The following is a 57,671-nucleotide window of genomic DNA, read 5'->3' as shown; positions in this document are numbered from 1 at the left end:
AACAGGCATCTGGTATGATCGCTGGCCAGGACTTTGGCCTTTGCATCAACCCGGAATTCCTTCGTGAAAGTACCGCGGTGTACGATTTTTACAACCCCCCGAAAACGGTAGTAGGAGCCTCTGACGACACCACGCTGGCGGAAATATTGGCCATTTACGAAGCTTTACCAGGGCCGAAAATTGGCACTGATCTGGCTACCGCAGAAATGGTGAAATACACTGACAATGTTTGGCACGCCTTAAAAGTTGCCTTCGCAAATGAAATTGGCAATATCGCAAAAAAAGTAAATGTAGACAGCCACAAGGTGATGGATATCTTTTGCCAGGATACTAAGCTCAATATTTCACCTTACTATATGAAACCCGGGTTCGCATTTGGCGGCTCTTGTTTGCCTAAGGATGTACGCGCGTTGGTTTATAAAGCAGGGGCACTTGATGTCAACACGCCTGTGCTGTCATCCATTTTGCCATCGAACAAACAGCAAGTTGAGAATGGCATTAATCTTGTCACCTCAAAAGGTAAGCGAAAAATCGGTATTCTCGGCTTTAGCTTTAAAGCCGGTACGGATGACCTCCGTGAAAGCCCGATAGTAGAATTAATTGAACGACTTCTTGGCAAAGGCTATGAGCTTAAGTTGTACGACAAAAACGTCAATCTGGCTGCCATAGTTGGCGCAAACAAAGATTACATACTCAATCAAATTCCCCATATCTCTAAATTAATGGTAACTGACATCGACGATGTTATTAACGCTAGTGAAGTATTAGTGATTGGCAATGGTGACGAACAATTCAGAGACGTGGTCGCCACTATACCTAAAGACAAACACGTTATTGATTTGGTAAGAATTAACGAAGATGCTGTAGGCCAAGAAGGTTACGAAGGGATTTGCTGGTAAAACGCCGGCACAACCACTATGCACTACATTAAAAAAATAAAGAAAGAATGGACAGACGCTTTGCGCTATGCCCCGCAGGTTCGTCGTGCTTTTCGCCGCTGGTTTACCAGCAAAGGTGACAGAGCCGCTAATTACAGCGAGAAACTCGATTACTATTTCAAGGGTGCGACATCATTACTTTCACCTTCAGAAGACACTTTAAGCGCGCGTATAAATGCGCAACTCGACAAAATTACGGATATTTCTTCCTGGGCGAAAAAACACTATGGTGAAACCAGCCATGTCGTCTCGAAGGGGATTATTATTAAACCGTTTGTAAGCGAGCAAGAAAAAGGGGTTATTTATGTGAGCTTTGAAAAGCACCTTATTCGGTTACTCAACGCTAACGATTTTTCCACTCTACAGGACCAATTTATTATTGTTTTTGCGCCCAGTTGGAGTCCGCCACATTCTCCGGCGCTTTTTGCCATGCCGCGCATACTTAATGATGGTTTATTTACTACCATCAGTAACGCGGTAGATCACGATTACATGGCGCTAATTTCAACTAAGCTCACTTCCTTGCATTTATACGCATCGAGCTGGGTAAATAGCGAAAAGTTTCAGCTTCGTCCCTTCGAAGACAAAGACATAGATTTGTTGGTTATTGCCAATTATGGCACGTTCAAAAGACATATTGCGCTTTTCAAAGCGCTGTCTGAACTCAGCAAGGATATACGCGTGACGCTAATAGGCCAGGAAGAACCCGGTCGAACGCTAGATGACATCAAAAACGAAGCAGAACTCTACGGTGTGGGACACATGATAGAGTTCGCCGGTCCTCAGCCTTATGAAAAAATTACCGAATATTTGTCTCGAAGCAAAACCACAGCAATATTCTCAAAGCGCGAAGGATCTTGCGTGGTTGTGGTAGAATCGATGGCAGCCAATGTACCGGTTGCTGTGCTCAAAGACGCCGAACTGGGCTCAAAAGAATTTGTCAATGATCAAACCGGTGTACTGCTGGAAAACACAAACATGGGTAAACAGTTACAACGTTTCATTGACAACGCCGGAAACTATCAACCCAGGCAGTGGCTGCTCGACAATGGCATCACCTACCAAGGCAGTGTCAAATATTTAAACAATCGGCTTAAGCACTGGCATAAACAGCACAATAAGCCATGGACTAAAGACCTATTCACACTGGAACGCAGCCCGCTGGCCACCATTGCAAAGCCGGAAGAACAAAAGATAATGCAAAAAGAGCAACAGCGTGTCTATGAGGAATTTGGCCTTTGGATAGGACGAGAGAAAAACCAGTGAAACTCATGGAATTAATTAAAGCTGATATGAAGCAAAAGCAGCGTGTATTTGAAGCTGACGGAGCCCCGGTATCCACGCTTCGTCTGTTTGTGGTTGATGGCACAGGCGCGAATATTGTTTTCAGACTATCAAACTGGCTCGCCATGCGCTCAATAACCAAGCCTTTGGCCTTGATATGCCAGGCACTCAACAAATGGTTTAACGGCTGTGTCATTGGCGTTAATGCTACCTTTGATGAAGGATTGGTGCTCATGCACCCTATGGGTGTGGTGATTAACAGTAAAGTCAGAGGGGGCAAAAATATCGTTATCGAGAGCGGTGTGGTCATTGGTGACGAAAAAGGCCACTCCCCCGTGCTGGGTAATAATATCTTTATCGGTGCCGGTGCGAAAATTATCGGTAATGTCACCATTGGTGACAACGTTAAGATTGGCGCCAACGCAGTGGTGGTTAAAGATCTGCCCGCCAATTGCACCGGATTAGGTATTCCAGCGAAGCCGAGAATGCCATCATGACAATTTTTGAAGTCCTGTTTTGGGTCTCAGTATTTATTATTACTTATACCTACTTTATTTATCCGGTTTTGTTGATTATAGCAAGCAGCCTTACTCAGGCGGTGCGCGATACCCGATTTGTTCTGAAAAAAGCCAGTCGGCGAAAAGCGAACAGTGACATTCCCTCCGTCACCGTGGTTATTGCCGCTTATAACGAAGAAAAGTGTATTCGCGAACGAGTGGAAAACCTGTTATCGCTGGAATACCCGAGGGAAAAATTAACTATCCTCATTGGTTCTGACGGCAGTAACGATGACACAAATACCATTTTGTCTGATTTCCAATCCTACCCGCAAATGCAAATCCATTTGTTTGAAGAAAATCGCGGCAAAATAAATGTACTCAATGATTTGCTCACCCGAGTAGACACGCCAATATGTGTCTTTTCTGATGCCAATACCTTTTTCGATAAAGACGCTGTTCAGCGTTTAGTTGCCGATTTTAGACACGATGATGTTGGCGCCGTGTGTGGCGAACTGGAACTGGTTGACCCGTTTTCGGGTAAAAACAAAGATAGCCTGTACTGGAAATACGAGCAGGTACTCAAATTTCACGAAAACCGCATCAATGGGATGTTAGGCGCCAATGGCGCCATTTATGCCATACGTACTGAACTTTACCGTCCACTACCGTCAGATACCATTATTGACGACTTTTGCGTGTTCATGAATATCGCTAAAATGGGCTATCGACTGACATACAACCCAGAAGCAAGAGCCAAAGAAGAGATTGCGCCAAACCTGGTTGAAGAAGCGTCTCGCCGAATCCGGATTGGCGCGGGAAATTATCAGGCCATGTCTCGTCTAACATGGGCACTAAACCCATTAATCGGGGCCCGTTGCTTTAGTTATATCAGCCATAAGGTTATGCGCTGGTTTGTCCCTCACTGCATGTTGCTGGCATTACTCAGCAACGTCGTTTTGAGCTTTTACAGTGGAGGATATGCCTTGTTACTGGCTGCCCAAATTTTGTTTTACGGACTCTTTACCGTTGGCGCCAGGAGCACAAGGGATATGACAGGTAAATTAGGGGCAGTGATAAACCTGATAACATTTTTTGTATCTATGAACATTTCACTGGGACGCGGTTTTGTTAGATTTCTGACAACCCGTCAAACAGCTACTTGGGAGAGGACTGCACGCTGATGATTTTTGTTTTCTTGTTTTTATTTGGAGCCATTTGTGTGGCATCAGCGGCCTTGGCTCTCATTTACAAAAAGGACATGCATACCTGGATACTCGGCTACGTTAAAAGGCGAAAGCCAGCCAAAGCCAATATCAAAGGCCCCATTCACGTGATGTTTTGTTTTGTTGATCATTACGAACCTCAGTGGAAAAACAAAGACAACATAGAGCTGGAAAGAGCCCGGGTCGACCGCTGGATGCGCGATTATCCGACAATGGCGAGTAAATTTACCGATGCAGATGGATACCATCCAAAGCATTCCTTTTTCTTTCCAGAAGAGGAATATCGCCATGAGCACCTGGCTAAATTATCGGATCTCTGTCATCGGGGTTTTGGTGAAATTGAAATACACCTTCACCACGAAGACGACACCAGTGACAATTTACGCAAAACACTGAGCAATTTTGCTAAAACGCTGCACCAGGAACACGGTGCACTTGCGCTGGACCCCAAAACCGGACAGCCGGTATATGCCTTTATTCACGGTAACTGGGCGTTGGACAACTCTCACCCACAAGGCAAATGGTGCGGTGTCAATGACGAGCTTATCGTATTGCGAGAAACGGGCTGTTATGCAGATTTTACCTTTCCGTCTCCTGACGCCACTCAGCCTTCTCTGCCTAACACGCTGTATTATGCCAAGGATGATCCTAACAAACCAAAGTCCTACGATACCGGGCGCGAAATGAAGGTAAACGGTGAGGCCTGGGGTGATATGCTTATGCTGCAAGGGCCGTTGGGTTTTAACAAAGAAGAATCCAAGTTCGGCATTCTGCCTAAAATTGAGCGTGCAGATATACGGCAAAACTGTCAGCCAACACCTGGCCGTGTGGATAACTGGGTAGATACACATATTCATGTAAAAGGCAGACCAGAGTGGGTTTTCATTAAAATCCACACCCATGGTGCGCAAGATATCGATATGGATTGTCTACTCGGCAAACCTGTAGAATTAATGCATGCCCATCTCACCACCAAGTACAACGATGGAGAACGCTATAAACTGCACTACGTCAGTGCCAGAGAAATGTATAATATTACCAAGGCAGCGGAAGCCGGTGAGTCTGGTGACCCGAACGATTACAGAGATTACATACTACCGAAGCCCACATTTAGAAGGATGTAACGTGGATTTAAAGCGGATTCAGATGAAGGTTGAGTCGTTGATCGGGCTCGATCAGCGTCGCTGGAGACAAGCTCCTTATGGCTTGTATAGCGTCAACCTTCATCGCGTTGGAGATTACAGGGAAGCGAGTGGCGATCCAAACGTTTACTCTTGTACGCCGTCACAACTGGATGCGCATATCCGTTTTTTCAAACAACATTTTGATATTGTTAGTCTTGATGACGTTACACAAGCCATTGCTTCGCCAGCATTGCTAAAAAACCGCCGATGTATGGCCATTACCTTTGACGATGGATACGCTGACAACTACCATCATGCATTTCCGATCCTCACCTCTCACCAAGTGCCAGCTGCGTTTTTTATTGCCACGGGTTTAGTGGGTAACAACGTGCTCCCTTGGTGGGATAAAGTTGCGTTTCTATTAAAAAATAGCGCGTTATCTACCATTAAGCTGACACAGTGGGTCAACTCAGTGGGCTATAAAGGCGACATTAAACAGTTTATCAGGCTGGTGCTAAAAGAGATAAAGGCATCAGGGCAATGTCTGGACAAACAAATTGAAGAGCTGGAGTCACTTACTGGCTTGAACTCGTCTTATCCCAGCCCAGAATTTGTTAGTTGGGCGCAGTTAAAAGAAATGTATAAAGCAGGTATGACAATTGGCGCTCATTCACATCATCATTATATTCTTTCAAGCCTTACTGATGATGAAATTCTCTTTGAACTACAGCACTCAAAAAAATTACTCGAAGAACATTTGGGTATTAGTATTAACGCGTTCAGCTATCCAGTTGGTAATCAATCGACATACAACAATGGTGTTATCGAAGCACTCAAATCATCCGGTTATGAGCTAGCCTTTAACTTTCGACCAGGCATAAACGCCAGCGTGGAGAAGAAGTGTTACGATTTACACCGCTTCCCCATAGAGCCAACCATGACGACAGATAGCTTTAAAAAAATGGTGTCATATGCCCCCGTTTACTAAAGGCCTTCGCATTTTGCACATCGTTAGTAGCTTACAAGTGGGCGGTGCTGAAAAGTGCGCTGTGAACTTGGCAAGAATTCAATCTCATCAGGGCCATATGGCCTCTATCTTGTCATTTGGAGCACCAAACGACCCATTTACCCAAATACTCTCTAGTGCAAATATAAAATACTACACCATTCAGGGTAATGTTGTTGCGCGATTGTATAGCACACTCAAAGTACTCAGCCGATATACCATTATCCATATTCATTCGCCTGCGGTGATAAGGGCGCTAGCCCCACTCTTTTGGTATCTAATGACAAAAAAAGTGATTTATACCATGCATGGCGAACATTCGGCCAACTTAGGTGGTATGGTACTAGCGCACAAACTGGCGAACACGTATTTAAATGGCCGCTATGCAGTATCCGAGCGTGTACGAGATGGTGTTAGATCTCGGTATAGATGGTCGCCAGCTACTGTCACCGTAGTGCCAAATGGAGTTTATGTGCCCTCTTCTAATCGTTTGCCCTCCAGACGAAATCCCAATACAGTATTTCGCTTTGGCATGGTGGCGCGTTTGGTACCGTTAAAACAGATTGATAAAGTTATCGATGTCTTTGCTAAATGGGTACTAACTACCCCCGGCACATTACATATTTTTGGAGACGGTCCCGAACGTGACCACCTGGAAAGAAGGGTGGCTGAAAACCAGCTAACAGACAAAGTGACGTTTTACGGCAATGTGATTAACGAAGACAACATTTATCACACCTTCGATTGTCTCCTAATCAATTCCAATACTGAAGGTTTGCCAATGGTATTGTTGGAAGCAATGGCTCGTAGACGCCCTGTTATTTCCACCCGGGTTGGTGCCATTCCCTCTCTCATTGAACAAAGTCGCGCTGGGTTGCTAATTGATGTTGATGACACGACGCAGCTCGCTATGTATATGCAAAAAATGGCAACTGATACGTTAATGTATGAAACACTGGCCAACAATGCATACGTGTATGTATCTACCCACTTCGGGATTAATCAGGTATCTGATATTTATTTAGCCCCATTCATTGGAGTACAATAAGCAAAATGTCAACGCCCGCTATCTTATTCTTTTCTAATTTATACCCAGTCACCTGGGACCCAAACCGCGCCGCCTTCAACTATCAGCAAACCCAGTGCATGGCAGGCAGAGCCAAGATGACTTACCTTGTGCCAGTTCCTTTTATTGAGTGGTTTAAACATCGCATTATTAAATGGCAAAGACAACCAGATGACGTTACCACCTTCCCTTATTTTTATACACCAGGTGCAGGCAGGCGATTCTATCCTTTTTTCTTGCTTCTCTCCGTAATCATTTGTGTAGTTCCGTTAGTCAAGTTTGCGAGTGCTCAACGCGTATTGGCTAGTTGGGCGTACCCCGACGGCGTGTGTGCAGCCTGGCTACAGAGAATATTCCGCTTTCAACTTGTTATTCAATGCCACGGCAGCGACATCAATGTGCACATAGAACAATCTAACCGGCGTAAACAAATACTCTCAGCCTTTAAGCAAGCGACTTGTGTTGTTACCAAAAGTCAGGCAATGGCAAAGCTAATTAATCAGTATGACAACGGCATTTGTACCAAGGCCGTCTACAATGGTGTAAATGTTGACAGATTCACTCTTAAAGTAAACGACACACTCGACCAGAAACTATGTAGACTACTGTTTGTAGGCACTATCATTTCCACCAAAGGTATCTTTGAACTGGTTGAATGCATTGATACTCTGCGACTATCAGGCCACAATATTCACCTCGACGTGGCGGGTAAAGGAGCTGAGATGGAACGTTTACAGTCCTGTATTTACGAACGCGGGCTTTCCTCGCATATTACTGTCCACGGTTCTTTGCCCCACGAGCTTATTGCAGAAATGATGCGGAACAGCGATGCTCTTATCCTTCCTAGCTATCGTGAAGGTATACCCAACGTAATGATTGAAGCACTGGCTAGTGGCGTACCAGCATTGGTAACCCCTGTTGGCGGTGTACCAGAAATTTTAAAAGATTCCGTCAATGGCATTATTTTAACCAGTCATTTACCCGACGATATCGCTGAGGGTATTTCGCGGTTTCGCTCACAACAGTGGGACGCTTCTGCCATCCGCAGCTCCATATCCCACCTCAACTGGGAAAACAACGTATCCACCATACTTGACCTATTTGAAACAAACTAAAAATGGCTTTCTAGTTTGTTGATCTGGCACATCGCTCTCTTCTTGACGACCACATGCTTCGCTCGATATGCGTGCTTAGATACCGTCATGTTCAAAATTTTGCGCCTAAGCTTGCCCTAACAATATATGTTTCTCTATCGAAAGAGCGGGATTCAGGGCTCCCACTGACTTCGCGCAATAAATTTTGGAGGAAATACTCCCTTTTATATTCCATTTGATTTTTGGTCTCTACAAGGCATATCCCAGAAAAATTTTATTGTTCGAAATCTGGTCTTCCTTATTATCAGTCACTTGGGTATCTTTAGCGACATCTATCCAACACTGGTATACCAAACAATACTCAAAGACAATGAAATCTAAGTTATAGTTTAAGCGTAATTTGTCCAAGGGTCTAACTGCTATGAAAATCCGTACACTAACCATTGCCATTTCGCTGATGATGTCGTCAGCTCCCCTAGCCGTCTACGCCACAGAAGGAAATTGTGAAGCTGTATCACTTTCAACTAACAAGGGTGGCTATATAAACGGATTTAGTTTCCCTACACTATCGAATCTGGCCGCTGGCGAAGTGTTCACTTCCCAATGTGTTACCGTTGAAGATGGTCATCCTGATATTCTTTTCGAGCCGCAAGGAAATGTGTTAGCTGCCATAAATGGCGGTCAGTTTTCTTCTGCACCATTTTCTTTGCCTTCTGGGACGCAGTTACAGATAAAAGCACGAGCTCCAAAAACTGTAGGCTTACAAACCATCTATAGAATCATTGGACAACTCCCTGACTCGTTAGAAACAACTCAAAAACGCGTCTACGTTAACCAAGTGGTAAGCAGTAGTGACACCACTGTGCCTGTTGATATTCCTGTCGATAGTTCAGAAGGTGCGACCAGTGAAAATAACAACAGTTGTGAAATCGTTGACCTATCATTATCAGTACAAGGACAGGAGCTAGAGCCAATTTTAGAAGGTGCGCCTGGCAGCATCGTAACCAGCGAATGTATTACTTTTATAAATGTTCCTTCGAGTACTTTTGTTGAGCCACACCGAAGGGAGACCCTTGTTATCAATGGGACGCAAGAAACCAATGATACGACAGAAGTACATGAAAACATGTCTGTTGCTTTACGCGATAAAGTATCCACTATTAGTGGTGATGCTAATAACTTTCGATTTAAACTAAGCTATTTCGATGATAAGAGCGCAAAACAAGAAGTCTATTATCGATGGCGCGTTATTACTGAAAATGAACTTGCAGGGCAGTCCTGTACGATGATAACGGGCCAAACAGACGTCAATATCCCTTATTCTATAGAGAGCGAAGGTATTCCAACTGTTGATTCAATGTGTATCTCGGTATCTGAGTCAGGTTTACTTTCATTGTCTCAATCAGGTGTACAAGTATCTGTTAATGGTGAAATAATAAACACGAATTCAGTTAATGTAGAAGCAAACGACCAGTTGGTATTACAACAAATACAAGATAAGAATAGTCGTACATTCCTCTACAACGGTGTTTTCCAGACTGACGCAGACCAAGAAACTAACTTAACATGGATAACCGTCAATTCAGAAAACGTAAATAGCAATACCCCCTCTGAACCGGCGCAGAAAGAACAACCTACCTCACCGCTATTGCTGACTGTAGATCCAAATTATTTTAGTGATTGTCGCCCTTTAGATTTGTACATAAGAGGCAATGGTAAACGCTCCCAGGTTGGAACCGTGCTTTCATCAACCCTTGAAATAGAACCAGGTGTTGCTACTGCTTCCGAATGTATCGAGTTTGGCGGTATGGAGACTGATGCAGTCCTTACTTCAGTTAAAGGCTCTTGGTTTTCTGTAAACGGCGCCCCCTTTACACAAGAGGATACAGAAATATCTAACGGCGATCGCGTTGTCCTAGCCTACAATACCCCTCACACTCACGGGTTATCAACAACTGAAAGAGTAAAAGCTGTATTTCCAGACCTGGCTGAAAATACAAGTCCATTGTATTTAAAATGGGGAGTCCAAACATCAAATACCGGCCGCGCCCCAAGAGAATGGCATATTCACCCTGAGGGAGAATATAAACAAGTAGAAGATATTGCATCGCAACTTGTTGCTGGCGATATTGTCAATATTGCTGGGAATTACGAATATAAACCGTTTATTCTGGAGGGTATTAGTGGCACCAAAACTAACCCTATTATCTTTCGTGGAACAAGCGTCAATGGTAAGCGGCCAACCTTTAAAGGGAATCACACTCGCTGGCCATGGACTATCGGCGTGCGTAGCTCTCACAATATCCGTTTTGAGAACATAGAAATCACCGGAGCAGACACGATTTGCTTCCGGCACGAATCCAACAATATTGTGCTTGAAAACATTTATCTTCACGATTGTAAAGTTCACGGAATACTTGGTACCGACTCATCATCTGGTAGCCTTACCATCAACCAATCTGAAATAACGAGAACTGGCGGTAAATATGAAGGACGCCCGTGGGGTCACGCGGTTTATGTCGCTACAGATCAATACATGTTTCCAAACAGTACCCTGAAGATTACTCACAGCTTCTTACATGGCAATAAAGGTAATACTGTAAAATCTAGGGCCGAGCGTTTGGAATTATACTACAACTGGATCGAAGTAAATGACCTTGAACAGGCTAGATACGCCGTCGAATTAATCGGTCCTGTTGTCGTTACCAGGCACCCAATCGAGCAAGACGTAACAGGAAATTTGTTTTGGCTAGGCAAAGATTCCTATGCCATTAGAGCTGGCGATGATGGTACTGGTGGCTCAAACGGTATTGTACGATTCACTAACAACACTGTTATTCATGCCGCCGAGTCAGATCATTATTCTTTTATGCGACTTGATCATAAAATGACAGCAGTCGGCGTTCAAAATAATATTTTTATCAAAAAAAGTCCTAATGCTTTTTATACAATTATACGTGACAACGTAAAAAAAGAGAGCTGGGGGACGGGAACTGAGGCTATATTTATTAGTAATAACATCCTTCCACAAGACAGCTATTTGAACACCACGAATCACTCACAGCGGCGGCTATTAATAAAAGATTACCTTTCCGAGGCAGCTTACAAAGGTAATTCTGAGCAGAATAGATTTGACGGCATAAACGTTAACTATTCAGACATGTCTCTTTACGTTAATCAAAATAGTGAACTACTAAGGCTTGGCAATCCGGGCTCGGCTTTTAATGGAGAATTTCTCTTTTCAAGCCCTCTGAAATATCTTGATGTATCTTATAAAGCTCCCAATCAGAGGCCAATAGAGAATTCACCAATATTGAAAGTAACGAAAGATTACTCAGCGACTACCGGAGCTCTGTGAAACATCTTTTGAAAGTAGGCCAAGGTAACTCTGCCAATACGGGAGAAGTGGCCTACACTGTTTTTTAGATCAATACAACTTGAACTGAGATTGGCTTATCTCGCCTGATAGGCCAATTTACTCTTTCCAAAAAATAACTATTGATATGTTTCTTTGCCAATTTTAATCGACTATCTGCCTTTGTAATGGTATACATTACGATTATGGCTTCTGCCTAATACTAAATGTGTGGGATGTAAAAATCGTTAGGGCTTTTAGTAAATTAACACAGTAGATACAACCGAATGTTACAAATCATCAGGGAGCTCTGGAGTGTGGTTAAGCTGGGATGCGATTGCAAATACTAAATTATTTATTTTCCATGTCAAAATCTTCAAATTATTGCTCAACAATATTGAAGAGCGCGATTCAAGATATAGCATATTAGAATGGGATTTCTTATGAAAATAGGTGTCTACAGACCTAAAGAGTTACCAGAAAGTTTTAACGTTTGTATAGACAACATTATCAGGCATTTTCCCAGAAGTGATGTAGATGTGGTGGAGTCTAGCGTCCCTGACGAATTATCATTTAGTGATTTGATTTGGGATCCAAGGGCTGGTGGTGGGCATGCTCCAGCAGACTATCTTCTTTCATTGAAAAAACCATTAGTTGTAACCTTACATGGAATTGGTCCAATATTGTTCCCTGAACATTATTCAAATGGTTTTTTACGCCGACTGAAAGTTATCCGCAACAATTTTGAAAAGAAGAAAAAATGGAAAAAATGTAAAACTAATGTCGCCAAAGTTGTTACCGTATCTAATTTCTCTAAGCGTGTTATTCACGAAGAACTAGGGGTTCCATTGGATGCTATCGATGTTATTTACAATGGCGTTGATACTGAAATTTTTGAATGCCGTTCCGTTGATAAGCCGATAGAAGAACCTTACTTTCTGCATATATCTAATGATGAATCGAGAAAAAATGTTGACCGAATAATTGCGGCTTACAGTTCTTTGCCGCAAGACTCTAGGTGGCCTTTGGTTTTAAAGCTATCAAGTGAACGCGAAGTAAATGTACCAGGCGTTAAATTAATAAGAGAGCGCCTGAGCGAACAAGATATCGCATCCTTGTATAAAGGTGCAGGTGCGTTTTTATTTCCATCTATTTACGAAGGATTCGGAATACCAATTATTGAGGCAATGTCCACTGGTTGTCCTGTCATAACCTCAAAAAATACTGCTTGCCAGGAAGTTGCTGGAGGCTTTGCAACCTTAGTTTCAGCAACCAGCGTTTCATCAATTTCTAATGCCATGAAACAACTGATGCAAATGCAGGTCGACGAGAAAGCAATCAAGAATATGCATGAACATGCAAAAACCTTCGATTGGAAGGTGGCTGCTAATGAATACCTAAAGCTGTTTAGGTCACTTCTAAAATTGAGTTAAGGTGTGCTAGTGTGATTATCAGAGAAAACTAACGGTCTAGGCAGCAAGTGATTTTGACTCGTTCACACTATCAATACTGTCGCTCTTCGACAAGGATCCCCCGCCGTCAAACAGTCAAAATCATGTTATTCCTCAGCCAGTATTTCGAACACTGCGAGCGCATATATTGTCATTTCGTGCGGATTTGAGCAGCTATGCCAATAAAGATTCTGTCAAAGGTAAAGTACTAATGCATCGAAATATATCACTAGATGTTCTTAAGCTTTTTATGGCTTTCATGGTTGTCGGATTACATGCGGAATTTTTAAGCGAATACTCTTCTTTGGGTTCCTATCTTTCGGTGAATGGCCTCTTTAGGATCGCAGTTCCTGTTTTCTTAGTTATTAACGGATTTTACTTCTACCCAGTGTTAGCTCGAAATTTTCAGATTGACTGGCTTAAAAGAGTTTTTGTTTTATATGTTTTTTGGATGTTGTTTTATTCGTACTTTTGGTTTTCAGTACCAAATCTCTCTTTTACAGTAATCGCAAAGTTAGTTAGAAATATAGTAATAGGATATCATCACCTATGGTATTTATCAGGAATGCTGGGAGCAGCGGTGCTTCTACTAATATTTAAGCGCCTATCTTCCTTTCTTTTTATTAGTACTGTCTTAGTTTCAGCAACGATTGGAATAGCTATTCAATATCTTGGAAATTATCATTATTTTGAGAGTAGCATCTTAGATAAGCTATTCAATATAAACTGGTTTCACCGGAATGCACTACTATTTTCTTACCCGTTCTTCTGTATTGGTTATCTGATTAACAAACACAGTATTCACGAAAGGCTCTCTTTAACGCGTGCTGTAGTAATAACCGCTATAGGAAGTATACTCCTTCTCTTTGAGTCATCTTTCAACTTTTATCAAAAAAATAGAGAAGGCGGCTTTGACAACTATCTTTCCCTTCTTTTTTTATGCCCGTTTATTTTTATATTATTTGCAAAAATAGATATAAAAGGCAAGAGTAAAAACATCGCGTTATACTCATCTGCGATCTTTTTTATTCACTCGTTTATTCTATCTATGCTAAGAAAATTTTCAGACCTAGAACCGACTATGTTAACTTTTTCATGTATTCTTTTCTCCATAGTAGCCTCTTATTTCATAATAGAAGCTAATAAGAGAGTTAGGTTCATTTTGTAGATATTTAGCCTTTGCAAGGCAACTGTTCCGATAGATAGAGCCGGTAACATTTATTATAATTGTTGCCGATTCTGCTTTAATCATTAAGCATTCACGGGGTGAATATTTTGTGATAACCAGTAGTAATATTATTTTGGTTCGCTATTGCGCTGCCAGCTTGAAGCTTTCATGGATGGAGAATTAAAAACATGGCATCTGAGATTAAGTACAGACCGGATATAGACGGTCTGAGGGCCCTTGCGGTACTCCCTGTCGTATTTTTTCATGCGGGGTTTGAATTTTTTTCTGGGGGCTTTGTTGGTGTTGATGTTTTCTTCGTCATCTCAGGCTTTCTTATCACTTCGATACTCTATTCTGAGATTTCTAGTGGCCGTTTTTCCTTAGTTCAGTTTTACGAGCGAAGAGTAAGACGGATTATGCCTGCACTACTGGTAGTGCTAGCCTTTACACTTTTCACTGGATATTTTCTCCTTCTCCCTGAAGAGTTTTCTTATTTAGGAGAGTCCACCCTCGCAACCCTGCTCTTTATCGCCAATATTTTTTTTTGGAGTGAAATGGGCTATTTTGCCATCGAAGCGAAATCAACCCCGCTACTACATATGTGGTCATTGGGAGTAGAAGAGCAATTTTACCTCTTTTTTCCTCTGCTACTCGCGTTTGTTCATCGTTTCCGAGCCAAGCTAAATTTAGTCGTTGTATTGTGGTTAGGGTTCTTTATATCTCTGGCTTTAAGTGTATTTCTCGTTTATCTCAAACCTTCTTTCACGTTTTATAACCTCCCAACAAGAGCTTGGGAACTTTTAGCCGGAAGCTTGCTTGCAATCCACCTTGCAAATAAGCAGTCCAAAGTACGCTCAAAACACGCTAACAATATAATAGGCTCAGTAGGTTTAGCATTGATTATAGGAACCGTATTACTGCTTGATGAAAAACAGGTATTTCCGGGCGCACTAGCTGTTCCCCCAGTGCTAGGAGCATGCTTGATAATTTATGCTGGTGCGTCACAAAAGCAATGGGTGGGTCAATTACTGAGCTCCAGCCCCCTGGTTTGGGTAGGCTTAATTTCTTACTCATTGTATTTGTGGCACTGGCCCATAACTGTTTTCATTGAATTTTTAATTGACGAAGCTTGGACTCCTTACCTTATTGTCACGGTCTCTATTCTTTTTGCATGGGGGTCATACATATTTGTTGAGACACCATTCCGTCAACGTAGAATAGGCAAAGATCGCGCCGCCCTATTCATTACAACACTTGGGTTTACTTCTCCAGTTATAGTAGCCGCAATCATCATTATCCACCACGCAGGGCTTTCAAATAGACTACCAGAGGTCGTCGTAAAAATAGCCGATGGAAACACATATCTTCACTCAGAAAGACACTGCCACTTTTTGTCACTAGAGCAAATAGAAAATGGCGATGCTTGCTTATTTGGGCAAGCTGACAAGGCTCCAACATTTGCATTACTGGGAGATTCTCATGCCGATGCTCTGCGTCCAGCTTTAGAAACCGCTGCGCTTAATCTTGGGATCTCTGGACTACATATGACAAGGCCAGGTTGTCGCCCCCTTCTGGGTGTAAAAGAGACAGGTTCAGCGGAATGTGTCGTTGTTACAGAGAAATTTTTAAATCAGATAATTAAAACGAAGAGTGTTGAGACTATTTTTCTAGCAGGCTTTTGGGAGTTACCTTTTACAGGTTTTAGTTATAAGAATAACAATAATTTCATTGTCGACGAAACAAACAGTGAATTTGATGTACGGAATAACCCAACTGTTTATCTAAGAGGACTTGGAAAAACCATTGATCTATTAATAAAAAACGGGAAGAAAGTTGTTTTTGTCGAGGATGTTCCCCATCCCCGTATAAATGTCAAAAACTACCTCGCGCGAAAAGTATTGTTTGGCTTAACACCTTCAAAGTTGTATTTCGAACAAAATTTAGAACCGCAGTATCTAGTAAAAAACGCCATGGGAGAACTGCTTGATCAGGTTGACTACTTGGAGCTTGCTACTACTCTTTGTGATGGTCAATACTGTAAGTACTATGACAACGGTTTACTATACAGAGACGGAGACCACTTAAGTGTTGAAGGTTCAAAGCTTGTCGCACCGGTGTTTGAGAGCGTCCTTCGCCCCCATTGAAACTGAATATCAGTTAACCTGTAAATTAAAGGCCTGATATTCAGGCCTCGTGGATTGAGTAAGCCATTTAGAACTAAAATGGTGGCCGTCAAAACTTTGCTCCTTCTCTTTCGCTACAGGAGTATACCTGAACGATTTACAACGCCCGCCATTGACTCCTCATCTTTGAACGAGCGTTTATCTCAACGTTTCAATATAGCTGTTTGCTTTTGGCCTAGACGAAAAAGGCAGCCAAGAATTAATACTCGCCTTATCTTTACCACTAACATTCTTCTCTAGCCAGTTATTATCACTAACGTCAATTTCTACATGATTAGTCGTCATATTGTCTATGACTACTTCGGAAAAGTAAGGAGTGGATAGCTCGGCGCTTCCTTCGTTGTGGTAATACAGAACATCCAGTGGGCTCAATATATTAGATTTAATCCGTACGACGGGCTTATTATCCGTCCATTGTTCAGGGCTAAGCGTATCTCTTACAAAAATGGGTTTAGAGTTGGCGAATAGAAAGGTATTATTTTCTACTTCAAGTTCACCTAATCCGTGGTAAATCCGAAAAACGGTTCCGTCAAACGTTTTAGAAAAAACAAACAGATTATTGGCGAAGCGCTCGGCACCAATATTTCTCCCGGTTCCATCGCCACCCACACGAATACTATGCTGTTGACCAATATTAACCAAAATATTATTTTCAACTAAACCATAAAGCGGTTCACTATCATCATACGCATCGTAACCAATAAGCTCTATGAGATAACGTGATTGATCTTCTGTGGAGGTTTCTAACCAGTTGCCAACAATATGAGTATTTTCTGCACGGGACTTGACTGCATTACCCCTATTGCCATGAACAAAACTATTTTTAAGCGTAAAAGTGCTTCCCGGAAAGCGATCTCTGTCTGTAGCAATATATATAGCGTGGCCCCAAGCTCTCCCTTCTACCTTGCCCCCAGAACCATAAACTTCGCTGTTCTGGATCGTAATTGAACCCGAACTATGGTCTGTCCCCAGCACACCGTGATGACAATCTCTTATAACGACTTTTTCAAGTAAAGTATACGCAGCTTCGTTTCTCAAGCACACATCACCACCTTCAAGAATTACGTTTTTTATATGCCAGAAATGTGATCTCGTTAAACCAATAACCCAGTCTCTTTTACCTTCACCTCTTCCAACTATGCGCGGTCGCTCAGATGACTCAGTGGCATTGCTGGTCAATTTTATAGGCGCTTCCTCAGTCCCTGAAACTTGCTTTACAGAAAACCCTTGATAGACCGCATTCTTTTGTAAGCGAATAGTGTCACCCGGTTTCAATTTTGGTAACACTTCAGAAATTTCACGGTACATATGCGAGGGTCCAACATCGTAAATAGTATTACCTGGACTATCGCTGGCCGTGATCATCCACACGATTTGGTAGAGATTTCTTTTCAGTTGGGCTTTGTGTGCCGTTTCCTTAAACTGTATTGTCACTCTTTTATCTTTACGCCCCATGGCGGGGGGCAAAGATTTTATCCTTATTGAATCACCATCTTTAACTTTCTGATTATTCGGCGGTTCAAACACCCCATCGTTGATAGACACCAGAAAGTCCTTCCCGGTTAGAATGAAGCTCGAATCTATCCCAGTAAAATAAAGACAAGCGGAAGTAATTTCCTGACCTGATTGGGCACCTAGTGTCGCTGGAAATGACACTTGTTGGCGTTTGCCATTTTTCCGTATAGATACATCTTTCAACTTACATTCTTGCTCGCTTTCGCTAAAAGCAAAAGCTTGGCTAGCAAGTAACAATGGAAATAGTAAAAAAAAGCAACAACATAGGAATTTTCTCAATTTAAATGCCTCGGAGCTTTGTGTAAAATTTTTAGGATTTTTCTGGAATTCTAAACTTAATACGTGCGATAGAACTCTGTAGAACATTGAAAGCCTGTTAGTCACTTTACAAAGAAATCATCCCGACGAGCAGGATAACAATAATTTATTTCACAAGCGCGTCAAAAACTTCTTCGCCTCCAGCTTTATTTTAGCTTTCCTCTTACAAGTGACAATAATTCAAAGACTAGTTCACGCTTAATACAAATTAAAACACCAATATAAGAAACTGCACCAATCAAGATTTGGATCAAAAGGGAAACAGGTTCGAATATCCCGGAGCTTTGCAGATAATCTCCAGTAGCGTACACTAAAACCAACATTATGCCACCTGCGACAAATGGCAGTGTGATATTTCTCCATTTTTCAACAATAGACAAGCCAATAGCTTTGCAAGATCTTGCAGTAGTAATTGTATATGAAATTGTAAACCCAATAAGCCATGCAAGTGCCATCAATTCAGGACTCTTACCGATGAAATAAAAGCATGGTGTCAGGATAGCGAATGTTATGAAAATATTTGTTATGAGTACATTCAGCTTTCCCGTAGATTTTAGCAATGGAGAAAACATCTGTTCACCTGAGCGGAAAGGCATTGATAAGCAGTAAATCAACATTGCAGTGCTCGCTTCAACCCATTTATCGCCAAAAACTAATGGCACAGCCAACGAAGCACAACCAGCGATCCCCCAAAATATTGGAATGAAGAGCAGATAAGCCATTCGTTGGGATTTTAAAAAATAGCGTAACTGTTTTTCCGAATCGTTTTGAATCTTCGCGTAAGCAGGGAAAGCAACTTGCCTGACAATTGGCATTACTTTTGAAGCGGGTATCATTGCAACAACGATAGCAAACTGATATATACCAACTTCGCGCTGCGACATTACTATGCCAGCTATTGCAATATCAATATGGGTAGCAAGGTGCGCCACAAAACCATGGAATGATGCATTTTTAGCGTATACAACCATATCTGCAATACTGGAAGTGATTTTTGCAGGAATTACGCGGCTTTTTTCTACCACCACATAACTACACTGTTTAAGGACACTGGATGCAAGATTACCTACCACAATAGACCAATAGCCGTAATCGGCATACGCCATCGCCACGGTAACCAGTGATCCTACTGACTCACTGAAGGCATCAACCATAGAGAGCTTTTTAAAGTTCATTTCCCTATTCATTTTGGTTTGCTGCATAAACCCAATAAGCACGATAAGGAAATTAAACGCAGTGACCTGAAGCACAGCCTCTATAGCAGGGTTATCATAAAACTGGCTGATAAATGGCGCGCTCCCTTGCATCAGCAAAAAGAAAAGCACATGGGCCATTATCATAAAAGTATAAAATTGAGATTGCTTCTCCGGGGTAAGATCGGGTTCACGAATAACCGCCGAGGCCAGTCCCCCAGTACTCAACGACCATAATAGCGCAGAGAAAAAAGATCCGAGTGCAATGACAGTATAATCTTCTGGAAACAGCAACCGAAGGGTAAAAATAGTGGTTCCCCAGCGAATAGCTTGCCCAAGAGCTTTCCCAATCGCCACCCACTTTAGTGAACGAATTACTTCATCGCGCACGGGCTAGATCCTTGGTTCTATGTTAAATATTTTTCTAAGCATCTCTTCCACCTTTTTCACTGGTAAGCTCAGCTTCCACCATATTGAGCGATAGGATTTAAAGAACAGGTGCCGATAAAAAACTTCTGACTGTTTGACGCTTCTTAAATGCTCAACCAATACCACAGACAGGCGGCTGCAGTAGCTGTCGTATTGCGATTGCACATCGGCAGAGATATTTTCACTGTGTTCAAGTACGTTGAATAAAGACATACTCAACTTACCAAGCTCACTTTCAGGCTCGAAACGACTTTTCTGCTTGATTAAGCGAGTGTCAACAAAGCTTGAGCTACCACTTTGCTCTGGTGTTATATCCGCAGCGTCAAAAACACGCTCCATCTGTGACGCTGGGTTTTGCATCAAAGCATCGAAAAATACGACGACTCGGTTTTCCGGCAGTGTATTTATCATGCTCGACAGTGTGTAATTCATCCATAACATCAGGGACTTTTCTTCAGAAAACCCATCCCGTTTAGCCAATGAACCTGCGACTTCCGTGGGGCGACGAACCATAACAATGTATAAAGGTTCCACATCAGCTTTCTCTAATACAGCATGCCAAAATGGCAGTAACAATGACGTTCTTGGGTCTTTCATTCCCCAGTAGGGATGCTTGCCATATTCTGATTTCACTAATGCCACACCGCGCTCAATCCAGGGAGTTAAAGCGTCTATATCAAAAGTTTGATGACAACTGGCTAGCGGGTCATCCCAACTCCACCCTAACACATCGAATAAGCGCTCGTTGAACCTGACCAGTGCCGAATTTTCGTAAAAGCCTTTTTCATTGACTCCTTTTTGTGGGCCATACAAGGAATCGCCCATAAAAACGCCCTGCTCTGCCAGAGAGCCGGAAACAGCAGATGTCCCACTTCGGTGCATACCTACAATGATAAGTGCTTTGGCTTTCACAATAATCCTTAAGAAATAACTGATTTACGCAAGCGTTTAAGCTGCTTTACAAGTCCTACCGGGGCAAGATAGAGCAATACGCCTATCACTAACCAACTCAGTGACAACTTATTGCGGGTCCATGCTTTTAGATAACAGCGCCCCGCATCTGAGACTTCGTCGCGATACAGAAAATTATTAGCATAATGAATGTATACTCGGGTAAGTGCGTCATCGAGGGCTTCAGCTTCCTCCGCGGTTAAATCTGGAAGCGCTGAAAGCGTCTTAATACAGTAAACATCCGCAGTTAACATTTTCCTGTTGTTTAACGAGTAGTTTCCACCGTGAATGACATAAGTCGCTAGGGGCTTCTTGACCACTGCGAAGTCACATAACCTCGCAAGTTGCATCCAGACAAATCGGTCGTCCACACCTTGAAGCGCTCTCTCTGCGTTAAAATAGCCAATATTTTCAATTAGGGATTTACGCACTACTACCGTACAGCAGGTGATAAAATTCTTTTTACAAAGTGCAAAAAAGCACTGGCCTTCGTGGGCCGGAATTATCAGTTCAGAATGTCCTTTCGTATTTATCGCTTCAGTGCCTGTATACACCAACCCTACTTCTGACTGTTCAAAAAATGGCATTTGCTCGCTTAACTTGTTGCTATGCCATATATCATCCTGATCACAAAAGGCGATAAAATCCCCGGTAGCCGCTTTTATTCCCGTATTTCGCGCTGCTGCTACACCACCGTTTTCCTGCTCAATCACAACTAAACGACTTTCGTCCGTAAAGGGAATTAAATATGGCGCCACGGGGTCGGGAGAGCCATCACTGACAAGTACCACTTCAAGGTTTTTGTAGCTTTGTGCAAATATGCCTTCCAGGGTCTTTTTAATCGTGTCTCCGCCATTGTAAAAAGGCACAATGACACTGACTTTTTCTGTATGCACCATAGATTTTATAACCCTAGTAAAACAGCAATAATTACATACATTATGGGGAGAGATAAGAACGCCCATAATGCACATTTAAAAAATAATGGCCACGACATCGACGACTCGATATCGGGATGGAGACGGCTGGCGCGAATATAGCAAGCCACGCACACAGCCGCGTATACATAAAAGAAAAGCATATAGGTTCTACTGATAAAAAAGGCAGTAGTGCAATACCCTATCATGGAAATAATCAAATAAACTGCCGCAGCTTGCTCTTTTGCGAATAGCAATTTATTAGCTGCCCGATTGACATCTATTTTTCGAACCTGCAGCAGCATTACAAAGACCATGATAAGGAAAGTCATCCACAACATATAACCACTAATGCCTAACTCAGCGAAGGCCAATACATAAGAGTTGTGTGCGGTTTTACCGTGATAAATAACAAACTGTTCTTTCCCCACTCCGAATAACGGGCGGTACTTAAACATTTGTATCCCTTGGTACCAAGCTTCCAACCGCGCATCCGCGCTCTCATCATCTGTAGAAATGGCACGGAATTTAGACATCACGAAGATGGCGGCAGGCGCAGTAACCAGGGTAAGAAAAATGGTTTTTATTTTGCCAAAACGCAAATAAAAGAAAGCAATAAAGACAACAAAAGTTCCAACCAGCGACCCTCGGCTACCACTCCAATAAATACCTGCTAAATAGGCTACAATGCAGCCCAAATACACCAGTTTCATTATTTTGCTCTTCGCCTGGGTCATGAAATAGGCAGCCAAAGGAATATTCATCAACAGGAACATACCCATGTCATTGGGGTCATTAAAAATACCTATGTAGCGGGCCTGAAGAGACTCACCTCTGGGCATGGCAGCTTCTGCCCATCCAATGCCCAACGGGTTGGAAATCTGCGTCCAGGATTGTTGTACCATCACAAGAGCAGCCCCCATACTCACAAGCATAATCCAATGTTGTCGCTTTATGGTTTGCAGAAAACCAAGAAAGAGTAAGAAAGGTAAGAAATTAGAAGCAAAAGAGTCTTGCATAACAAAGGAGTTAGCAAAGAAACGGAAGGCCCTAAACTCCGACAAGATCACGACAAACAACATAAACAGCAACAAGGTGCACTGTATATTCCAAATTTTTGGCGTCAACGCTAGGAGGTAACTGACAAACGCAAGAATGAGAAAAATACGAAGAAGCGGAAATTCAATTACGAACATAGGCCATTCGTGGGGACGCAGGAAAACCAGTATGGTGTACACCAGTAAAAAGAAAAAACCTATCCTGCAGGTAGGTTTAATTTCTTCTGCTTCGAGCACTTTTGCTACATCTCCGGTAGCGTGAACAGCCTTCATCCGTTTAACACCCTATTCATTCGGTTTGTTATTCTCGCCCTAAACACGGTGATCCGATGTACCCATTTTGCTGCTCTGGAGGCATGCGCAACAATGCGATATAAGGGTTCACTGTGATCAGTAAGACGACCTTTGTACGTGTTCTCAGGCTTACTTCCCAAAAAATCATACTCGTTCAGTTGATGCGTTAGTGCAGCACGAGCTTCTATCAGGTGCATAATAGTACCCGGCGAAACATTAGGTTTAAATTTATCATTTATACCGCTTTGATAGAAAAATATACTTTTCGGATTTTTAAAACCATAAAAGCTGGCAATGACTTCGTCTCCAACCGCAATTTCCGTAAGTACAAGCCTGTTTTTACGCCAAAGTCTAGTTATAGTTTTGGTATGGAATTTTAAAAAATGCGCATCATCAAATATGACCTGTTGCTGACGCGATGACCACCGCTGACGGTGCAATGTGATAAGTCGTGAAAACTGTTCCTCAACATCACTTTCATTTTCAGGGTACCGGACTGCGGCTTCAGGCTGTCTGAAGAAGGCATTGAGATAACGATTGGCTTTTTTGTAAAGTTTAGTACGAGAAATGTCATCGGCTGCCAACGGGACAAAATAGCGACGCTCCTGGCTATACTCGCGGATGAGTGTTTGTGGTAGTACACTATTTATCATTCTGCGCAGGTAAGCATCATGCCTGACATTTTTAAAAACAAGCGTCCTGAAATGTGCAGAAAGCGCAGCCTGAAGTAACGCGGTAGCCCCATTGATGCAGTTGGGATGAACAAGAATATCCTGGTATTCGCTGCATACTTCGCTTTGCTCGGGCTCACCGGTACCAATAAAAAAGCACATGCCATTTAATCGGGATTGATAAAGTGGAAGCACCGCCACGAGTTTATCATCTTCCCAACAACAATATACTAACAGTGTTTTGACTAGACCGCCGAACACCTCCAGCCAGATTTGTATCCAATCAAAACTCAGAAACACGTGGGCGTTATCCGCCTGTTGATACAGTGCTTCCCAATCTGATTCGAGTCGAGCCAGACCTTCCGAAGACGTCACACAAGTCACTGACATTAGAAAGCGTCTTTTTCAACTTCTAGCCAGCTCGCCCCAATTGACTGACATTGGCTACCGCATTCAACGTGCATCCACTCCAGTGCAGATCCTCTAACGCCCTTCAGGGCCTTCTTCAAGCGCAGCTTTTTCATTTCCACAACACTGGCGGTTTTTTCACCATCAACAACAAAACGCCAAGCGAACTTATGGATATTTTGCCCTTCCATAGCAGTAACCACATTCCACCCTGCTTGGGTGTCTTTGCGAACAACTTGCCACTCTTCTGGAAAATATCGCACTTGATACTGGGTAGGTTTGCCATCAAGGTCATCACCGTTATACCACACTAAAAGTGTATCAACGCGTGCGCCATTAACCGGTACAGATTTAACACAGGTCCTGGCCTCATAGGGCAACAGGGGCGCAGCGTCACCTAATACGCTTACATCTTGGCATTCATCTGCAACGTTTGTCGACTGAGAAAACAAATTGAGGTGCAGCGCAGACGATGAAACCAAGATCAGCACGACGGCCGCTGGCATTGTCTTTTTTGCGCTGGAAGTAAATGCATCAGTTTCCGAACGTTTGCATTCTGTCATTGGATCTACCGGCTCTTTTTTAGCCAGCCGCTCACCAAACCAAAACAGCAGTACCACAAATGGCGCGTAAATGTACCAGCCAAAGTTATTGTGGTCCCGCATAAGTTCACTTTGCATATTAGATTCGTGACCAATAACGATAAGGGCGACAATGCGGATCCAATTCGTTATTAACGCGCCGATTATCGCAAGAGCGAGGAATTTAACAATGGCGGACTTACGGCGAAGATTCAAAAACACAAACAAAGAACCAATGGCAAGGGACACCAAAAAGTAACGCAATCCACTGCACCCGCCCGCGATGACGAAGGTACCGGCTGGAATCATCACCGATGTTCCTTCCACATAGGTGGGAATTCCCGAGTACGCCATAATATTCATCACCGCAAACACAGACAATTGCTGCAACGCGGTTTGAAGTGAGCCCCACAGCGGATACATGAACAGCAAGAAGGCTACCGAATAAGCCATCCCCCAAGAGAAACGAAAAACCATCCAGTACGCATTCGCCAACAATGCCAGTGACAACACCCAAACCAACAAACTAATTTGCGATGCCAGGGCGACGAAATACGCAAATACCAGTAAGACAGCGGAAACCAGGGCTGGTATATGATTCCCAGTGCGAGCAGAAAGTTGCCCGGTTTTAGCCATTACAATCAGCAGGTAGATAAAAATAAAGGGGATCAAATATCCATGGCTGTATGTACCGTCATCGAAACCGTGTCGCCATAGCGTCTGCATCACTGGCGCATTGGCGAGGGCCCATAACAGGGCCAAAAAGAACGGCGCCCAAAAAAGCCATTTTGCGGAATGCTGGGTGAAAAAAGAAAAAAATCCACCTGTATTTTTCATCTATTCCTATTCCTGTTGTATTTATTCACTTCCGTGTAGACGAGGGTCACTTACCCTACCTGCCCTTTCCGAATAGAACAATCTCCACTGTACGGATAAGAATAAGGATATCTAAAAGCAAGCTTTGGTGTTTGACGTAGTAAAGGTCAAACTTGAGTTTTTCCATGGAATCTTCCACACTGGCGCCGTAGGGGTAATTTAACTGCGCCCATCCGGCAAGGCCGGGTTTTACATTGTGTCGCTGGTTGTAATAGGGCACTTCCCTCACCAGTTTTTCAACAAATTCAGGTCGTTCGGGCCGAGGACCAATAAACGCCATTTCACCTTTGAATACATTGAATAGCTGGGGTAATTCATCGATGCGGTATTTGCGTATAAAGTGGCCAATTCGGGTAACGCGATCATCGTTTTTACTGGCCCATTTTGCACCGTCTTTTTCTGCATCAGGACGCATACTTCTGAATTTTATGATCTTAAACAACTTACCGTTAAGGCCAACCCTTTCCTGCTTGTAAAACACAGACGCACCAGTTCGTCGTCCGTCGTCCAGCCAAATGGTAATGGCAGTAATAAGCATAAATGGCCATGTGAAGAAAAACACGAGAGAAGCGAGAAATGCGTTCAACAGGTAATCAAGTGCATCCCGCAAGTAATTTTGACTGTGAAATCCATTGGAGTATATGACCCAGCTAGGATACATAAGGTTTACTACAATTTGTCCGGTTTCCCGCTCCATAAAGTCGAGTAAGTCCGTTACTTCTATCCCCCGAAGCCGACATTCAAACAACACATCGATAGGCAAAGTACCACGGCGCTGGTCACACGCGATGACAATTTCCTCAATATCATTTTCGGTGATGAACTGCTGGAAATTCTCATCCACTTTTACGTGCATGATCTTTTCTTTCTTAATACCGTCTTCCCGATTGTCACCAGGAATGGGGATAAAGCCCATTAGATCAAACCCAATACGGTCCACATCTCTGCGCATACGCTTCTCGATAATGGACGCGCGCTCCCCGGCCCCCAAAACGACTATACGTACTTTACCCAACCCGAGTAAGCCAAGGCGATTAGTGAAATAGCGGAATACTACAAGCGTAATAATAATGCTCGATACCGCAGCAGGCAGAAAATAAGAATGCATCACCAGTTCATCGAACAAGGCGCGACTAATGACTTCCACAAGGAAATAGCTGAGTCCAACGCTAACAAATATTCGGCGAATAATACCGCGGAACGTTTCCCTGAGCTTAGCTTCATAAAGACCCACAGACAACGAACACAGCAGTATGCTTACCGTTAACATGCCTACGTTAACCACGAGCTTTTCAATAGTGACCGGCTCGCTTAACCCAATCTGTACCAGTATGAACTGCGTGATATAGCCCATGTACGCAATGAGCAGAGCTTCTGTAACGACCAGGATATTGGACCGTTTGCTCTGGTTGTGTCTGTTTATCGCCACCCTTGGCTCCCTGTTACTGCAACATCTTTGTTTATCATAAAGGTTATTATTGTAATAGACTACATAAGATGTTGGCATTATAGTGGTATTTGCCGTAGGGTAAATTACATTAAGGCAAAAAAATTAATCATATCGAGTGTAGGATGAACTCTCATGTACTGGTATAAACACGTTTTAAGTTTGACGGTTGTCGGCGCTATGACAGCCCTTTCTGGATGCACAAGCCACTCAACGTTGCCTGAGGCAACGGCTCACCCATCAATGACTACCAACGTCAATGATTACCAATACCTCATCGGTCCAGGTGACTCCCTTACTATTTTTGTATGGCGAAATCCTGAGATATCCGGTGATTTTATTGTCCGTCCCGATGGCAAAGTCACCACTTCGTTAGTTGAAGATGTGGACGTAGCAGGGAAAACACCTTCCATGCTTGCAAGGGAACTGGAAGAGCAACTATCCACGTTTATCAACAACCCTCGGGTAACGGTAAGCGTTAATAATTTTGCTGGTCCGTTAAGTGAACAGGTTCGCGTAATCGGAGAAGCGGCGAACCCATTGGCCATCAGTTATTCAGAAAACATGACGTTACTCGACCTGATGATCGCCGTTGGCGGTCTGACCGAGTTTGCTGACGGTAACGACGCAAAACTGGTACGTGTAATCGACGGTCGCCAAAAGACGTTCGACGTCAATATTGACGATTTAATCCGCGACGGTGACATTTCCAAGAATGTTGATATCTTGCCTGGTGATATTGTTATCATTCCAGAAGCTTGGTTCTAGTCGTACAGGTAGTTGGGATATTAAATGCAGGATTTACAGCGTACCCTCGGTCAGCTGAGTGACTATTTAAAGGGAATTTGGGTTAAAAAGCGTCTCATCATGGTATGCACTTGGATTTTATGTCCAATTGGATTTGCTTATGTGGCGCTTTTGCCGGATGTTTATCGTTCACAAGCCGTTGTGTACGTAGACACCCGTTCTGTACTACAACCGTTGTTGAAAGGGCTTGCCATTCAATCGGATCCCGATCAGGAGATTCAAATGATGGCGAAGACTCTTCTCAGCCGGTCTAATGTTGAAACCATTGCCAGAGAAAGCGATCTGGATCTTATGACCACCAACGATCAAGAATTTGACACTCTCGTTGACGGGCTTTCCAGGCAGATTCAATTGCGTTCAACGGGTCGGGACAATATCTTCACTATCTCCTACGAAAATAAAAACCCAGCGATGGCGCAAACCGTTGTTCAGGAAACGCTAAATTTGTTTGTTGAAGGTGCGTTGGGAAATAACAGACGGGACACAGATACAGCGAACCGGTTTCTCGATGAGCAAATTGCTGAATATGAGTCACGACTTTCTGAGGCCGAGCAAAGGTTGGCTGACTTTAAACGTCAGTACAGTAATATCCTGCCTTTACAAGGAACGTTTTATTCTACCCTCCAAACCTTGAGCAATGATTTGGAGGCTACGCGCCTGCAAATCAAGCAAACTGAACAACAGGTCGATTCTCTAAACAACCAGTTGTCTCGAACGAAGAGTGCCGGAGACAGTTTCGGAGTCACCAACGAAATGGAATCCGTACTTCGCACGCGTTACGATGAACGGATTAAATCCTTAGAAGAGCAACTCGACAGCTTGCAACTCAGGTTTACTGAGCAACATCCCGATGTTATCGAAACTAAGGCTTTGTTAGCAAACCTTGAAAAAGCTCGGCAAAAAGAGATCGATGATTTCCTCAATGCCGGCGATGACGATGGCGACGACGTTCCCATGAGCGACCTCAATCAGGAAATTAAGCTTGAAATCAGTCGCCACCAAAGCCTGATAGCAGCGCTACAAGTTAAAGAGCAAGACTTACAACGGCGAATTACTACGTTAGAGTCAAAAATCGACCTGGTCCCTCAGATTGAAGCAGAATCCGCTTCTTTGAATCGCGATTATGATATTACCAAACAGAAATATGAGGATCTTCTCGCCAGAAGAGAATCCGCCGACTTATCAAGGCGGGCTGATGTATCTGCTGAAGAGTTGCAATTCAGAATTATCGAACCACCACTGGAGCCAAACCAACCATCTGGCCCTTACCGCATCTTGTTTTACACACTGGTGTTGTTGATGAGTTTCGGTATTGGTACTGGTCTTGCCTTTTTGTTTAGCCAGCTTTCACCGCTGCTTATTCGGGCATCACAGCTTCAGCAAACCACTGACTACCCGGTCTGGGGTACGGTTACCCATCTTCACATCGACAAAATCAATAAGTCGAACAGAATGCGCATGGCAGTGTTCCTATTGTCATCGGGCACATTGGTGATGGTGTATGGCGTGTTAGTGGGTGCTGAACTGCTGGATATTGATTTACTGCGGAGTGTATTGTAATGAGCAGTACTATTGAAAAAGCGCTTCAACGTCAACGTGAAGCTCAACAAAAGAAAAAGGCACAAGAGCAGGAACAGAGTACTATCGAGGCGTCACAGCAGAAAATGGCTTCTGCAATGTCTGAGCGGGCATCAGTGCCCCCCGCACAATCGACTGCAGCTCCTGGTCTGGCTAGTTCGCTTGAATCTTTTAATCTCGACCTCGACAGACTGGAAAAAAATGGCCATATTTCGATGTTTGGTACGCGCAAGAAAATCAACGAGGAATATCGTGAGATTAAGCGCAAATTATTAAACAATGCCTTTGGTCCGCTGTCCTCAACGCTTCAAAACAGCAATATCATAATGGTAACGAGTGGCCGACCTTCAGAAGGTAAAACCTTCACTGCCTGTAATCTGGCCATGAGTATTGCAGCAGAACAGGATAAAACCGTTCTGCTAGTGGATGCAGACGTTTTGAAGCCCAATGTCCTTAATACTTTGGGCCTTGAGAAACGACGCGGTCTCATCGAGTACCTTACCGGTGAAGTGGAAGACATTTCGGATGTACTCTACCCCACTAACATCGACAAGCTGAAAATAATCCCAGCGGGTAAATCACACCATTTAACCACTGAACTACTTGCCAGTCGAAAAATGGCTGAAACCGTTAATGAATTTGCCAACCGCTATTCCGACCGGATTGTGGTTTTTGACACACCACCATTGATTGGTATAACGGAAACCGCCGTGCTGGCAAATTTTGCGGGGCAGGCTGTCGTAGTGGTTGAAGAAGGTAAGTCTAAGCTAAGCGATATTCGACACGCTGTCGACCGTCTCAACCCCGATATGGCCATTGGATTTGTCGTCAACAAATCTGTGTACAAAGATTCGGATGGAACCGGCTACTATGGATATTACTACTCGGAAAGGCAAAACTCCTAATATGCAACGAGCACGAAGAGACAAGAACAAGTGGCTGATGGCGCTTACTCCGCTGTCACTGGCTGTAATTTCTCATTTCAGCGCTGCGAAGGGAATTGATATTTCAGCATCGTTGGAAGGTACAACTATGCTACAAAATCGGCATAATGAGGCTAGAGATGAAGAACTCTTAACCTACTCTGTCAAACCTTCATTAACTGCGCTGTTAAACACTAAAACTTTTAGCGGTAACTTCCATGGTAGCGTGACCCAATTAAATCGGGATGCCGATGATGCAAGCCGAAAAGATACCTTTGCCGAATATCAGTATGGCCTAAGCTGGCAACCCATCGAACATGTTCTAACGTTTGAAGCAAATGGAGCCCAGAAATATCTGGACAACACAGGTCAGGATTTTTTGGTGTCTGATTACTTCCTAAATGCTGACTCTCTTGCAAGGGTGGATACACAAAATTATAGCACGCACCTCACGCTGCCCCAAGGCGATTTAGTCGCGGGAAATGCATCGGTAACTTACTCAATAATAGACGGAAAAGAAAACGCGTTTAACAATACCAGCGCTTTAAACAACGATACTCTCGTCGCTTCTTTCGCGCTGAGCAGTGGAAACGATGCGGAAAATCACTTCTGGATGATGCAGGGTAATTACAACGACATAAAGCGCGATGAATCTGCTAACGGCGATTATACGGGTGAGTACGCCACAGCCTATATCGACTCGGTACTTTATAAACCCTGGGCAGTGCGGTTCACTGCCACTTATGACGCCAATGAACTCGTCGATCGCAACGATGAATTTTCCAACGATCGGGAATTTAAAAGCTATGGTGTGGGATTGACCTACCGATTATCTCAACAACGTTATATTTCGATAACAGCCAACACAATAGATTCTGATGTTGAAAGAGATGATGGCGAGACATTCATAGGCGTAGATGCCGTTTGGGCGATTACACCGCGTACAAATATCCAAGCAACCTATGGGAAGCGCTTTTACGGTAAATCAGCCAGTGCTTCACTTAACTATGCGTCAAGAAAAGTTCGTGGCGTAATCAATTATTCAGAACAAGTAACTTCTTACTCGCAACTTGCCGCTTCTCCGCAAAGTCTGGGCGTATTTGTTTGCCCTGTCGGTCAATTCACCATTGATGCGTGCTTCCAACCCAGCTCACTGGACTATGAGCCGGCTGAGGATGAACAGATATTACAGATCATTACCACGGGTTTGGAGCTGTCCAACGCGATCATTTTGCGTAAATCTGCTATTGCACAGATTGGATTGCAAGGCCGCAGGTTGATTTTGGCGTTTAATGCTCAATATGCAGAGCATGACTACTTAGAGTTTGACAGAGTTAGAAAAAATTCATATTTGGAAGTAGATAGCCGGTATAAGCTTAGTCGGCATAGTAACCTACTCACCACGATTCGATACGGTATCCTCGATCTGGAAACCCCAGAGACGGGTAAAGCAGACAACGAGCAATGGGTTGCTACATTAGGACTGAAGCGGCAATTTAGCCAGTCTCTGTCCGGCGACGTAAAGCTTAAATACACCAGTCGCTCTGGTAAATTGAACTCCGGCGTATTTGGCCTAAATTGGGATGAGCGGAGAATTGCCTTCAGCTTAGAATACAAGTTTAATTAACAAAAAACGCCGCATTCGCGGCGTTTTTTATCACATTGGGTATAAACTTTACCCTACTCTTCTTTTGATCGCATATAAGTTTGATATTTTTTCTTGAGCATCTTATCTATGTATTGAGTCAGCTTAACTTTATGTGCAATGGCATCGTCCAAGGCATCGACCAGCTCTGCCAACATCCCCTTGTAATACTCGGCATCTTGTACTTCTTTACCATTTGGCGTGATCAGCTTTTTGTGCGGACCTTTTTGCTTAATTTTCGCGATAACTTCAGACAGATCGGCTTCCATATCTGATTCATCTTCGTCGACATCTGCATTTTCCACCGTCGGTTGATCCGGTACAAACATCTCTTCTTTGACTTCGTTGATAACAGTAGTTACCGCCTCTTCATCAAGCACTTCGAGTTCTTCGAGGAAGCCGAACAATAAAATACGGTCCATCAGAGTATTTATTTTACGAGGAACCCCCCTTGTGAAGGTGTGAATACGAGAAAACGCCTCGTCAGAGAACAAAGCATTTCCGCGCCATCCTGCGTGTTCCATCCGATATTCAATGTATCGTCTGGTTTCGTCTTCCATTAAGGGGGCAAGGTGACATGAGGCTACAATACGCTGTCGGAACTGCTCCATATTCGGCGCACGTAATATGGGCTGTAATTCCTCTTGGCCTAACAGAAAGCTTTGTAGCAGCGGTTTCCCAGATTGTTGGAAGTTAGATAGCATTCTCAGCTCTTCAATGGTTTCCAACGGTAGGTTTTGTGCTTCATCAACCAACAAAAGTGCCCGTTGCCCCTGACGGCTAAGATCGAACAAAAAAGATTCCAGATCTTTAAGGATATCCGCTTTGGTTGACCCAGCAACACTGATGCCGAACTTTGCAGCTACCATTTTTACAAGTTCGTCAGGCGTGAGTTTAGGCGTAACAATTTGCGCAGCAACAATGTCGTCTTCTATGTCCGCCAACAGGCTGTTTGCGATAGTGGTTTTCCCCGTACCAATATCGCCGGTAATTACAATGAATCCCTCGGCCTGAGACAAGCCGTATTGCAAATATGACATTGCTCTTTTATGCCATTTACTGGCAAAGAAGAAAGCCGGATCCGGCGTTAGCTGGAATGGCTTTGAATCGAGTCCGTAAAAACTTTCGTACATGTAAACTACCGCTGATACTGAGAACCATGACTAGTGAATGTGTAAGAGTATCGCAAAGCTCACATTATCGCCATGACTGTGTGAGACAAACCACAAATGACACCCCTATGGATTATTTTGTTTCCCGACGATTTGGCTGATTATACCCGTGGTTGATACGCCTGCCTCAAAATGCAATACGCGTACTTCTCCACCCGCATCCATGACCTCTTTACCACCGGCGATGTCTTCAACCCTGTAGTCTCCGCCTTTCACCAGAATATCCGGTAATAATGATGCAATAAGTCGCTGAGGCGTATCTTCGCTGAAGGGGACAACCCAGTCGACAGCGGCTAGTCCGGCAAGAACCGCCATACGGCGCACAACGTTGTTGATGGGCCTGCCTGGGCCTTTGAGTCGCGACACCGAGTCATCATCATTAACGGCGACTATGAGGCGATCACCAAGTTTTGCCGCCGCCTCCAGATAACTCACATGACCAGCATGTAAAATATCGAAACATCCGTTTGTCATTACAATGCGTTCTTGCCTATGCCTGGCCTGAAGCATTGCCTGGGCAAGCTGTGCCTCCGTCATTACGCCGCCATCAAGATGAGAGGACTGCTCACCCAGTGCCACCGCCAGCTCAGTAGTAGAAACGGTAGAGGTACCAAGCTTACCCACCACTACACTTGCTGCAATGTTTGCTAGTACACAGGCATGTTGCAAGGATTGTTGTGCTGCTAGCGCTACCGCCAGTACTGACACGACGGTATCGCCTGCCCCGGTGACATCAAACACTTCTTTTGCTTTTGCCGGCAAATGATAGGGTTCGTTTGTCTTTTCAAACAAGGTCATGCCCTGCTCAGACCGCGTCAACAATATTGCGCCAAGGTTTAGGGAGTCCCGTAGGGATGTTGCTTGCTCACACAACGTGTTTTCGTCTTGCGCATCGCCGGTAATCGCAGCAAGTTCAGCCCTGTTTGGAGTGATGAGCGTCGCATCGCGATAACGGCTAAAATCATTGCCTTTCGGATCAATAACTACAGGTTTACCGGCGCGTTTAGCAGCTTGAATAAATTGCTGAACATCTGACAAACACCCCTTGGCGTAATCTGATAAAACCACCACATCGTGGGCTTGCAGAGCAGTTGTAAACGCGTCTAACATGGCAGACTTATCGACTTGGGAAAAACTTTTCTCAAAATCAAGGCGCAAGAGCTGTTGGTTGCGACTCATGACCCGCAATTTGGTAATGGTATCCCGCTCGGCATAGCGAAACAATATAGTATTTACCCCATGGGAAGACAGCCGTTGTTCCAGGATATTGGCATTTTCATCGTCGCCTGTAGCCCCTAGCAGGGTCACACTGGCTCCTAAAGTAGCTGCGTTGATAGCAACGTTTGCTGCGCCACCTGGTCTGTCTTCTGTATTTTCTACGTTCACCACAGGGACAGGCGCTTCAGGAGAAATACGCCCCGTGCCTCCCGACCAGTAACGATCGAGCATCAAGTCACCCACAATTAGAATTTTGGTTTGGCTAAAATCTGGTAACATCATCACTTATAAGATGTATTTAGTATGTGGTAAGAGAGTATAACAGGCGCAATGGAAAAAAAGCACACAACGACACAGAACTGGTATGTGTACATCATTGAAAATCGCCTGGCACAGTTGTATACCGGCGTAACAAATAACCCTCGCAGGCGTATGCGTCAACACGTCGGAGAAATTAAAGGGGGAGCTAAAGCGCTAAAAGGGAAAGCCCCCCTGGCTTTTCGCTGGGTTGGACAAGTTTCTGACAAAGCCACCGCCATGCGCACAGAATACCGCATCAAGCAAATGAACCGAGCCGCTAAATTGGCGGTGATAAACGGAACAAGTCAGCACCTTGATGGTGTTACTCCCTGCCTTTTCCATTTTATTGGCGATGAAGTACGGACGCAGCAATCAAGCTAAAAACTCCAACACACCATTCACGATAAGTGCAATGCCAATGCTCAGGGTTAACTCAAGACATGCAACCCCTATATTGTGCTGCTGATCCACTTCTTGACGATAGTTTAAACCGTACAGAATGAATTTTTTACTAATAGTAACTAACACTAATAACGCGAGTGACAACACGCTACCGACAATTAACCAGCCAGTGACGTTACTCACATAACCGGAAGGATGGTAGTTCAGTACATAACTGGCAGACGAAACAATCATGGCAATGCCAAGTAAGTTCCCCGAGTGTTCTACCGCAAGGGCCAGTTGCCCTTGACGCAGGGCGCCTTGAAACGAATCATTTTGATTGTCTCTGGCATAGCGAATCTCATACAAGCGGGTCATCATCAGTAACAAGGCCAGTACCACAGTAAACCCGGTGACAATTGCGATCATGGCATTCATATCACTGCCATCTACCCACAACACCATGCTTCTTAAAATAATTGCGCTGGCGATCAAACTGGCTGCGTCAACCAGTGCCACGCTCACGCTTCTATCGGCTATTAACCCCATTGTATCAAGTCGGTTTAACACAATCTTATCGTGGGCATAGCGGCCGAACTTCACCAGCACGATACCAACTAAACCAAACGTGAGCATACCGATTGCAGCAGTAGCATAGCCTTCACCCACGTGGCGCCCAACCACAGCACCTACCACAATACACAAGGACAACATGCCACCAGCCATACTTATCCCAAACGCAAAATTATCTTGAACACCAAGCTCGTCTGCAACCGACCGTTTTTTGAAAGTACCCGACAGCCACTTCATGATCATCAATAACAGGAGCGCAAGGCCGATATCAATTAATAAATAGACCAACAGGTCGTGGGGCAACGGGTTCAACTTAACGAGCACGTCCATAAAATCGCTCCTCGCGATGATATTCATAAACACTGGAGGCCAACAACATCTTGTGACAGACTCTTGTCTGTTAACTCATTGATGGTTGAGCGTATTATGCATACGGAAGAAATAAAAAACAGGATTATTATAGAAACTGGAGAAGATCGTCTGTCTCAGTTTGTCGCTCGTCACGGGGAGTGCTCCCTGACTCCCGATAAAAAATCTGTCCTGACGGATGTTATGGGAAAGAGTGAATTCGTTTTCAGGCAGATTATGCAGCACCCACAGTGGGTGCCACAGCTTCTCGAAAACAATGAACTACCTATGACTACTGATGGGTTCACACAACAATTTGACGCTTTGCCAGCAGAAGCAGACGAAGCAACGCTACATCGTCACCTGCGCTTAATGCGACACTTTTATATGAGTAAAATTGCTGTTCGGGACCTCACTAACCAACAACCCATTGACGTCTCTCTTAAACAAGTGTCGGCTTTAGCAGATGCACTGATCCTCACGGCCTACCACACACTTTACGAACAACACTGCCGTCAATTCGGCACTCCACAAGGTTCACATGGCCCCCAGCCCATGCTAATTCTGGGCATGGGGAAATTGGGTGGTTGCGAGTTAAACTTTTCGTCTGATATCGACCTGATTTTTGTGTATCCGGAGAAAGGAGAAACCGAAGGTGGTCGCAGAAAACTGGAGCATCAGCAGTTCTTCATCAAATTGGCGCAAAAGCTGATTACCGCCCTGAATAAGATTACCGCAGACGGACAGGTTTTCAGGGTAGACATGCGACTACGTCCATTTGGAGACAGTGGCCCTCTTGTTATGCACATGGCAGCATTTGAAGATTATTACCAAGAACAGGGTCGACATTGGGAACGCTTTGCCATGATCAAAGCCAGGGTGCTCAATCCGGCATCCCCCTACCGCGAAGAAGTGGAAAATATACTCAAGCCCTTTACCTTTCGCCGCTATCTCGACTTTACCACCATTGACTCACTGCGGGATATGAAACACCTGATAGCCAGTGAACAACGACGCCGCCAATTGGGTGAAAATATCAAACTGGGAAATGGCGGGATCAGGGAGATTGAGTTTTTCGCCCAAAGTTTCCAGCTTATTCATGGCGGAAGAGAGCCTGCATTACAGGTAAAAGGATTAAAAGACACGCTGACGGCAATTCATACGCTATCGTTGGCGAGTCGCGACGACATGACAGCGCTGTACCAACATTATCTGTTTTTGCGAAAAACGGAACATACCCTGCAACAAATCAATGACGAGCAAACCCAGCTCTTACCCGAAGAAAACCTACGAAAAACCATACTCGCCGCTGTGCTGGGTTACGCCGACTACGCGAGCTTCTCAGATGCACTGAGCGATGTGCGACACAACGTCAATCAAATGTTTCAGGATATCATTGAAACCCCACAAGACAGCCATGACGACGATGATTCTACGTATTTACGGTGTTGCGATGGCTGGCACTTGACACTATCTGAGAGCGAATTCTGTGAATTACTTGTTCCACCTCTTAGCCAGGATGAGGCATCCGGGGTGTTTCACAGCCTGGCGGGATTCAGGGAAAACCTAACGAAGTCTCGACTAGGGCAACGCGGCGCAGATTCACTCAACAGGCTTATGCCTGAAGTCATTTACTCACTGGTGGAGCAGCACCCAAGTAAAACCAAACAAGTGTTAGACAGACTGCTTAATGTCGTACTCGCCGTCGCGGGACGCACCACATACCTCGACCTGCTGTTGGAAAACCCCGATGTACTTAATCAGTTGATAAAACTGTGTGACAGAAGTGAATGGATTGCCTTGCAAGTTAAGCGCTTTCCCTTATTACTAGACGAATTGCTCACGCCACTTTACTTACAACAACAAAATACCAATATTGATGAAAGCCGAACCGTCTACCGCGATGAGCTCAGACAGCAAATGCTTCGCATTGAACCTGAAGACGTTGAAATGGTGATGGACAGCTGGCGTCAATTTCGACTTTGTCAGCAATTGCGTATCGCCGCAAGTGACATCAGTGGCTCATTACCCATTGCCTGTGTAAGTGACAAACTCACTGCACTGGCGGAAATTATACTGGAAAATGTACTACTTCACGCATGGTCCCACACGCAGAATAAATACGGAAAACCCACTCACTTAAAAGAAGGTGAATACGGCTTCATGATCGTCGGGTACGGCAAACTGGGAGGTTACGAGCTTGGCTATGGTTCTGATTTAGATCTGGTATTCATTCACAACGCCCCGCGGGATGCAGTGACCGATGGCAAACGGCAAATAGGCGCATCCCAGTTTTACATCAAGCTAGCACAGCGTTTGATGCACCTACTGAACACAAAAACGCTGTTCGGTCAGCTCTATGAAACAGACTTGCGATTGCGCCCGTCGGGCAATGCCGGCCTCTTGTGTTGTCACATTGATGGCTTCGCAAAATATCAGCAGGAAGATGCGTGGACATGGGAACATCAAGCACTGGTGCGGGCGAGAAGCATCACCGGCGACAGTGAACTAATGGCACAATTCGACCAAGTACGCGAAAACGTACTGCGCCAGCCAAGAGACGCTCTTCAATTGTGCAGGGATGTAAGAGAAATGCGAGCGAAAATGCGTGAGCATCTCATTGCTTCTAATGCAAACGGCATAGACTTAAAACAATGCCATGGCGGGATCACAGACATTGAATTTCTCGCCCAATACTGGGTTCTGGCCAATGCAAACTGCCTGTCTGAACTCACTAAATTCACTGATAATCTTCGTATTATTGAAATGGCAGCAAAACATAATTTGGTGACGAAAGAAGACACCCTCACCCTGCAAAAGGCTTACTTAACCCTGCGGGATCATTACCATCAACTCACGCTGGCTGACCACCGGTTTGCAGATAATTCTCAGGTACTTGCGTCCACAAGACAGGCCGTAACGGCAATTTGGGATAAAACCGTCAATGCTGAATATGCCACAGCGCCTGACCATTAATTGACCAGCTTACAGTTGGCCTTTAAAAATGGTGAAATTTCGTCCGTCACCACCAGGGTTCTTTGTTCGGGGCATATATATGTCCCGACGTGCGCCTCGAAATTAGCATCTATGGCGCTGGCAATTGCCGACAACGTCCCCACAATGGTATTGTCCACTTGAAAGTGGTATTTGATGACGAAGTCTTGATGGAGATCCCATATAACCTGCATGCCTTCTTGTTGTGCGTATCGCGTAATGACTTCTCGTAGCGTATCGCCAGCTTTGAAACTGCGCATTTTATGCTCCCCTTCCCAGTCATTGTTTGCAGACATAAAACCACTGGACATGTTGGATAGCTGAGTGTCTAAGTCTTCGCCGCTATCTGACAGTTCTACTACAAAATCACTCTGATCTTCCTCAATGGGGTCTGTCGACGACATACGATATTCTCGGTAGAAATCGCTCAGTCCCTGAGACACGGACTTTTCCTCTTTAGCACCTTCTGGTACTGGCGCCGATGCGTTTTTTTCATAAATTGCCACAATAATGCCCGCAATTACCATAAGCGCCAACGCGAGACCAATGTGTTTTGCCCAAAAAACAGCATCGGGCTGTGTTTGTTTTGCCATTATTCTTACTGCCTCGATTCGTATCAGAGATGCGCTTACCAATGCAATAGCGCCATTAATGCTACAACGCGGAAAAATATAACGCCATCAGCTGCTATTAACGTCTCTAATCATACAAAGACGGTGCGGATTTGTCAGGCCGGGTTTTAAAGCGCTTGTGCATCCATAAATAGCTTTCCGGCTGCTCTCCAACCGCCGCCTCGATATGCTTGTTCAGCAGTGTCAATGCCGGAATGTCATCCATGTCGCGCAAGCTTTCCATCGGCGGATAAAATTTAATTTTATATCCCTTGTCGGTAAACTGCGACGTAATCATAATCGGCACGGCATTGGTTCTTCTGATGAACATAAGGGTTGCCGTTGTCGTCGCCGTGTCCTTAACCCCACCAAACGGCACGAAAATGCTCTGGCTCCTGCCGTAGTCCTGATCGGGCAAATACAAACACAATTCATTGTTGTCCAAAGCCGCTAATAGCGCCTTGGCGTTTCTTTTGTGGATCATATATTTATTTGAACGGGCGCGGCCATGATACTGAAGATAGTCCATTAGGGGATTATCGTGCTTGCGATAAAATGCAATAGCAGGATGGGTGTAACCTAAACCCCGGCAGGCGAACTCCAGATTCATGTTGTGCAAAGCCATTCCAAATACGCCTTTTCCCGCTGCGACGGCAGCCTCAACGTGCTCATAACCTTCTATTTCGACGTGCTTTTTAATACGCCAGGCAGGCCACCACCATCCCATGCCTGTTTCGAAAAGAGCCATACCTGTACAACGAATATTTCGCTGTAATAACACCTCTCGATTCACCTCGGACATATCTGGATACATCAGGGCCAAATTTCGTCTGGCAACACGTACGCGTTTAGGTACAATTTTGGCTATGAGCTTACCTGCTCCACTGCCTAATAACCGGATGACCGGAAAAGGCAACCACAACAAGAAGTACAACACCCCTGCACCGAACCAGATCCCCCAGAAACGGGGGCCAAGAAAAGATAATGAAAAAGAAGGAGGTTTAATTGCTGCTGACAAGGCATTCTCTCAGATTCAGGATTTTGCCTCATTGTACTCATTAAGCAAGAATTCGCCACCGGAATGGCTGCAAATCGGAAAAGCTCAGAGGAGTCAAACAGTTAACACACCCTTTAAAGTGACGTTTCGCTAGTGTCTACTATCGATTTCTTTCAGTTTCTTCTCAAACTGATCGAAGGCAGCCTGAGAGGGATAATCGTAGTGGTACTGATTGTGAAAGCCATACTGTAATTTCACCTGCGCATCTTCGACAAACAACGTGTAACCATCGAGATCAGTAAAAGCGACAATACCATTCAGGCGATATTTTTCGTCCGTTTTATCACCAAATTGCCGGATTTTATCAAACACCCGCAGGAGAAACTTGCTGTCTAATTCGTTTTTCATCACTATAACGCCCGTTTCCAAAACCTACTCATGTTTACCCGCAAAAACACAGATCAGATTACTTTTTAGTTGAAGTTATAACGAAAACCCACATTTATCATGCTGGTAGAGAAATCATCCTGGCCGCGAACATGTAACGCTTCCAAGCGAAGCATGCTGTTAAGGCCAATGTGGTAATCGAAACCTAACCCAACCATGCCGGCGACAATCCCTTCATCAAACCCACAATTTGTTGCGCTTTCTGCGTCCACGGCATCAACTGCACAATCACCCTCACCCGCTACGCGTATACCTTGAACATCAACATCCATGATGCCTAACTTGTAATACAACTCACCAATTCTGCCCCCAGCTTTACCTAATACCGCCAAATAGAGCCCTTCAGCCTGGAGTGCATCAGGACCGTCATCTTCGTCTATCAGATTGTGATAACCCGCTTCTACGTACCATTGGCTACTGAACTGATGCCCCAAAGCCAAGCTATACGCCACCCCCGAGTTATCCGTAGATCCCAATTCAGCGTCCGAATATCCAACTGTTGCCACACCGTACATTCTTTCTGTCGCCTGAGAGCAAAAACTCGCGACAAGCATGGTTGCTAAGGCAATTCCTTTTTTCATTCATCAATCCCGTTTTCAGAAATAGTATTCCAGCGCAACCTGTATATGGTCATCACGCCGCATATAGTAAAATGTGTCGTCTGTTTGATCAGACGAGAAAAAATAAGCATCTAACTTCCAGCGCCAGTTATCTGTCATTCTGCTGGATGCTTCCACAAAGGCCGAGTATGTATCTGAATTGTCTAGATCCTGAATGAAACCAGTCAGAATTTCAGTGCCATCTATATCATTCCAAATCCAGCGTAGCCCCAGCATGATATCATTTTGACCCGTTGCGAAGAAATTATCGTCACGCTCATCGTACTGATATTCAACCAACACACCAAGGTCATAATTAGTATCGAAAATTCCCACAGAGGTTCTTTCAAAACCAGCCACCGCAGCGGCAAAATCTTCACTTTGCCCAGCGCGGTAAATACCTTCAAATTTAAGCAGCCAAGCCCCCTGAACTTTCAGTAAATCAACACCATACTGCTGTATTTGCGCATAGTAGGGTTGAATATACGGCGTATTGTTTGCATCGGCTAAGGCCAGAAGTTCAGGTTCTCTGGTCGTGCCGTCAAAGTACGACAAGCCGATTTCCCAATCGCCCATTGAACGCTGCCAGCGTAAAGCAATATCGATGTGTTTCTCTTCATCGTCAGATTCGTAACTAGCATCACTGTCACGAATTTCCACAGGAGGCCTTAACCGCCCGTCTTCTCCGGGAAATGTGCGCTCTCGGAAATACGGCAGGACAAAACCCGATAACGTTCCCCAATCGCCGTATACATTTAGGTTTATCATCGGTTGGCCGAGCTTGTCTTCACCGTCTATATTTTCAACCATGTCCGTTTGATTGATGATATCGACCAGATGAATAGACTCCGTCTGCCCCCAGAACACCTTACTGATACCAATGCGGGTTTCCCAACTATCCGCAGCATGCATCCACATGAGCTCGCGAATGTCTGCATGGGTTCTTTTTTCATCGCGCTGATCCAATCGCAAAAAAGGCTTGAACAGAATACTGTCCATGCGATCGTTCCACTCGGTGTAGAGTTCCGGAGAGGCAAAAGCGGACACTTGGGAACGGGGCTGCTCAGGATATGCTGCATCCTGAAGAAAATACCGGGTTTCTACTCCCGCCGACCCACTGATATCTATCCCGGGCATATCTGCCAAGGCCCACGGCGATACCATCGCAGATAGCATCAAAGCAATGGCACCCTGTTTCAGGCTATCGCGCCCTGCGCAAGCTGTTACTGTCAAAATCCGATTCCTCTAATTCTGTCCCGAATACCAGTGAGTGGGTAATCAGTTCCGTTGATTTTTGCGTTTGCAGATTGTACATAAAACTGCGCATTGGTCGCCAGAACTCATCGTCAAATAATTGATAGTTATCGAACTCCAGCACTTTCAAGGGCGCTCCCTTGCGGTCAAAAAACTCAACTTTTCTTGGGCGGTAGTGTGCTTTATCTATCCAAACAATTTGCTTTGAGTACCCGGAAAACTCATCTAATGGTATTTGTTCCAGCAAATACACGGCATCGCCCTGGTATTCTCTTTCACCAAGCAAATCATAGGTAAACTTTGGTACTTCGAAGGACGTCATGTCTTCAAATGCGTATTCACTGCCCAAAAACGGCCCTGACTTGTTACTGGTTGAAATGCGTTTGACCCGCTTTATTGCGGGCAAGAAAATCCATTGTTCATCAGGTGCGTCTATATGTGAAAAACTCAGAAACGCCGTACCGCTGAGATCTCTTGGCGAGTCAAAAATTGTCAGCGCCTTATCGCCATCGGTGGGCACTTCCAGGGTTTTCACCCTCATTTCCCTGACCGCTTCTTGCCCTTGGGCGTTTCGCAGTGTCATGGTGATGGTTGCGACTGTGTTGACCCATCCGCGGTTGACGTCTTTTCGCGCAGTGGCAATGCGCAACCCTTCGGCTTCCGAAGCAGCGTCAGCCATAGCAGATCCCGAAAGGACCAAACCACACGCGAGCGCAATAACAGATAAAGGACGAAAAATACTCATGTCGCGTACCTCATTTTGTGTTTCTTTTCTCTATCAAGCCAAATAAGGAAAGACGGTAAAAAGAGTAAATCAATTAATAATGCGGCAATGATAATAATATTGGTCATCAACCCCATGTCTGAATTGAGCCTGAAATCTGAGAATAACAGTACTCCGAATCCTGCTGCCAGCACTAAAGTAGTCGTGATCATTGCTCTGCCAACGGTTTGAAAAGCATAGCTCACTGCTGACCTGACGTTCATTTTATTTTGCCGAGCTGCCTGATACTTCAATAAAAAGTGCACGCTGTCGTCGACAATGATACCCATGGTCATACTCAATTCAACCGACAATGCCATATTAATCTCACCCGACATTATCCCCCAAACGCCAAATCCCACGCTTGCGGGCATTAGATTTGCCAATAAGCTAACCAGCCCTAAACGCCAGGAGCGAAGTGCCAGAGTTATAATTATGGAAATCACAACCAGTGCTGCCACCGACCCCCACACCATACTTTCCATATTGCGTGCACCAATATGTGCAAACATTAATGCAGGGCTGGCTGCCTCAAGGCGTAAATGGGGAGCTAGCTTGTTGAACCAGGTTTTCGTTCGCCTTTCAAACTCAGTAAATTCATCACTGCCCAGGTTATCCAGAATAGCGATAATACGCACTGCCGATTTATCCAAATCTACCTGATTGTTCAAATCTAACCCATAGGGCAATGACATCTCATACAACAACAGATATTGGGCAGCCAGCTCCTTAGTTTCAGGTAAAGTAAAAGCGCTGGGATCATCATCGTGCATATTCATGTTGAGCCGCTTTATTATGTCGGCAAAACTAAGTACGTGTTTAACTTCGGGTTGAGAACGCAGCCATTTTGCCAGCGCATCCACTTCCTTCATCGCTGCCGGATCGTTAATGCCGTAGGCTTCATCGGTATAAACCGCAAAGTCGATGTTGGACATGCCCCCCATATATTGTCTTTGTATTTCTACTGATTGCCTGAACGGCGAGGATAAATCAAAGTATTCCACCGCCACGTCATTAAGACGGTTATTTAGGCAGAACAGTAACGATACAGACAATATAATAACGGAATAGGGCAATATTCTGCGGTGGTGATTATACACCCATATACCGAGTTTTCTTACGCGCTGATCACCGTGATTGGCACCTGTGGTTTTCGGCACTGGCGCCAGTATTAGTAGTGCCGGTAAAACAGTGAGTGAAAGGCCGCAGGCCAACATCACTCCCACAGCAGTCAGATTTCCCAAGTGAGATAATATGGGAACTTCGGCGAAATTGAGCATAAGAAACCCCACTGCTGTCGTGGCACTGGTGAGTTTTATCGCCTTAAAGTTGATCCGTAGACTTTCTTTTAGCGCCTCGTGTTTAACGAGCCCTGCTGAGAGTTTTTGACGGTAACTCACAATAACATGCAGGCAATCTGCCACCGCCAGTGTTGTCACCATCGTGGGAACATTCACCGTAGATGGGCTGAGAAAAAGGCCATACCAGCCTCCCAAGCCCATCGTCATAACAATACTGCCCCCCACAACAACCAACACAATGCCAGCCGCTGCCCACGAGCGTGTCATGAGACTAATTGCGACAGCAATAATGACAAACATCAGTGGAATCAGCGTAACGGCATCGTCTCGGGCTGTTAATGCAAAAGCATCATTCATTACAACAATGCCGGATAGATAAATCTCGTGGTCGGGAAACTCAGTTTCAAAGCGAGATTCAAGTTCCCGGGAAAATGCGCCAATTTTCATTATATTGGGTGTTTGGTCGCCTTCTGGTAACTGAATGGTAACGTTGATCACCGCCATTTTATCGTCCATGGATATCAACCTTCCACGGACATTTTCAAGCGGCGCGACGGACTTTTTCACCCATTCGATGTGATCCTTGTCAATCTGCCCCTTCTTGATAAGGTCGGTCACTACCATCCCTTCTTCATCAGCGTAAGTGAAAGGATAATTGGCCAGCGACTCTACCCGAATAGACAATGGAATTTGCCAGGCTTCTTTCGTTAATGCCTCTAGAAGTTTGAACGTGGTTGGCTGATAGACATTTTCGTTGTTAGGTAATATCAAGAAAGTAACGTTTTCGCTCTTGCTAAAAACATTTTGCATTTCCTCGTAGGCGAGCTTTTGCGGGTCATTTTCTTCAAAGAAAACTTTGTAGTCTCCCCTAAAGTACAAATTACCAACACCGCTGCCTAACGCAATGCAAGCAATAGTAAAAAACAACAATACGGTTTTGGGTTTCTCCATGCACCAGATAACCCACGCAGGCAGAGTTCGCATTTCCCCTGAATCCTTTTTCTTTTACACACTGACAGTGTATCCGTAAACGGGGGAATGTGTAAGTTTTTCCCTGTCGCAACGTCAACTTAAAAAAACATTAATACAGAAGAAAAACCATTTATAAAACAGACGCTAAAACCCGCGACGCTGGAAAATGAACTGCGAAGCGTTGACACCGTCATTACATAAAATTTGATCTTTATAAAATGTCATGTAGTATTAGATACAACAACTGGTCAGATGAGCGGATGAGTAAAATGAGTATTCGAAAAAGCCTTAAAAAAGTTCTTCCTCCAATTTCAGTTACAGAACAGGAAGCACTTGATGCCGGCGATATTTGGTTAGAGGCGTCTATTTATCAGGGCAAACCTGATATGAATGCACTTCGTGCAATTCCCCAGGCCAAGCTTAGTGCAGAAGAGCAAGCCTTCATGGATGGGCCGGTTCAGGAATTGCTCGGTATGATTGACGATTTTGAATTGGCAAACGAAAAACACATTCCCGATGAAGTACTGGCGTTTCTGAAAAAGCACCGCTTCTTCTCTATGATCATTCCCAAAAAGTTTGGTGGTTTAGCGTTCAGTCCTTATGCAAACTCTACGATTGTGGCAACCTTGGCAGCCAAAAGCGGGGCTATTGCTGTCACAGTCATGGTTCCCAACTCCCTTGGTCCCGGTGAGTTGTTAATGCATTACGGTACCAAAGAACAACAAGACTATTATTTACCGCGTCTTGCGGTAGGTGACGATATTCCCTGTTTTGCGTTAACCAGCCCGGAAGCGGGTTCTGACGCAGGCGGCATTCCAGATGCGGCCATTGTGACTAAAGGTCAGTGGGAAGGCGAAGAGGTTATTGGCCTAAAAGTAAGCTGGGACAAGCGTTATATTACGCTGGCACCTATTGCAACTGTACTTGGACTGGCATTTAAAGTGTTTGATCCCGACCAATTACTAGGCGACAAACTCGAATTGGGTATTACCTGTGCGTTGTTACCCAAATCCCACCCTGGCGTGGAACTGGGTAATCGCCACGATCCTATGGGCCAGCGTTTCTACAACGGCACAACCCGTGGACAAGATGTTTTCATCCCTATGGAGTTTATTATCGGTGGCCAGAAAAATATTGGTCGCGGATGGCAAATGCTGGTTAGCTGCCTTGGTGCAGGGCGTGGTATTTCACTCCCAGCCATGGGAGTTGCTACGGGTCAGAGCGCCCTCAAGGCGGCAGCTGAATACAGCTTTGTCCGTGAACAGTTTGGTTTACCCATTGGCCGTTTCGAAGGTATTCAAGGCAAGCTTGCTGACATCGCTGGCAAGACTTTCCTCCTTGAATCTATGCGCGTATTAACCACCGAAGGGCTGGGGTTAGGTTTGAAACCTTCAGTTGTTACCGCAATTGCCAAATACCATATGACAGAACTGGGGCGCGATGTCATGAACTCGGCGATGGATATCCTCGCGGGGAAAGCCATTCAGCGCGGACCTCAAAACACCCTTGCTGGCGGATATTCCGCCCTGCCCATCGCAATTACCGTGGAAGGTGCCAACATTCTCACGCGCAATCTGATGATTTTTGGTCAGGGGGCTATGCGCTGTCACCCATACTTAAAAGAAATGGTTGATTTGATTCACAGCAACGACAGTAGTGCTGATGGTGAGTTTAACAAGGTGCTGAAAAAAACCATCGGGTTTAGTGTTAAAAATGCGTTCAGAAGCCTGTCTGCCAGCTATCTCCCCTTTTTGCGTAGCGCAGAATCTGCTTACCCGGAAGTAACCAAGTACGAGAAGCGACTGAACGCGATGGCGGCCAAATTGGCACCGATGGCAGACTTGTCGTTGGCCGTATTGGGTGGCGACCTTAAAAAAGCCGAGCTGCTCTCTGCCCGCTTAGGTGATGTTATGAGTTACCTTTACGGTGGTATGGCGGCAATCCGCTTCTACGAGCAACGGGTAGAAGACCGCAAGCTGGCGCAACCCTATTTTGAGTACGCCATGCAGTGGACCCTGCAACAAGCGGAGCAAGCGCTGGTTGATTTTGTTGCAAACTTCCCGAACACGCCAACCCGGGGCCTGATGCGTTTGCTGACATGCACGTACACAAACTCTGTCAGTGGTATCAGCGACAAATTAGCCTGCGAACTAGCGATTGCGTCGATGCAAGACGACAGCGTTAAAGCACAGCTTACACATTTAGTGCGTCCTGTTCCAGGAGATGGTAACGACATTAACGAGAAGGCATTCAAGGCCAAACATGCTGTTGCTCACTTGTTAAGTAAAGTGCAAAAAGCCTTGCGTAAGGAACCTGTTGTGCCTTACCTGTCGTTCGAAAACGCGTTGCAGAAACTTCAGGCACGGGGTGTGGTTACAGCTAAAGAGGCGGACATGCTGCACGACTACAACGAGAAACGCAAACTCGCGGTTCGGGTTGATGAGTTCACCTTTGATCTTGAACCACTTAGTCAGCAGGCCAGGACGAAGTCGGTAGACAAAGACGCTGCATAATCTGTCTTACTAAATATTGAGAAAAGGTGGTCTTGTACCACCTTTTTTATTGATTTTTCTAACTTATGCGCTATAGCTTTAACAAGAAGAGTGATCTCTTCGAGCCGATATCCAGTTGGTATTAGTCAGGGCTAAGTAGTGCGCCAATTATTCGATCCAAGTTTTTCCGACCACAAAACGCAGCGGGATGTCGTTCATATACTTCATACTAATGCCCTGAGTGGCATGCTCGTTTCCGTAGCTGCAATAACCGCATTGGCGTTTGGTTTCGACTCGCCAGAAACGCATCAGCTAAAAACCCTCTTTTGGTTTGCGCTTGTCACCATTCTTATAAGCCGGTTTCTCGACACCTTGTTTTGGATAAAAGTTCTGCGCAGACGTGATCAAGACCCGGCCCCGGCATTTATTCGCTTTTTCATTGGCGTGGCGATCTCTGCCCTCGTTTGGGCACTTTACAGTGTGCTCCTTTTTCCCAAGATGACCGTCTTCGAAGGCGCCACGACCATGGTGGTCTTATCCGCACTAGCCGGAGGCGCGGCCACCGTGCTGGGAGCCAGCCGCGGTCTGGTTTGGACATACTGCACACTGCTTCTGGTCCCCATGTCTTTCATGGCCATGATGTCCCCGCACCCAGAGTTTTTTTTACTCGGCCTTCTAGGCATTGCGTTTTGGATAACCATGCTTGCTACATCAGGAAAAACCAACACATTTTTCGTCAGTACCATTGCGCTAAAAAGGCGCAATCAGGAATTAGCTGAAGAAATGGAGAAAGAACGCAATGAAGTTATTCGTATCAACCAAGCACTGGTGAAAAGTAACCAACAACTCGACAATATTAATAGCAGCCTAGAAGAACAAGTACAGCTGCGCACGGAAGAAATACTGCGGTTGTCCAAACTCGACCCGCTTACTGCATTGATGAATCGCTCCGGCTTCATCAAGGAACTAAAACATCGAACAGAAGAAGTCACGGCTAACGCCAGCCACTTCGCCCTTTTGTTTCTGGATCTGGACGGGTTTAAACAAGTTAATGATAGCCTGGGCCACCAGGTTGGTGACAAGGTACTGATGGAAATTGCAGACCGTCTGAAGCGGTTAGCAGCCAGCGAAAATCTTTCTCGTTGGGGAGGAGATGAGTTTATTGTTGTCGTACCGGGTGCAGGTAGCACTGATGCCACAGCCATCGCCCAGCGCTTTCGCGAGCGCATCGCAGAAACAATCTTCGTGGATGACAACGAAGTCAACCTTGATGCCACCATCGGTATTTCACTGTGCCCGGCACACGGTGATGACCCGCGGAAACTTATCCAGCAAGCTGATTTAACTATGTATCACCAAAAGCGTAACCGTCATCATCACGTAGGTATTTTTAACGCCCATATCTTTGATGAACTCTGCCGCGAACAGTTTCTCAGGGAAGGTCTGAGAACCGCTGTATACAAAGGAGAGATGAGTCTCCAGTACCAACCTGTAATCTCCAGCGTTTCAGGCAATGTCTGGTCTTTTGAAGCCCTGCTTCGCTGGTCGTTTAACGGCGAGCTGATCTCTCCTGCTACTTTCATTCCTATTACCGAACGCTCCGGCGCTATTAACAGCATAGGGGCATGGGTGTTAAAGGAAGCGTGTAAACAAGCCGCGTCCTGGGAAAATAAAGACATATCGGTAGCGGTGAATGTGTCCGTCAGTCAACTTATGGAAGATGATTTTATCCATCACCTCGACCGTGCGCTGGCGGTTTCTGCACTGGAAAATCATCGCCTCCACGTGGAAGTTACTGAATCCGTATTTGCCAATGATTTAGCAAAACTATCGCAACAAATTAATGCCATAAAAGCCCGCGGTGTTGCTGTATCGATCGACGATTTCGGTACCGGCTTTTCGTCCCTAAGCCAATTGCAACGGCTGCAGGTTGATCACATCAAAATTGACCGCTCTTTTATCATGAACCTCGATTCCACGGGCGAGCCTATCATTCGAGCCACGCTGCTCATAGCCGGTGAATTTGGCTATAAAACTATTGCTGAAGGTGTGGAAACAAAAAAACAAGCTGAAACCCTTATTGCTATGGGTGTAGACTATTTACAAGGTTTTTACTACGCCAGACCTCAACCCAATACGCAACTTTGGCACTGGCTCGAACAAGAAAAATAATACCCGATTATGGCACAGCTCTATTTTTATTATTCCGCAATGAACGCCGGGAAGTCTACGTCCTTACTCCAATCTGCATACAACTACCGAGAACGGGGTATGCACGTGTCTATTTTCACCGCCGCTATTGACGATCGCTATGAGGTGGGAAAGGTTACATCGCGCATTGGATTGCAAGCCGAAGCCACCCTTTACACTAACGATGACAACTTGTTTAAACAGGTGTTTAATTCACACCGGCAAAAGCCTCTTGACTGCGTTTTCATTGACGAAGCGCAGTTTTTGACTAAGGCACAAGTCAAACAACTTGTGGAAATTGTCGATGAACTGGACATTCCTGTTCTGGCTTATGGTCTGCGCACCGACTTCCTCGGAGAGGCCTTTGTCGGCAGTCACTACCTAATGGCTTGGGCGGATAAACTCACCGAATTGAAAACTGTATGCCACTGTGGACGCAAAGCGACCTTTGTCGTCCGTATGGACGAACAAGGCCAAGCAGTCACCGCTGGTGATCAGGTTGAAATTGGCGGGAATGATCGTTACGAATCAATGTGTAGAAAGCACTTCAAGCAGTTGGTATGGGATCAACCTCGGACCTAAGCTGCAGTGATTTAACGCCGGCAGACAAAGGATTGTCGATGAAGCATTGACATCTGTGTGATATGGTTCAAAGAATGAATAAAATATTAACAAATACACAGGATTAAGTGATGAAAAATTCTTTTCGCCTCGGTGTGGCCTGCTTTTTATTTAGCTCGACGCTGCCGGCCATGGCTGCGACCGACACGGTAAATAATCTTCCTGAGAACCTGCAGCATTTGCCCAACACCATAGAAAGAGCACTGACCCAGTTTCATACGCCGGGCATGAGTGTGGGAATTATTAAAGATGGCGAGGTAGTTTATCTCGACGGACACGGATTGCGCGATGTAGAAAACCAGTTACCGGTTACGCCAGACACCTGGTTTCGGCTTGCCTCTACCAGTAAAGCCTTTACAGCCACCACAGTGGCTCAGCTGGTTGATGAAAATGTGCTGTCATGGGATACCCGAATCACCGATATCTTGCCAGAGTTTCAGATGGCAGATCCTTGGGTGACCCGTGAAATGGACATCACCGACCTACTCACACACCGCAGCGGCCTGGGCTCCGGGGCTGGTGACAGTATGTTATGGCCTGAGCCCAGTGGCTTTAGCCGCGATGAAATTATTCACAACCTTCGCTACCTCACGCCGCAATACAGTTTCCGTCGGGAATATGCCTACTCAAATGTAATGTACATCACCGCTGGCGAACTTGTTGCGCGTAAAACCGAAATGAGCTGGGAAACGCGTTTACAAGAGTCTGTATTTAAACCACTGGGCATGACCTGTTTCGGTGGTGACGTCCCCAAAAAAGTACTAGACAACAGGGCTCTGAGCTACGGCCACAACGACGAACGCGGTATTTATCCCATTCCCAGAAATCAAATTGATGCAAAGGGAATAGTATCCGCTGCAGCCGGGGGCGTTTCCTGTAATGCACCTGACATGCTGCGCTGGCTGCAAATGTGGTTAGACAAGGGCAAACTTCCTTCTGGTGAGCCCTTGATAAGCGAAGAATCTGTGAAATATATGCTTTCACCGCATACTGTATTATCGGTAGATGACACTGATAGGGCTTGGGATGACATGCAATTTAAAGCCTATGGTTTGGGCTGGCGCCTCATGGATATTCACGGCTATAAAGTTGTTTCTCATACCGGCACCTTGTCGGGCTACCAGGCTTACGTGGCCTTCGTGCCTGAATTATCTTTAGGCGTGGTGGTACTCAATAACGGGTCAAACTACGGTGCTCGTGGTGCCGTGATGCAAACCATATTGAAAGGTTACATGCCGGAGGCGGCGCCTGCCGACTGGGTGGCACAATATCAGTCCTATCAGGATGAGCGCGAAACCCGGTATCTGGAAAGTTATGTTAATCCCATTGGCAGTGGCCGGGTACTGCTTGAAACTGATGCCTACACAGGCACGTTTGTCGACCGTTGGTTTGGCGCGTTTACACTGATACGCCAGGGTACTGATATACGAATTTCTTCGGAAAAAATGCCAATGTTAACAGGTACAGTTGAACCCTTTGATGCTCACACGTTTACCATTCATTGGGATAATCAAAACGCAGCCAGCGATGCATTTATCCGCTTCGAAGTGGACGTTGAAAACAATGTTAATGGTTTCACCTTGTATCCGTTTACGGTGAGAAAGAAAGAAAACCACGAATGGCGCGATATGCATTTTGTCAGGCAAGACGACTAGCTAGCACTCATAAAAAAGCCCGCATCTTGCGGGCTTTTTTAACTTTCATCAATCAATCGAACAAATACTTCATTGAAAGCACGGTCGTGCGTCCGTTTAGAGGCCGGGCCCTGATGTAACTACCTACCGCAGCAGAGCGCTCCTCCGACTCCGTAATAACGAACTCATCAGTGGCATTGTTAACGTTTAAAGACACTGAAAACTGATCGTTTACCCAGTAGGTGGCAAACAAGTTCACAATATTGTAAGCGTCTTGTTTGAGGTCGTTATTGTCCTGAACATAGTATTCAGTTGAGCCTTGCAACGATGCTCCTGCTGACCAAAAGTCCGTAACGTACTCAGGCGTAATCGTCCATATCCAGTCAGCCTGACGCCGTGGCGTGTTCCCCACCAACTCTGGCTCATTTACGTCTTTGCTGATTTCGGCATCTGTCCACGTCAGGTTACCGGAAACCACTATATTGTCTGTCGCATTCCAGCGACCTTCGAACTCCAACCCTGTTGCTTCATACTCGCGCATGAACGTCAAACCACTGGTCACTTCAGCCTGTGTATCCTCGGTTACAGTGTCAAACAAGGTGGCATTTAACATTAGGCCCCGGGTCCCGTATTTGTAGCCAATCTCTAATTGTTTGGTAGTATCAAAACCAGTGGTGGTACCTGTCAGACTGCCATCTCCATTGAGCGTACCGCCAATTTGCAGCAATCTGTCGGCAAGTGCCCTGCCCCCTTTTGAATACCGTGCAAAAATAGTTTGGCTATCGCTAAGCAAGTAGGAACCACCGAGAGAGTATGAAGTATTGCTAGCCGTGTAATCTACGATTTGCGATGTTGCGCCGGCCCGGTTGAGGTTAATCACCCCACCACTAATAAAACCGCTATTTTGCGCCGAAGCATCTTCAATCTGTTCAATCACTCCATTGCCATTTAAGTCAAAATCGGCATTACCACCGCAACAGGCACTGATGAGTTCACCTGAAGCATCAACCGTATCATGACGTACCGATGCGTCAATGAGAATATTATCCGCCAGCTCAAAACCAATATTCAAATACGGCGCTTTGGTGACGTAGTTTAGATCCCACTCCCACGACAGAAAGCTTGCGGAGAGCAACCCGTTTTCCACTAATGCTGTACCATCGGCATCAGTGATATTCAACAACTGCGAATTCGAACCATCCAGGGTTTGAATGAAAGTCTGCCAACTGGACCAACTGGTAGCAATATCCTGATTTGAGTAATAATAGCCCACGGTGAGATCTACACCATTATCAAATTCTTTGCGCAAACTGAAATCATTGATCATATTCCCTAAATCATTAATACGCGTATCGAACTGAAGGTTGGTAAATGCCTGCCCCGCATACACGTCTCCGGCATTTGGCCCGTTTGCAAGTGTCACCGTTGTGCTATCACAATTCAGCGCATTGCCGTTTCCGTCCAGGGCGCCATCACACAACGCGGTAGCAAAGTTAGATACATCGCCCGGCCCAGATGGGAAACCATCTGTAAATGGAGCGATAAAACCACCCGAAATATCTGAAATCCTGAATTTATTTAGAAGAAAGAGTGAGTCGGCAACCTCGAGGTCAACTTCAACGCCAAATGAACTCACTTTTGATTCTATGCCATCTCTTACGTCGCGGTTTTCAGGATTACCGTAGCTATCAAAAGTCGAGATATTCGTATTGTATGCCGAGTTTAGCGCCTGAGTGCTGGCGTCAAACCCCGGAACAGGACCAAATTCACCGTTGCTTTTCACAAGTACTGGTGAGGGCAGGTAGGTAGATACCTTATCGTCAAGGTTTTTGTAATAGAAACGAATATGGCCATTGTCCAACAACTTGGTGATGTTCATTTTTATCTGACCACCTTTGTCGCCTTCATAGCCTGTATCACGAGGCCCTTCTCCCCCTCTTGCGAAGCCAGCAATGTGATAATACAGATCATCGCTGATTTCTCCGCCGTAGCGAAAATCTAAACGCATCTCGTCGTAATCTACACCAAATGAGGTACCAATAGCACCACCACCAATTTCGCCCGTGTTGCTGATCATGTTTATAACACCGCCTGGAGAGTTGCTGGCGAATGTTGACGCTGATCCGCCCCGAATGGCTTCTACGTTTGCCACTGACCAATCGTAGCGAAGGAAGTTATCTGCGTTACCGAAGTTGATATCGCCATATTCGAGTACTGGTAGTCCGTCTTCGTGAATCTGCAGGAACTTCGAGCCGCCCGTGGCAAGAGGAATACCTCGGATGGTAATGTTGGCGTTACCACCACCACCGGAAGATTCTGCGCGAATGCCTGGTAGCGCTCTAAATACTTCTGCCGTAGAACGCGGTGCGAGCTTAACGATGTCATCTTCGTTAAATGAACTCACCGACACGCTGGCTTCCTGCATTGTTGCCCCTCCAGGGGTTGCAGTCACCACAATTTGTTCGTATTTCGCTTGATCCTGGCCAGCAGGTTCGGTGTTGTCCTGAGCAAAAACTGGGCTTACTACAACGCTGCCGATAGCCAGCGCTAATTGACTAAATGCGTATCGTTTATTCATGATTTCTCCAGAAAGGCCTTTATGGTTTAAAGTTTCTCACTGCGATTATTGCTGTCACATTTTTATTTCTTTGTGATAATGATAACTTAATCGTTTAAGTAATGTAATATAAAAACCCATGTCTGTAAACGAGTTGTAAAGTAAAAAGAGTATTAAAACATTAAAAACAAAAAATAAGATATAAAAATCAATACCTTGATTTTATATAATTTAATATTTGTTAATATCTCAGTAGCAGAGAAATCTTACTCGATTAAGATTTCGCATAAAAAACAGTTATGCTTTTACAGACAATATAGTGTAAGACACAGAGACCCGCCAAAAGATGGCGGGGAAAAGCTGAGGATGTGAATAAAAGAAGACGCCTAACCTGTTTCGCCTTCGAAAATGGTAAAGGGTAAAACAACGCTTTCTTTACTAAAAGAAAGAAAAAGTTCAGCAGCGCATTTGCCTTTATCCGTGCTGGATTGACTCACTGTAGTCAGTTGCGGGCGGGTTCTCTTCGCTTCGTCAATACCGTCAAATCCTGTAATTCTTAACGTTTGGGGGACGTCAACTTCCATGGATAACGCACATTGAAGTAATTCCAGAGCAATAATATCACTCATACACAAAATGGTGTGGGGACGCGGAGAAATACTCAGTACTTCTTTGGCCGCCTGCCGCGAATAATTCCCCCTACTTTCCGGTATGTGCCAAATCAGTTCGTTGTTAATTTTACAGCCCTTTTCTTTCATCGCGCGCTTATAGCCATCGAGCCGTCGGTGAGAAATGGCTGTGGCGGTGTCAAGCAATGGACTGTCGTACACGCGACACGTGGTTGGCGAGTCAATGAGTTTCAGCCCTAAAATGGCGACATCATCACCTGCCCTTATGGCGTGCTTAGCTATCTGATAAGCTGCCGCTTCGTTGTCTATGTTAACCGAGGGCCAGTCCCCGAGATCAAAATCCACGGTAACCACAGGCTTGTCTTGTTGATTCAGTTCTTGACCTAGCACTGGATTTTCCGGCGCTCCATAGCAAATGAAACCGTCAACAAAATCGACGATTTCAGAGACGCTCTCTGCATTACCGGCATAGAGTAACAAATGCTTACCAGCGTCTTGCAATACTGAGGAAACCCCTTTAATAAACATACTGGCAACAGGATCACTCACCATATATTCGATGTTATCTGCAAGCACCAAGGCGACAATACTAGAATGCCCTTTGCGCAAAATTTGTGCTGCTTTGTTTGGCCCGCTGTAGCCTATTCTCTTGCAGGCAGATAAAATTTCCTCCCGTTTAGCCGCCGAGAGCTGATCGGGTCTGTTAAATGCGTTAGAAATTGTAGCAGTGGACACGCCTAGCTGAAGCGCTACATCTTTTAAAGTAAGCTTGTTCTTTTTCATTAATTCACTTGAAGACTAGATAGAAAATGCAGGCTTGGATACCAATAAATGGCAACACTTAATCGTTTAATGATAATTAATGCTATCACGATGTGAAGGCAGTTGGTGAATTTTTTGCGGCTGAAGAGAGCCGGTGATAGCAAGGTCACCGGCCAGTTTTCCTGTTTCGGAGTCACACCTATATGCAATAGACCGGACGGGAACGCGTAAGTCCGGCCACCAATGCTTTCACCTTATCGCGTATTTCTTCACTTTCTGGTTGTTCAAGCACATCGCATATCCAGTGAGTAAGCTGCTCACACTCATGCAGAGTAAACCCTCTTGATGTCACTGCCGGCGTACCAATCCGGATCCCACTGGTAACAAACGGCGATTGGGGATCGTTAGGAACCGTGTTTTTATTCACGGTTATATTTACCGCATTCAACAAAGCATCCGCTTGTTTACCTGTCATCTGTTTATCAACCAGACTCAATAGAAACATGTGATTATCTGTGCCACCGGATACCACAGAAAACCCGCGAGCGATAAAGGTATCAGCCATGACTCTGGCATTGGCAACCACGTTTTTCTGATAAGAGGTAAACTCATCTGTCATCGCTTCTTTAAATGCCACTGCCTTAGCCGCAATAACATGCATCAGTGGTCCGCCCTGAATGCCCGGGAAGATCAGTGAATTCAGTTTCTTTTCCAACTCAGGGTGTCCTTTACATAAAATAAGACCACCACGAGGCCCCCGCAGTGTCTTATGGGTGGTTGATGTCACCACATGAGCAGCATCTATTGGACTGGGGTATTCCCCTGCCGCCACCAGACCGGCAACGTGCGCCAT

Annotated in this window: 43 protein-coding genes (2 of these 43 running past the window's edge); 22 read left to right on the top strand and 21 right to left on the bottom strand. The window is 45.0% G+C overall.

Annotated elements, in window-relative coordinates:
* From KO518_RS08000 to KO518_RS07945, 12 genes are all read left to right on the top strand, one after another.
* On the top strand, window positions 1–899 hold the 3' portion of the coding sequence (locus KO518_RS08000; protein WP_216025293.1) for a nucleotide sugar dehydrogenase. It extends 415 nt beyond the left edge of the window; the window shows 899 of its 1,314 coding nt (coding positions 416–1,314); its start codon lies off the left edge, out of view; the stop codon is at window positions 897–899.
* 18 nt (window positions 900–917) lie between these two features.
* Window positions 918–2,204 (top strand): glycosyltransferase, encoded by a 1,287-nt coding sequence (locus tag KO518_RS07995; RefSeq protein WP_216025292.1) that lies wholly within the window; start codon window positions 918–920, stop codon window positions 2,202–2,204.
* Window positions 2,205–2,209: 5 nt separating this feature from the next.
* Window positions 2,210–2,719: a serine O-acetyltransferase gene (locus tag KO518_RS07990; RefSeq protein ID WP_216025291.1), complete on the top strand. Its 510-nt coding sequence runs from the start codon at window positions 2,210–2,212 to the stop codon at window positions 2,717–2,719.
* Window positions 2,716–3,903, top strand: a complete 1,188-nt coding sequence (locus KO518_RS07985; protein WP_216025290.1) for a glycosyltransferase family 2 protein — start codon at window positions 2,716–2,718, stop codon at window positions 3,901–3,903. The genes KO518_RS07990 and KO518_RS07985 overlap by 4 nt, the downstream gene beginning before the upstream one ends.
* Window positions 3,903–5,069 carry a hypothetical protein gene (locus KO518_RS07980; RefSeq protein WP_216025289.1) on the top strand — a complete coding sequence of 389 codons (1,167 nt, stop codon included), beginning with the start codon at window positions 3,903–3,905 and terminating at the stop codon, window positions 5,067–5,069. The genes KO518_RS07985 and KO518_RS07980 overlap by 1 nt, the downstream gene beginning before the upstream one ends.
* A 1-nt stretch (window position 5,070) precedes the next feature.
* Window positions 5,071–6,057 (top strand): polysaccharide deacetylase family protein, encoded by a 987-nt coding sequence (locus KO518_RS07975; protein ID WP_371742268.1) that lies wholly within the window; start codon window positions 5,071–5,073, stop codon window positions 6,055–6,057.
* Window positions 6,041–7,123: a glycosyltransferase family 4 protein gene (locus tag KO518_RS07970; protein ID WP_216025288.1), complete on the top strand. Its 1,083-nt coding sequence runs from the start codon at window positions 6,041–6,043 to the stop codon at window positions 7,121–7,123. Before KO518_RS07975 ends, KO518_RS07970 begins: the two co-directional genes overlap by 17 nt.
* A gap of 5 nt (window positions 7,124–7,128) precedes the next feature.
* Window positions 7,129–8,256 (top strand): glycosyltransferase, encoded by a 1,128-nt coding sequence (locus KO518_RS07965; RefSeq protein WP_216025287.1) that lies wholly within the window; start codon window positions 7,129–7,131, stop codon window positions 8,254–8,256.
* Window positions 8,257–8,656: 400 nt separating this feature from the next.
* Entirely contained in the window at window positions 8,657–11,593 is a 2,937-nt protein-coding gene (locus KO518_RS07960; protein WP_216025286.1) for a right-handed parallel beta-helix repeat-containing protein, read from the top strand.
* A gap of 440 nt (window positions 11,594–12,033) precedes the next feature.
* Window positions 12,034–13,023, top strand: coding sequence for a glycosyltransferase family 1 protein (locus KO518_RS07955; RefSeq protein WP_216025285.1), 990 nt, complete (start codon window positions 12,034–12,036; stop codon window positions 13,021–13,023).
* A 166-nt stretch (window positions 13,024–13,189) separates the two neighbouring features.
* Window positions 13,190–14,209: an acyltransferase family protein gene (locus KO518_RS07950; RefSeq protein ID WP_216025284.1), complete on the top strand. Its 1,020-nt coding sequence runs from the start codon at window positions 13,190–13,192 to the stop codon at window positions 14,207–14,209.
* 188 nt (window positions 14,210–14,397) lie between these two features.
* The gene (locus KO518_RS07945; protein WP_216025283.1) at window positions 14,398–16,353 is read left to right on the top strand and encodes an acyltransferase family protein; all 1,956 of its coding nucleotides are present in this window, start codon (window positions 14,398–14,400) and stop codon (window positions 16,351–16,353) included.
* 177 nt (window positions 16,354–16,530) lie between these two features.
* On the opposite strand, the gene KO518_RS07940 is transcribed toward KO518_RS07945, so the two are convergent.
* From KO518_RS07940 to KO518_RS07905, 8 genes are all read right to left on the bottom strand, one after another.
* A complete protein-coding gene (locus tag KO518_RS07940; RefSeq protein ID WP_216025282.1) occupies window positions 16,531–18,186 on the bottom strand; it encodes a hypothetical protein in 1,656 nt (551 codons plus the stop codon).
* Between the two features lie 185 nt (window positions 18,187–18,371).
* Complete coding sequence (locus tag KO518_RS20215; RefSeq protein WP_216025281.1) at window positions 18,372–19,808, bottom strand: lipopolysaccharide biosynthesis protein; 1,437 nt, start codon at window positions 19,806–19,808, stop codon at window positions 18,372–18,374.
* A 3-nt stretch (window positions 19,809–19,811) separates the two neighbouring features.
* Window positions 19,812–20,759, bottom strand: coding sequence for a sulfotransferase family protein (locus KO518_RS07930; RefSeq protein WP_216025280.1), 948 nt, complete (start codon window positions 20,757–20,759; stop codon window positions 19,812–19,814).
* An 8-nt stretch (window positions 20,760–20,767) separates the two neighbouring features.
* Window positions 20,768–21,697 (bottom strand): glycosyltransferase, encoded by a 930-nt coding sequence (locus KO518_RS07925; protein ID WP_216025279.1) that lies wholly within the window; start codon window positions 21,695–21,697, stop codon window positions 20,768–20,770.
* 5 nt (window positions 21,698–21,702) lie between these two features.
* On the bottom strand, window positions 21,703–23,010 hold the full coding sequence (locus tag KO518_RS07920; RefSeq protein ID WP_216025278.1) for an O-antigen ligase family protein: 1,308 nt from the start codon (window positions 23,008–23,010) through the stop codon (window positions 21,703–21,705).
* A gap of 32 nt (window positions 23,011–23,042) precedes the next feature.
* Window positions 23,043–24,128 (bottom strand): GNAT family N-acetyltransferase, encoded by a 1,086-nt coding sequence (locus KO518_RS07915; protein WP_216025277.1) that lies wholly within the window; start codon window positions 24,126–24,128, stop codon window positions 23,043–23,045.
* The gene (gene xrt, locus KO518_RS07910) at window positions 24,128–25,564 is read right to left on the bottom strand and encodes an exosortase (RefSeq protein ID WP_216025276.1); all 1,437 of its coding nucleotides are present in this window, start codon (window positions 25,562–25,564) and stop codon (window positions 24,128–24,130) included. Before xrt ends, KO518_RS07915 begins: the two co-directional genes overlap by 1 nt.
* Window positions 25,565–25,619: 55 nt before the next feature.
* Window positions 25,620–27,032: a TIGR03013 family XrtA/PEP-CTERM system glycosyltransferase gene (locus KO518_RS07905; RefSeq protein WP_216025275.1), complete on the bottom strand. Its 1,413-nt coding sequence runs from the start codon at window positions 27,030–27,032 to the stop codon at window positions 25,620–25,622.
* Between the two features lie 198 nt (window positions 27,033–27,230).
* On the opposite strand from KO518_RS07905, the gene KO518_RS07900 reads away from it, so the two are divergent.
* The 4 genes from KO518_RS07900 to KO518_RS07885 are packed head-to-tail and all read left to right on the top strand — an operon-like array spanning window position 27,231 to window position 31,985.
* Window positions 27,231–27,818: an XrtA/PEP-CTERM system exopolysaccharide export protein gene (locus tag KO518_RS07900; protein WP_371742279.1), complete on the top strand. Its 588-nt coding sequence runs from the start codon at window positions 27,231–27,233 to the stop codon at window positions 27,816–27,818.
* A gap of 24 nt (window positions 27,819–27,842) precedes the next feature.
* A complete protein-coding gene (locus KO518_RS07895) occupies window positions 27,843–29,417 on the top strand; it encodes an XrtA system polysaccharide chain length determinant (protein WP_216025273.1) in 1,575 nt (524 codons plus the stop codon).
* Window positions 29,417–30,340, top strand: a complete 924-nt coding sequence (locus KO518_RS07890; protein ID WP_216025272.1) for an XrtA-associated tyrosine autokinase — start codon at window positions 29,417–29,419, stop codon at window positions 30,338–30,340. The genes KO518_RS07895 and KO518_RS07890 overlap by 1 nt, the downstream gene beginning before the upstream one ends.
* 1 nt (window position 30,341) lies before the next feature.
* Window positions 30,342–31,985: a TIGR03016 family PEP-CTERM system-associated outer membrane protein gene (locus KO518_RS07885; RefSeq protein ID WP_216025271.1), complete on the top strand. Its 1,644-nt coding sequence runs from the start codon at window positions 30,342–30,344 to the stop codon at window positions 31,983–31,985.
* Window positions 31,986–32,038: 53 nt separating this feature from the next.
* Here the strand turns inward: KO518_RS07885 and KO518_RS07880 are convergent, their stop codons facing one another.
* Window positions 32,039–33,136, bottom strand: a complete 1,098-nt coding sequence (locus KO518_RS07880; protein ID WP_216025270.1) for an XrtA/PEP-CTERM system-associated ATPase — start codon at window positions 33,134–33,136, stop codon at window positions 32,039–32,041.
* Window positions 33,137–33,241: 105 nt separating this feature from the next.
* On the bottom strand, window positions 33,242–34,675 hold the full coding sequence (gene hldE, locus KO518_RS07875; RefSeq protein ID WP_216025487.1) for a bifunctional D-glycero-beta-D-manno-heptose-7-phosphate kinase/D-glycero-beta-D-manno-heptose 1-phosphate adenylyltransferase HldE: 1,434 nt from the start codon (window positions 34,673–34,675) through the stop codon (window positions 33,242–33,244).
* Window positions 34,676–34,723: 48 nt separating this feature from the next.
* Here hldE and KO518_RS07870 point away from each other — a divergent pair, with 48 nt between their 5' ends.
* A complete protein-coding gene (locus tag KO518_RS07870) occupies window positions 34,724–35,074 on the top strand; it encodes a GIY-YIG nuclease family protein (RefSeq protein ID WP_216025269.1) in 351 nt (116 codons plus the stop codon).
* Here KO518_RS07870 and KO518_RS07865 read toward each other — a convergent pair.
* Window positions 35,066–35,977 (bottom strand): DUF350 domain-containing protein, encoded by a 912-nt coding sequence (locus KO518_RS07865; protein ID WP_216025268.1) that lies wholly within the window; start codon window positions 35,975–35,977, stop codon window positions 35,066–35,068. The two genes, KO518_RS07870 and KO518_RS07865, sit on opposite strands and share 9 nt — an antisense overlap.
* Window positions 35,978–36,073: 96 nt before the next feature.
* Here KO518_RS07865 and glnE point away from each other — a divergent pair, with 96 nt between their 5' ends.
* A complete protein-coding gene (glnE, locus tag KO518_RS07860; RefSeq protein ID WP_216025267.1) occupies window positions 36,074–38,971 on the top strand; it encodes a bifunctional [glutamate--ammonia ligase]-adenylyl-L-tyrosine phosphorylase/[glutamate--ammonia-ligase] adenylyltransferase in 2,898 nt (965 codons plus the stop codon).
* On the opposite strand, the gene KO518_RS07855 is transcribed toward glnE, so the two are convergent.
* The 7 genes from KO518_RS07855 to KO518_RS07825 form a co-directional block, all read right to left on the bottom strand.
* Window positions 38,968–39,582 carry a TcpQ domain-containing protein gene (locus tag KO518_RS07855; RefSeq protein WP_216025266.1) on the bottom strand — a complete coding sequence of 205 codons (615 nt, stop codon included), beginning with the start codon at window positions 39,580–39,582 and terminating at the stop codon, window positions 38,968–38,970. The genes glnE and KO518_RS07855 overlap by 4 nt on opposite strands.
* Before the next feature lie 106 nt (window positions 39,583–39,688).
* Window positions 39,689–40,618: an LpxL/LpxP family Kdo(2)-lipid IV(A) lauroyl/palmitoleoyl acyltransferase gene (gene lpxL, locus KO518_RS07850; RefSeq protein ID WP_216025265.1), complete on the bottom strand. Its 930-nt coding sequence runs from the start codon at window positions 40,616–40,618 to the stop codon at window positions 39,689–39,691.
* Between the two features lie 129 nt (window positions 40,619–40,747).
* Window positions 40,748–41,005 (bottom strand): DUF3081 domain-containing protein, encoded by a 258-nt coding sequence (locus KO518_RS07845; protein WP_216025264.1) that lies wholly within the window; start codon window positions 41,003–41,005, stop codon window positions 40,748–40,750.
* 65 nt (window positions 41,006–41,070) lie between these two features.
* Window positions 41,071–41,625: an outer membrane beta-barrel protein gene (locus KO518_RS07840; RefSeq protein WP_216025263.1), complete on the bottom strand. Its 555-nt coding sequence runs from the start codon at window positions 41,623–41,625 to the stop codon at window positions 41,071–41,073.
* Window positions 41,626–41,640: 15 nt separating this feature from the next.
* Window positions 41,641–42,876 (bottom strand): hypothetical protein, encoded by a 1,236-nt coding sequence (locus KO518_RS07835; protein WP_252736016.1) that lies wholly within the window; start codon window positions 42,874–42,876, stop codon window positions 41,641–41,643.
* Complete coding sequence (locus KO518_RS07830; RefSeq protein WP_216025262.1) at window positions 42,845–43,642, bottom strand: outer membrane lipoprotein-sorting protein; 798 nt, start codon at window positions 43,640–43,642, stop codon at window positions 42,845–42,847. The genes KO518_RS07835 and KO518_RS07830 overlap by 32 nt, the downstream gene beginning before the upstream one ends.
* Window positions 43,639–45,945, bottom strand: a complete 2,307-nt coding sequence (locus KO518_RS07825) for an RND family transporter (RefSeq protein ID WP_216025261.1) — start codon at window positions 45,943–45,945, stop codon at window positions 43,639–43,641. Before KO518_RS07825 ends, KO518_RS07830 begins: the two co-directional genes overlap by 4 nt.
* Window positions 45,946–46,202: 257 nt before the next feature.
* Between KO518_RS07825 and KO518_RS07820 the strand changes: the two genes are divergently transcribed.
* The 4 genes from KO518_RS07820 (at window position 46,203) to KO518_RS07805 (ending at window position 52,891) form a co-directional block, all read left to right on the top strand.
* The gene (locus KO518_RS07820) at window positions 46,203–48,446 is read left to right on the top strand and encodes an acyl-CoA dehydrogenase (RefSeq protein ID WP_216025260.1); all 2,244 of its coding nucleotides are present in this window, start codon (window positions 46,203–46,205) and stop codon (window positions 48,444–48,446) included.
* 138 nt (window positions 48,447–48,584) lie between these two features.
* A complete protein-coding gene (locus KO518_RS19890; RefSeq protein WP_216025259.1) occupies window positions 48,585–50,597 on the top strand; it encodes an EAL domain-containing protein in 2,013 nt (670 codons plus the stop codon).
* Window positions 50,598–50,606: 9 nt separating this feature from the next.
* The gene (locus KO518_RS07810; protein ID WP_216025258.1) at window positions 50,607–51,197 is read left to right on the top strand and encodes a thymidine kinase; all 591 of its coding nucleotides are present in this window, start codon (window positions 50,607–50,609) and stop codon (window positions 51,195–51,197) included.
* Between the two features lie 110 nt (window positions 51,198–51,307).
* Window positions 51,308–52,891: a serine hydrolase gene (locus KO518_RS07805; RefSeq protein ID WP_216025257.1), complete on the top strand. Its 1,584-nt coding sequence runs from the start codon at window positions 51,308–51,310 to the stop codon at window positions 52,889–52,891.
* A gap of 52 nt (window positions 52,892–52,943) precedes the next feature.
* Here KO518_RS07805 and KO518_RS07800 read toward each other — a convergent pair whose 3' ends face one another.
* The 3 genes from KO518_RS07800 to glyA all read right to left on the bottom strand — a co-directional run.
* Window positions 52,944–55,448: a TonB-dependent receptor gene (locus KO518_RS07800; RefSeq protein ID WP_216025256.1), complete on the bottom strand. Its 2,505-nt coding sequence runs from the start codon at window positions 55,446–55,448 to the stop codon at window positions 52,944–52,946.
* 365 nt (window positions 55,449–55,813) lie between these two features.
* The gene (locus KO518_RS07795) at window positions 55,814–56,839 is read right to left on the bottom strand and encodes a LacI family DNA-binding transcriptional regulator (RefSeq protein ID WP_216025255.1); all 1,026 of its coding nucleotides are present in this window, start codon (window positions 56,837–56,839) and stop codon (window positions 55,814–55,816) included.
* Window positions 56,840–57,017: 178 nt separating this feature from the next.
* Window positions 57,018–57,671, bottom strand: partial view of a serine hydroxymethyltransferase gene (glyA, locus tag KO518_RS07790; RefSeq protein WP_216025254.1) — the 3' portion only. 603 nt of this gene lie beyond the right edge of the window; the window shows 654 of its 1,257 coding nt (coding positions 604–1,257); the start codon falls outside the window, past its right edge — the gene reads right to left on this strand; its stop codon occupies window positions 57,018–57,020.

It is taken from the genome of Aestuariibacter sp. A3R04 (assembly GCF_018860805.1).
GTDB lineage: Bacteria > Pseudomonadota > Gammaproteobacteria > Enterobacterales > Alteromonadaceae > Alteromonas.
This window is presented reverse-complemented; position numbering and strand designations above follow the sequence as displayed.

Excerpts from the sequence above, each read along its gene's own strand:
- KO518_RS07995 (WP_216025292.1), top strand. The coding sequence starts at position 918 with ATGCACTACATTAAAAAAATAAAGAAAGAATGGACAGACGCTTTGCGC.
- KO518_RS07990 (WP_216025291.1), top strand. The coding sequence starts at position 2,210 with ATGGAATTAATTAAAGCTGATATGAAGCAAAAGCAGCGTGTATTTGAA.
- KO518_RS07985 (WP_216025290.1), top strand. The coding sequence starts at position 2,716 with ATGACAATTTTTGAAGTCCTGTTTTGGGTCTCAGTATTTATTATTACT.
- KO518_RS07980 (WP_216025289.1), top strand. The coding sequence starts at position 3,903 with ATGATTTTTGTTTTCTTGTTTTTATTTGGAGCCATTTGTGTGGCATCA.
- KO518_RS07970 (WP_216025288.1), top strand. The coding sequence starts at position 6,041 with ATGCCCCCGTTTACTAAAGGCCTTCGCATTTTGCACATCGTTAGTAGC.
- KO518_RS07965 (WP_216025287.1), top strand. The coding sequence starts at position 7,129 with ATGTCAACGCCCGCTATCTTATTCTTTTCTAATTTATACCCAGTCACC.
- KO518_RS07960 (WP_216025286.1), top strand. The coding sequence starts at position 8,657 with ATGAAAATCCGTACACTAACCATTGCCATTTCGCTGATGATGTCGTCA.
- KO518_RS07955 (WP_216025285.1), top strand. The coding sequence starts at position 12,034 with ATGAAAATAGGTGTCTACAGACCTAAAGAGTTACCAGAAAGTTTTAAC.
- KO518_RS07945 (WP_216025283.1), top strand. The coding sequence starts at position 14,398 with ATGGCATCTGAGATTAAGTACAGACCGGATATAGACGGTCTGAGGGCC.
- KO518_RS07925 (WP_216025279.1), bottom strand. The coding sequence starts at position 21,697 with ATGGTGCATACAGAAAAAGTCAGTGTCATTGTGCCTTTTTACAATGGC.
- KO518_RS07915 (WP_216025277.1), bottom strand. The coding sequence starts at position 24,128 with ATGTCAGTGACTTGTGTGACGTCTTCGGAAGGTCTGGCTCGACTCGAA.
- xrt (WP_216025276.1), bottom strand. The coding sequence starts at position 25,564 with ATGAAAAATACAGGTGGATTTTTTTCTTTTTTCACCCAGCATTCCGCA.
- KO518_RS07900 (WP_371742279.1), top strand. The coding sequence starts at position 27,231 with ATGACAGCCCTTTCTGGATGCACAAGCCACTCAACGTTGCCTGAGGCA.
- KO518_RS07895 (WP_216025273.1), top strand. The coding sequence starts at position 27,843 with ATGCAGGATTTACAGCGTACCCTCGGTCAGCTGAGTGACTATTTAAAG.
- KO518_RS07890 (WP_216025272.1), top strand. The coding sequence starts at position 29,417 with ATGAGCAGTACTATTGAAAAAGCGCTTCAACGTCAACGTGAAGCTCAA.
- KO518_RS07885 (WP_216025271.1), top strand. The coding sequence starts at position 30,342 with ATGCAACGAGCACGAAGAGACAAGAACAAGTGGCTGATGGCGCTTACT.
- KO518_RS07880 (WP_216025270.1), bottom strand. The coding sequence starts at position 33,136 with ATGTACGAAAGTTTTTACGGACTCGATTCAAAGCCATTCCAGCTAACG.
- hldE (WP_216025487.1), bottom strand. The coding sequence starts at position 34,675 with ATGATGTTACCAGATTTTAGCCAAACCAAAATTCTAATTGTGGGTGAC.
- KO518_RS07870 (WP_216025269.1), top strand. The coding sequence starts at position 34,724 with ATGGAAAAAAAGCACACAACGACACAGAACTGGTATGTGTACATCATT.
- KO518_RS07865 (WP_216025268.1), bottom strand. The coding sequence starts at position 35,977 with ATGGACGTGCTCGTTAAGTTGAACCCGTTGCCCCACGACCTGTTGGTC.
- glnE (WP_216025267.1), top strand. The coding sequence starts at position 36,074 with ATGCATACGGAAGAAATAAAAAACAGGATTATTATAGAAACTGGAGAA.
- KO518_RS07855 (WP_216025266.1), bottom strand. The coding sequence starts at position 39,582 with ATGGCAAAACAAACACAGCCCGATGCTGTTTTTTGGGCAAAACACATT.
- KO518_RS07845 (WP_216025264.1), bottom strand. The coding sequence starts at position 41,005 with ATGAAAAACGAATTAGACAGCAAGTTTCTCCTGCGGGTGTTTGATAAA.
- KO518_RS07840 (WP_216025263.1), bottom strand. The coding sequence starts at position 41,625 with ATGAAAAAAGGAATTGCCTTAGCAACCATGCTTGTCGCGAGTTTTTGC.
- KO518_RS07830 (WP_216025262.1), bottom strand. The coding sequence starts at position 43,642 with ATGAGTATTTTTCGTCCTTTATCTGTTATTGCGCTCGCGTGTGGTTTG.
- KO518_RS07825 (WP_216025261.1), bottom strand. The coding sequence starts at position 45,945 with ATGCGAACTCTGCCTGCGTGGGTTATCTGGTGCATGGAGAAACCCAAA.
- KO518_RS07820 (WP_216025260.1), top strand. The coding sequence starts at position 46,203 with ATGAGTATTCGAAAAAGCCTTAAAAAAGTTCTTCCTCCAATTTCAGTT.
- KO518_RS07810 (WP_216025258.1), top strand. The coding sequence starts at position 50,607 with ATGGCACAGCTCTATTTTTATTATTCCGCAATGAACGCCGGGAAGTCT.
- KO518_RS07805 (WP_216025257.1), top strand. The coding sequence starts at position 51,308 with ATGAAAAATTCTTTTCGCCTCGGTGTGGCCTGCTTTTTATTTAGCTCG.
- KO518_RS07800 (WP_216025256.1), bottom strand. The coding sequence starts at position 55,448 with ATGAATAAACGATACGCATTTAGTCAATTAGCGCTGGCTATCGGCAGC.
- KO518_RS07795 (WP_216025255.1), bottom strand. The coding sequence starts at position 56,839 with ATGAAAAAGAACAAGCTTACTTTAAAAGATGTAGCGCTTCAGCTAGGC.